The following is a 57,671-nucleotide window of genomic DNA, read 5'->3' as shown; positions in this document are numbered from 1 at the left end:
AGCTTATATTAATGTGGGTGGAAATATGGCATCAATTGGCTTAAAGCAACCTACGATTAAAGCTTCTGATGATAGCAAAAAAGATAATAAAAAAGATAATAAAGATAAAAAAGATTCCAAGTCTAGCAGCAAAAAGAATGAGAGAGTACTTAAGTTGCCAAGTTTCCCAACAGGTGTAACTAAGAGTTTACCTACAGAGTATAGTAGTGTGCGTTCAGTTGCTGTGAATTTTTTGAAAGAGGGTACTCCTGTTGTAAATGTTAGAGATATAAACTCTGGCATTATAAAAAAGTATGGGTTGACTTATAATCCTGCAAATATTACTCCCCCAGGTCAAGGAGCAGTTTTCTCTCAAAAGAGTTATAATACTACTTTAGCTATTATTTTATTGATAATAGATATTAGTTTGATAGTGTTTATGGCATTTATTTCGAGAAAATATCTAATTTCTTTTAAAACAAAGTAGTTATAAATTGCTTTGATTTCTAATTCAATTTATCATTTAAGCAATAAGTGTAAATTTTCTTAAGTTATTTATATGTTTTGCTATTATGAATTGAATCAATTGATTTCTAAATATCTTCCTTCTGAGGAAAGATTAAAAATTGCAAAGGCTTTTATCTTTGGTGCTGACGCTCATGAAACTCAGGTAAGAAGTTCAGGGGAGCCATATTTTACTCATCCTATTGCTGTTGCATGTATTTTGGCTGAACTACACATGGATGTTGATACCATTATTGCTGCATTATTGCATGATGTCGTTGAAGATACAGAATTTACCGCAGAGGATATATCACAACGATTTGGTGAAAAAGTTGCTCAATTAGTTGAAGGCGTAACGAAACTTACACAAATTAGACATAAGAATAGGGCAGAGCAGCAAGCTGAAAATTTCCGTAAAATGCTTTTATCTGTTACAAAAGATGTTCGAGTCATATTTATTAAGCTGGCAGATAGGCTACATAATATGCGAACTTTAGCACCACTAAAGCCTGAAAAAAAACGCAGAATCTCAAAAGAAACATTAGATGTATTCGCTCCTATTGCTCATAGACTTGGTATTAATACATTGAAAGAGCAGCTAGAGACCTTAGCTTTTGAAGGAATGCATCCTTATAGATATCATATTTTAGAAGAGAAAGTTAAAAAGGTTGAAAAAAATAAAGAAAAAGTTTTTTATGAAGTCAAAGATTCTTTAAAACAGAAATTAGATGGCTTAGTCTCTATTGACGATATTAAAGCACGTAAAAAAACTCTTTATAGTATTTATAATAAAATGCGTACAAAAGGTAAATCTTTTGATGAAATTATGGATATGTATGCATATAAAGTGATTGTTCCTAATAGAACAGATTGCTATGTTGCACTTGGAAAGGTTCATGAACTTTATAAACCAATGCCTCAAAAGTTTAAAGACTATATAGCAACACCAAAAGCTAATGGGTATAGATCTATACACACCGTGGTTTTAGGACCATATAATATTCCTTTAGAAATTCAGATAAAAACTGAACAAATGGATCGCCAGGCTGAATATGGTATTGCAGCGCATTGGAGCTATAAAATTGGAGAAAAAACTGATAAAGCATTACAAAGATGGTTGAAGAAAATATCAGATATTAATGTTTATACTGCTAGTTCTGTAGAGTTTTTAGAGAATGTGAAAACAGATGTTTTCAATAATGATGTTTTTGTTTTTACACCTCAGGGTGAGATTATTGAGCTGCCAATAAACTCTACTTGTGTTGATTTTGCTTATTTTATACATACAGATATTGGTAATAAATGTATGTCAGCTAAAGTCAATAGGAAAGTAGTTCCACTTAACTACAGACTAAAACAAGGTGATAACGTCGAAATTATAACATCAGCAGTTGCTGATCCAAATCCTGCATGGTTAAATTTTGTTGAAACAGGTAGAGCAAAGTCAGCAATAAAAGAATTTTTAAAACAACAATATAGAAATGTTGATTACATTCGTGGTAAAGATATTGTTGAAGGAGAGCTTAGGTTGCTTGGTGTTGAACTACGTGATGTTCCTAGTGAGATTATTGATGGAGCTTTATTTAATTATGAGGGAATAGACACTATCAATCGTTTTTATTTAGATACAGGCTTAGGTCTTATTGATCCAAATAACTTTATAGACTTTATTTCTGAGCATTTTGATGATTTTAGAAACTATTATAAAAAATCTTCTATATCAAAATTGCAAATCAGATATGGAGATGATCCTAGAATAGCAGACTGTTGTTTACCTTTGCCTAACGATGAGATTGTTGGTGTAATTAATGATGATGGTAATTTACAAGTTCATAGAAAGAGCTGTAATACTTTATATTCATTGTTAAAAAGAGAAGATGCTAAAGAGATTGAAGCAGACTGGTTTACAAATAATGATGATGATCCTAGCTTTAAAGCTAGAATTGCTATTACATTGAAAAATATACCAGGAGCTATAGCAAAAATTACGGCTACTTTAGCTCGTGAAGGCTTTGATATTCGTAGTTTTGATATGATGGATGCAGATAATAAGCAAGCTAAATTAGCTTCTGTAGTTGTTGTAAGGAATAGAAGAGAGCTTTATTTATTACTGCGTTTAATAAGAAAGTTAGATGTATGTCAAAATGTAGAAAGAATTCTTAATAAATAATTACATATTTGTTCTAGCATTAAAAGCGTGTAAAAGTGTTTGCTGATCTAAATACTCTAATTCTCCACCAAAAGGCACTCCAAAACCAATTCTTGATAACTTGATTTCTTTATTAATCATCTGAGATATAAAGTGTGCAGTAGTTTCTCCCTCTACAGTAGGACTAATTGCTAGTATAATTTCATCAATTTCTCTATCAGCAATTATTTGCTCTAAAATATCGAGCTTAAGCTCATTGGGACCAACACCATCTAAAGGAGAGATTCTTCCATTTAGGACAAAATATTTACCTTTAAAAATACCTGCTTCTTCAATAGCTATCATATCAAGCATATTTTCTATAATGCATAACTTAGAATTATCTCGACTACTTTGACATATGCTGCAAACATCATCTTCTGTCAAAGTCTGGCAGTATTTACATTTTTTAATACTTTGAGTGGCATCAAGTAAAGAATTCGCTATAGCTATAGCCGTTTCAGGAGATTTATCTAAAAGGTGGAGTGCTAGTCTCTGCGAGGATTTTTTGCCAATAGTTGGCAATTTGCGCAAAGATTCAATTACAGCAGTGATTTTTGGAGAAAATATTTTATTATTCATTATTTAAAAGGGAAGTTCATGCCGCCAGGTAAATCAATACCAGCATCTTTTGCCATTTGTTGCATATCAGTGGAAGATGAATTTTCTTCAACTTTTTTTACTGCACTATTAACAGCGGCTGCTATTAAATCTTCAAGCATTTCCTTATCCTCTGACATTAATGAATCATCAATATTTACTGATTTAACATCATATTTACCTGTCATTGTTATTTTAACAAGTCCAGCACCTGCTTCGCCTGTAACTTCCATATTGTCACGCTCTTCTTGAGCTTTTTTCATTTGCTCTTGCATTTTTTGTGCTTGTTGCATTAGTTTTGACATATCAAAATTCATTTTTTAATCCTTATTTTTTGAGATAAAATTTCTTTTACACATTCTAATATCTGTTCGCTAGAGTCTTTTATCAATGTTTTTTTTGCTTTTTCTGACATTTCTTCTAACTTTTGTTTGTTTTGTGATAGTGGTTTTAGTATTTCTATTAAATTTTCTGTATTCATTTGCTCTTGTCTTAGACAAAATCCTGCATCATTATTAACAATATTTTGGGCGTTAAAAAATTGATGGTCATCTACAGCAAATGGAAATGGAATGAATATAGCAGGTAAACCTGCTGTAGCACACTCAGATACTGTAAGAGCTCCAGATCTGCAAATAACTATATCAGCCCAGTTATATGCCTCTGCCATATCTGATATAAAAGGAGATATGTCTTTTATATGGTTTGGATTAATATCCTTATAGAGCTCTTTTGTGCTTTTAAAAGTCGCTTTACCTGTTTGATGCAAAACTTGTATGTTTATATTTTGCTTATTAGCTTCTATTATTAGTTCTGGAATAATATCATTGATCGCTTTTGCACCTTGACTACCACCAAGTATAAGTATCTTAAGAGTTGAAGAATTAGAGTAGTCTTTTGTTATATCATTCAAATTAATAATATCTTTTCTAACTGGGTTACCAACAATCTTGGTTCTTTTAAGTTGTTTAGAGTTAAAATAGGTGTTTAGATCATCAATATCAAAAGCTAGACAGATTTTTGTTGCGAGCTTTGCTAATATCCGATTAGTAAAACCTATTTTAGCATTCTGCTCATGAATTATTATTGGGATATTTTTTTGTACAGCTGCAAGACATATTGGCCCAGAGACGTAACCACCAAAACCTATTACAAGATCTGTTTTAAATTTTTTTAGTAGAGCCCTAGCTTTTAGTGTACTAATTGCTAATCTAAATGGAAAAGCTAGCTTTTTTGAAATCCCTTTTCCTCGTATTCCAAAAGAGTTGATGTATTGCATATTAAAACTATCTGGGACGATTTGCGACTCCATACTATTAGGTGTACCTACCCAAGTTACATTGGCACCATTTTCAGCTAATAGATTAGCAACAGCAAGTGCAGGATATATATGCCCTCCCGTTCCTCCTGCTGTAATAATAATATTTTTACCTTTCAAATTCATATCGAACTCATGTTGTATTTTTCAAATTAATTTTAAAGGATTTTTATGCTATTATCATCAATTAGCTAAAATAATTAAAAACTCTATTGAAAAGGAATCTTATGTCAGAAATAAATCAAAGCTATGTATATACAGAAACTAATGAGTGGGTTGATGTAAAAAATAATGTTGCAAGAGTTGGGATTGATGACTATTCTCAGAATGAATTTGGTGAAATAGTATATGTAGACTTACCTAAAGTAGGTCAAGAATATAAAAAAGATGATGAAGCTTGTGTAATAGAGTCAGTTAAGACAGCATCTGATATTTATTCTCCATTATCTGGAAAGATTACCAAAGTTAATGAAGCTCTTTTGGATAATCCAAAACTTATAAATCAAGCATGTTATACAGATGGTTGGTTGTTTGAAATTGAAATATCTGATGCTAAAGAAGTTAACGATTTATTGAGTCCAGAAGATTATAGAAGTCATGTGGAGTAAGAAAGGCTTATTTTCTATAATTCTTTTTTTGTTGAGCATAAATATATATGCTAGTGAGTCGTATGTTAACTTTTGTAAAGTTTATAATCCTAAAAAAGGTATAGAGTATGAAACTCATACTAAAATTTCTTTAGAATTCTGTAAATACTATTTAAAGAAATGTAATGAAAAATATGATAATAAATGTAATGTTGTAATGAATGCTTATCAGGGTTTATATAATACAAATCCAACTATAGCAAAAATGCATGTAATGTATAATGATGATTTTGATAGAGAAAATAATTAGAATATAAAAGAAAATCAGCAGATGAGTTATTTAATTTTACAACTTAAGTCGTTTAAACCACCTGTTACAACATAAGTAACTTCTGATTGATTATTTGTGGGTCTTGGGCATGTTACATAAGTTGAATTGTCATTTCCTATAGCAACACTTGTTAGAGCCCAAGGGTTAATCTTAATAACCTGACCATCACTAAAGTTAACTTCACCAATGTCTTTATAGTGAGCTACAGCTACTACAGGCTCATCCTGTGATTTAACATAGTAAAATGGAGTATTAGCCTCAAATGATACCTTGGCTTTTGTAACATCGTCACTGCCACCACCTGATGCTGCAATTTTAATATCCATAGCTTTCTGCCAAGCTTGTGCTCCTGACATTTCGCTTGAGATAATAAGTTTATAATTACCAGAAGCTAAGTTTCCGAACTTCCAAGAAAGGTCATAAGTATCCATAGGTGCAATCATAATATCTTGCTTACGATCTACTTGATTACCTTGTGAATCTTGAAGAACTACTGAAACATTAGTTGTCTTAGAACCATGAGACATAATTTGACCGTTGATAAATATTTCACCTTTACTATTTTGGTAATATGTATCTTTAAAATTCATAAGGTGAAGTTCATTTTTGACACTTGTAGCATCAGGTTTGAATGATAAGCTGGCTTGAGTATATGGACCATTTTTGACCTGATAAATGTTTACCTTATCAGAACTAGGTGATACGACACCACTTGCATTTTCAACACCAGCAATTATGTTGTTGTTTAAATGTTCGCTACTAATGTTATTTACATTCTTAGCTACATTTTGATAGATGTCAGCTGTAGACATACCATCTTTTATATCTAGGATTTCGAACTCTTTATTAATCTGAGAATCAGGATCATTGGAGAATACATATAAATAGATTTTACCTCCTGCCAATAAATCAGCAGCACTTGCATTTATTGTACCCATTAGTTTGTAATTACTAGGGTTTGTTTCTTCATAATCTCTTATGTATTCCCATGGGCCATATTGCTCTGTCCCTGGCGCAGAACCATTTGGATTTACATACCATTTATTTTTATAAACTTTACCATCATAAATCACTAATGTTCCCGAATTTGCATAAGTGCTTTCAGGGTTAAATTCTTTAGGCTCGCTGCTTGAGCCTGTAGATTTACCATCTATAATAGAGCCAGGAGTTTTGTCATTACTAAACTCCAAGTCTATTAAGTTATAAAAACTATTTGTAGTGTCAGCGACATCCCAAACAGCCATTATTACTTGATAACCCTCTCTGTTAGGTAGGTTACATGTTTTTGAGAGTCCTTGAGGAGGGCGGTCAAATCTATCGAAGTTAGAGTTAGTAAAATAACAATCTAAAGGTTTATCTTCAAAAGAAGATCTTGTTAGTAATTGATCAGGATTCCAATCTTTTTTGGTAATATAATATTTAAAATAGTTAGAGCTATGGTTAGCAGTGAAATGCCATTTAAACTCTAATTGTTGTCCTGGTTTTACAACAGTTTTCGCCCATCTAGATTGTTCCTGTTCATCAAGCTGAGAAAAACCACTTACACCTGTACTACCCATCATTTTATCAAGTAATTGTACGGGAGTACCATTTTCACTAGGTAAAGGATTTCTTTGACTATAACTGTTAAATAGATAGTCAGGTGCTTCAATAGATTGTGGTTCATTTACAATTGATCCACAGTTTAGATTTTCACCTAATTTACACATATAACCCCTAGCTGCTGGGCTTTCAACATAACCATGTGAGTAAGCTTCTGAGCTGGCTAAGATTGCTAGAGTTGTCAGCATTGTTATTTTATTAATTTTCATGATAAGACTCCTTATCTATATTTTTTAACAAAACATGAAGAGAACTTCTCTTCACAACTTCAATATATCAGTTTTGAAAGTAAAATAAAAAATGTAGATTTGAAGCTCTTATTTAGATGTATGGTTATAAAAATGAACTATTTTAATAAAAATATCAGATCTATTTGTTTTAATTTTTTGGATATTTTTAATTTTAAATAAATGATTATGAATTTGTTAGGTAAGGACTTGACATTTTATAGAAAAATAAACTATTACTATAATTTTTTGTTTTGTAAAATAATTTGTTGATAATTTTTTTGTATAGATTTTTTTCATTTAACAGTTTTGAGATATGGAGGTATCAGAGATTATATAATTTACATAATTCTCTGCATGCAATATAATAGTAGGCTGTTACAGTTTGATTAAATTACGAAGATATAAGCTATGATAAATATTACATTTCCTGATGGCTCTGTAAAAGAGTTTGAAAAAGGTGTTAATTCCTTACAAGTTGCAAAATCAATATCTCCTGGTTTAGCTAAGGCTACTGTTGGAGTGTATATAAATGGGCAACTTAAAGATGCAAAAGATACTATTGATAGTGATTGCGAACTTAAATTAATCACAACGAAAGATACTGAAGGTCTTGAGATTTTAAGACATTCATGTGCACATTTACTTGCCCATGCAGTTAAAGAGCTATATCCAAGTACAGAGGTTACAATAGGTCCAGTTGTTGACAATGGTTTTTATTATGATTTTTCTTTCAAAGAAGCTATAGGTGAAGCTGATCTTCCTAAGATAGAGAAGAAAATGAAAGAGCTAGCTAAGAAGGGCACACCTGTTAGCTATAGAATTGTTTCTAAAGATGAAGCAATTGAGTTTTTTAAAGCTCAAGGTGAAAATTATAAGGTTGATATAATTGATAGTATTCCAGCAGATCAGCAAATTAAGATTTACACTCAAGGTGAATTTAGTGATCTTTGTCGTGGTCCGCATATTCCAAGCACATCAGTTATCAAAGCTTTCAAACTTACAAAATTAGCAGGTGCATATTGGAGAGGGGATTCTAATAATGAAATGCTAACTAGAATATATGGAACTTGTTGGGCTACCAAAGAAGACCTTGAGCAATATTTACATATGCTTGAAGAAGCTGAAAAGCGTGATCATCGTAAGATTGGCAAGGCTTTGGGTTTATTTCATTTTCAAGAAGATTCTCCAGGTATTCCATTTTGGCATGATAATGGTGTGAGAATTTGGCGTGAAGTTGAAGACTATATGCGTGCCTCAAATAACAAATATGGCTGTAGTGAGATTAGAACTCCACTCATAGCAGATTTTAGCTTATGGGAGAAGTCGGGACATGCATCAAAGTATGCTGAAAATATGTTTGCAACAAAATCTGAAAATAGAGATTTTGCAATTAGACCAATGAACTGTCCAACTTGTGTACAAGTTTATAATACTAAACTTCATAGCTATAGAGATTTACCTGTAAGAATGGCAGAGTTTGGTATAGTTCATAGAAATGAGCCTTCTGGATCACTTCATGGTTTGCTTAGAGTTAGAAGTTTTACCCAAGATGATGGTCATGCTTTTTGTACTCCTGAGCAGGTTGAAGAAGAAGTTATCTTAATGGTTAAGCAATGCTTTGAGGTTTACAAAGATTTTGGCTTTAATGATTTTGATGTCAAGATTGCTCTTAGGCCAGAAAATAGAATTGGTGATGATGAGACCTGGGACAGATCAGAGCAGATGTTAAAGAATGCTTTAGAGGCGCATAGTGTAAATTATGAATTGCTTCCTGGAGAAGGTGCTTTTTATGGTCCTAAAATAGAATTTCATTTAAAAGATGCTATTGGTAGAAGTTGGCAGTGTGGAACTATTCAGCTTGATTTCTCAATGCCTCAAAGACTTGGAGCTACTTATATTGATAAAAATGGTGATAAGCAAGTTCCTGTAATGTTACATAGAGCTATAGTAGGATCTTTGGAGAGATTTATTGGTATGCTTATAGAACATTATGCTGGTAATTTACCACTTTGGCTAACTCCTACTCAGGTTGCTGTGATGGGTATTAGTAATCATCAAGATGAATATTGTCAAGAAGTTGCCGAAGAGCTTGAAAAAAGTGGTATAAGAGTTAAATTAGACTTGAGAAATGAAAAGATTGGGTTTAAAATACGTGAGCATACTCTTTTGCGACTTCCATACCTTGTAATTCTGGGTAAAAATGAGCAAGAACAAAAGATTATTACTATCAGAAAACATAATGGTGAAGATCTAGGACAGATGTCGACACAAGATTTTTGCTCTTATCTGAAAGAACAAGTTAAAAATAAAAAATAATAATTTCTGTGGAGGAAAATAGTTATTAAAGCGGATAAAAAAGCACCAATTAATGAGCAAATTAAAGCTAAAGAGGTGCGTCTAGTTGGAGTTGATGGAGAACAAATAGGAATAGTTTCTATCAATGATGCTTTGGCATTGGCTGAAGGAGCTAATGTTGATTTGGTTGAAATGGTAGCAAATGCTAAGCCACCAGTTTGTCGTTTGATGGACTATGGTAAATACTTATTCGAACAGGGTAAGAAAAAAGCACAAGCTAAAAAGAACCAAAAACAGACACAAGTAAAAGAAGTAAAGCTTAGACCTGTGACTGATGTAGGGGATTATCAGGTAAAACTACGCAACCTGCTAAAATTCCTTGAAAAAGGCGATAAAGTAAAAGTTACACTGAGATTCAGAGGTAGAGAAATGTCACACAAAGAATTAGGTATGGAAATGCTTAAGCGTATGGCAAACGATGCTGCTGATTATGGTGTAGTGGAACACCAACCTAAAATGGAAGGTCGTCAAATGATTATGGTTTTAGGACCAAAGAAAAAGTAGTAAATTAAAATAATAACAATTAATACAATGCGGAGTATTTAAAAATGCCTAAGTTAAAAACTAAGAGTGGTGCTGCTAAGCGCTTTAAAAAGACTGGTAAGGGTGGTTTCAAACACCGTTGTGCAAACCGTGCTCATATCAACACTAAGATGACTACTAAAAGAAAGCGTCATTTAAGAGGTATGAATCAAGTAGCTAAAGTTGATCAAGCTAGCCTAGTTCAACAAATGCCTTACGCATAAGTTTGTTTATCAATTTTTAAAGTGGAGACTAAATAATGTCAAGAGTAAAAAGAGGCGTAACAGCACGCGCACGTCATAAGAAGATTTTAAATCAAGCTAAAGGTTACTATGGTGCTCGTTCAAGAGTATATAGAGTAGCTAAACAAGCAGTAATTAAAGCAGGTCAATATGCTTATAGAGACCGTAAAGTTAAGAAAAGAACATTCAGATCACTTTGGATCGTTCGTATCAATGCTGCAGCTAGACAACATGATATTAGCTATAGCCAATTAATTAATGGCTTAAACAAAGCTGGTGTTGAGCTAGATAGAAAAGCATTAGCTGAGTTGGCTGTATACAACAAAGATGCTTTTGCTGCTGTTGTAGAAAAAGCAAAAGCTGCATTAGCTTAATTATATCTAAGCTAGCTTTCTCAAAATTTAAGTGAGAAAATCAAATCCCTTACTCCTTAAAAGACTATTTTTAATATTCTTTATGAGTTTTGGGATTTTTTTATTTTTAATCCTCAATGGTTATAAATATTTTAACCTTCAAAAACTACAATTAGCATATAATCAGATTGATTATTATGTTGATAATCATATTGTTATAGCTAGTTTTTGTTATGGGATTGCTTATATTTTAACTGTATTTTTTTCTGTCCCTGTAAAGCCTTTTTTAAAGATATTAGCAGGGCTTTTATTTGGGCTGTGGTTAGGGTTTATAGTTTGCTTATTTTCAGCGACTATAGGGGCTATGTTTACCTTTATACTTATAAAGTATAATTGGGGTGAGGTATCTAATAATCCAAAATACAAAATTGTTTCAAAATTTAAATCATTAGTTGAGAATTATCCTATTGCTATATTATTTGTTTCGAGGCTTTTGCCAATACCATTTTTTGTACCAAATATCTTAGCTGGTATTTTAAAAGTTAAAAATAGCATTTTCTTTTTTACAACATTAATAGGAATTATCCCTGTGACCTTTATCTATGTTTGGTTTGGGGTACATGCTAAGCAATCTATACTAGTGGGCAATATGAATAATTTTATAGATAGTAAGTTTATCTTGGCTTTAAGTGTTTTGGGAGTCTTAGCATTAATGCCTTTATTATTTAAGTTTATAAGGCGTAAATAGTTATTATATTTGCTTGTTAAAGACAGTAGGTCCAATATGGTTTGTGATATTCTTAAAAGGTTTTCTACCTTCATAATTGAAATCTTGATAATTAATTTGAGCTAACTGTTTATAATTTAATTTTCGGGCTATTTTATAAGTACCAAGACTTGTAGCATCTATAAAAATTTTCGAAAAATTATTATCTAATGCTATTTGCTCGCTTAGTTTGATAAGTGTTGTAGCAATTCCTAGATTCTGAAAATCTTCAGCAACAGCTAGAGCATAAATAGAAAAGTTTACGCCAGCTTTTTCTATAAGCTTAACATCTTTATAAAGTTCGGTAAGTATTCGATTAATAAGCTTAAAAGCAGGGTCTTTGTCAGCATACGAGCTTCTATCAACTTGTGAGCTTGAATAGGGGTCTAAATTTATACAAAATCCAGCTACTTTTTGAGTATCTTGACATATTGCGACAGCAGACATTTTATTTTCGATAGCATGTTGAGTACGAACTCTAGTAGCAAGAATATAGTTCTCATATAGTACGCCACTATTTTTAATAAGTAGTTCTTAATTTATAAAGCTATCGGCAAAAAGGTTAGAAACTTCTTTAAAATGTGATTCATCAAGAAGTTGGTATTTAATGTTGTTTTTTGGAAAGGGGGTCTGCATTTAGATAGTCTCAATCTCACTATCATTTTTAGCCATAATTACTACATCAGCAGGTTTTAAGGCAAAAATACCATTAGTTACAACACCTGTGATTTGATTTAGTTGTGTTTCTAGTTTGAGAGGGTTATCAATTTTTAAATTATGTACATCTAAGATTACATTACCATTATCAGTGATTGTTTGTTCTCTATATACTGGCTGTCCCCCGAGCTTGACTATTTCACGAGCTACATAACTTCTAGCCATTGGAATAACCTCTACAGGTAGAGGAAAGTTACCAAGAATATTAACTTTTTTAGATTCATCAATTATACAAATAAATTTCTTAGCTGCAGCTACACATATTTTCTCACGAGTAAGAGCTGCACCGCCACCTTTAATAAGTTCTTTATGATTATTACACTCATCAGCACCATCGATATAAAGGTCAATTTCTCCAGCATAGTTAAGATCTACTACATCAAAGCCTAGAGATTTTAATTTTTTAGTAGAGTCCTCTGAGCTGGAGACTACTTGTTTGATCTTATCTTTATAATTCACTAACTCTTCAATTAAAAAAGCTACCGTACTACCTGTACCAACACCTAGTGTGATTTCCGAAGTAATATGCTTTGCAGCCTCAATTGCAGCTGCTTTTTTTAATTCATCTTGATTATTTTTTTTGTTGAAGAACATTTTAAAACCTTCTTTTGTTAAGAGTGTTGCTAAAAATACTACCTTTAATAATATAAGCTATAACACAAGCTATAGCTGCTATGGCTTGCCACATTAAAGACATCGGTAGAAAAACGTATCCTATAGTTACAAATATGCAAATAAATGGAATGGCAATTCTTAATGTAATATTGAATACTGGAGAAAGCTTTGTTCCATTACTTTTTAGCATTTCATAACTAGCTTTTTGTGCATCATATATCCAGCCGACGACAAAGACATCAAATAAAAATAAGAAGATTATTACTAAGTGTAGTCCAAGCATTTTTGAGAAGTCTATATATGCAATATTTGCTTTAATAAACACTATAGCTATTATAAATGGAATAAGTAATAACAGTAGTCTTGTATATAGTTTGGAGCCAATTTCAAAGATATATTTAAGAGCTGCTACGAAGACTACTAAATTTAATGTGATAAATATTATCTCAAGCAATAGGTAGTAGGTTGGGAAATTATATTTAATAATTTTAAAGACAGTTGTTATCTGTATAGAATCTGTTGGCTGTAGGAAGCTTCTATAGTTTCCTAAAGTAGCATATATCGTTATGCATATAAAAAGTGAAAAAATTATATTGTAAAAGATACTTTTAAACGCACCAAGTTTTAGATTATTGTAATCTTCATCGTCAATGTTGATAATGTTTTTATAAAAAGCAATTGAGATAAAGTTGCTTAGGATAGCATATATCATTGCTAAACCTAACATGTTACGTATTTGTTCTATTTTTTGATAATTTAAACCTAGAATAAAATCTTTAATACCAACTATACCTTGAGGTGAATAGATAACCATTAGCATTAATACTGCCACTAAATATAGTGATATATGAGCAGCTACCTTGAGTGTTTCATTTAAGTTTAGCTTTTTGTTACTAGCTAGAGTAAACATTAGCAAAATAACTATAAATACCGCAAGTAATGAAATATAAATAGGAAGATTATCACTAAATCTTAGGCTTGAATCACTTAATCTATCTATAGCGGGAATATTGTCAAAAAAATCTAACACGTAGGTTGATACATTAAACATCACTAGAGCTACTAAGACGACCATAGTTAGTGTAAGTAATATACTCATTGGCCTAAATTTTGCGCTACCTGTAAGTTGTCTAATTAACTTATTGTGAGTGTTTAAGGTAGGAAAGGTTTTTTGGAAATATATCGCTACTAAGTTCATTGGGTAGCAAAGTAAAATTAAAAATGCGATATAAGCGTAAAAGAACTCAAGCCCATTATACTTAAAGACATTTGTGAAAAATCCAAAGCTAAAGCATATAGCTGCTGATACAAGGCCTGTAACTAAAGGAGTTGATGTTTGTTTTATAGTCATTATTTTTCCAGTTTAGTTTCTAGTTGCGCAGTAGTTACCACGGAATGTGATATTTTTAATAATTTTTGTATTTTTGTTTATAGATACCCAAGTAGTGCATTTTAAAGCTCCGAATTGAACAAAGCGAGGATTTCTATTTGCCATGATCAAACTGTTCATCGGATTGCCAGCAAGTGCAGGAGTATTAGGGTTAACAGCAGTGCGGACGTATACATAAGTTTCAATTTCAGGATCTGGAGATACTTGGATAACATTTTCAGGCATACCAAACTCTTCAATATAACCTTGAATATTTTTACCAATCCATGCTTTTTGCTGATCAATATATTTCTGTCTCGTTGCACAAGAAAAAAGAGTAAGTGCTAAACAAGTTAGTATGATTATTTTGATAAAATTTCGTTGCATATCTTACTCCTTTATTTTAGAAAACCCGTTTTCTTCATGTAAATGGTCAACAGCGATATCGCAGCAGGAGTTACACCTGGTATACGCGATGCTTCACCTAAAGTTGTAGGTTTTTGTTCAGTTAACTTTTGTAGAACTTCGTTGGACAAACCTTTAACTTGGCTATAGTTAAAATCTGTTGGTATTTGTTTTTGCTCTAAAGTAGCTGACTTTGCAATATCTTTATTCTGTCGTTCAATATAACCAGAGTATTTTGCGGATATTTCAATTTGTTCAATAACAGCTTCATCAGTAAGGTCTAAGTTTAGACCTGGTATTTCCTGTAGTTTTTTATAGTCTAGCTCAGGTCGCTTAAGTAAATCAAAAAGAGTACTTTCACGAGTCATTTTTTTGTCTAGGAATTTTTCTAAGTCACGGGCTTTTTGAGTTTGAGGACCTATCCAAGTGCTTTTCATAGTCTCAATATTTTCATTAATGGAGCTCTTTTTATTAGTGAAATATTGCTCATCTTCTTTATTTAATAAACCTAATTCACAAGCTGCGTCTGATAAGCGTAAATCAGCATTATCTTCACGAAGAATTAGTCTATATTCAGCTCGAGATGTAAACATTCTATATGGCTCTTTTGTACCCTTGGTAATAAGATCATCAATAAGCACACCCATGTAACTATTTGCACGAGTAGGGTACCAAGACTTATCATTATCTAAGCTGATAGCAGCATTGATACCAGCAACGAGACCTTGAGCTCCTGCTTCTTCATACCCTGTAGTACCGTTGATTTGTCCTGCAAAATATAGGTTCTTGATATATTTTGTCTCTAAAGTAGGCCTAAGATCTCTTGGATCAAAAAAATCATACTCAATCGCATATCCAGGGCGCATAATAAAGGCATTCTCAAATCCTTTGATTGAGCGAATATAATCCCACTGTACTTCAAATGGTAGGCTGGTTGATAAGCCGTTTGGGTATAGTTCAATACTATTTAGACCCTCAGGCTCAACAAATATCTGATGTCTATCTTTATCCGCAAATCTTACAATTTTATCCTCAATAGAAGGGCAATATCTTGGTCCAATTCCCTCGATAAGACCACTATACATCGCAGATTTGTCAAGATTGTTTGTGATAATTTCATGAGTCTTGGGGTTTGTATACGTGATATAACAAGGTATCTGTCTCGGGTGTTCAATCTTACCTTTCGAAAAAAATGAAAAGTAAGGTGCTGGTGTATCACCATGCTGAACATCCATAGCATTAAAATCAACACTACGACAGTCTATGCGCGGAGGTGTGCCTGTTTTTAGTCTATCAACTCTAAATGGTAATGCTCTTAGGCGAGCTGCTAGTGCATTTGATGGTTGGTCTCCAGCTCTGCCGCCTGACTGTGAGACTTTACCTATATGAATTTTACCACCTAAAAATGTACCAACTGTAAGAATAACTTTTTTAGCTTTAAATGTGATGCCAGTTTTTGTGACAGCACCACAAACAGTATCATTTTCAACAACTAGATCATCAACAGAGTCTTGAAAGATTTCTAAATTTTCTTGGTTATTTAGTAAGGTGTTTATGGCTTTTTTATAGAGTACCCTATCAGCTTGTGCTCTTGTAGCTCGCACAGCAGGGCCCTTACGAGAGTTAAGAATTCTAAATTGAATGCCAGCCATATCAATAGCCTTTGCCATGATACCACCCATAGCATCAATTTCTTTGACAAGATGTCCTTTACCAATTCCACCAATAGCAGGGTTGCAAGACATTTGTCCAATTGTGTCGATGTTGTGTGTTAATAGTAGTGTTTTTGCACCAATTCGTGCAGATGCAGCAGCTGCTTCAACGCCAGCATGACCACCACCAATAACTATTACATCATAAGTTTCATTATAAATCATAACAAGAAAATAGTTTTATATTATTTTTAGCTATTAAATTTTACTATATTTTATTGTGAAAATAACTACTGAAATGATATTAATTAAGTAATTTTTACCATATAATTTGCTATATGTTTTTAATGTTCCGCGTTGTGGCCTTTTGTGTTGAAATTAAGAGAGATCTACCATAAATATATAGACCAAGATCCTATAAAAGTATTTCAAGATGGGGCTATAAAATCAGCAGTTATTCTGTTTGTGTTTCTTGGTGTTACATCATACTTTCAGATTGATAAAAATCTGATTATTATAAGTATTTTATTTATAGCAAATCTTGCTGGAAGTATTCTAATGGGGAGTATTCCTGCTAAGCGTGTAGCCTTTGTACTGTATATGATTACAGCAATAGTTGTCGTTAATATTTCTCCGTATGTTCACTCTATGTTTCAGACAGATTTTATGCTGATAGTTTTTGTGGTTTTTGTGGCTTTTTGGACAAGACGGTTTGGTGAAGCCTTTGCAGTATTTCCCGTAATGGTAGTTGTAATTACATGTATAGCATTCATTCGTTATCCACTTGCTAAGTCTAATCATTTAGATTTTACATTTACGGCTATACTTATAGGATTAGCTTTTTATTTGATATTAATTCGTAGTTATAAAATTATGAATGAACAAGATATTAAAAAAGTTACAAATGAATTTATCAAACTTTTTGTTAGAACCTATATAGATACATTTGAAAAAGCTCGATATAGAAGATTTAGTCAAACAGATGTTCTAGAGGTTAGTAATATGAAGCATCAAAATATAAATTCTTTTAAGAGTCATGGGCTGATGTTTTTGAAAACGAACAATCATGAAGATTGGAGATATTTGAGTCATAATTTTGTAGTATTTAATCGATTGTCAGCAAGATTTCTTTTGATATACAAAAAACTAAATTTGAACTATCTTAGTTTGGGGTTTAAAGATGCTAATGAAGTACAAGAGTTATCGCAAGATTTAGAAAAGATCTATAAAGAGACATTATTTTTGATGTTATATATTCAAAAAGATTCGGAAAGGTTTGAGAAAAAAGAACAAGAGCTTAGTCATTTAAAATATAAATTGGAAATAAACCATATTCAAAAATATCAACATGATAGTCAAAAGAGAGGATTGTTATTTGATAGCATATTGCTTCTTGATGATATGATGATTAGTTTAGAAAATATTCGTGAGGCTTATTATGATCTTATTTAAAGAGAGATTTATTGATAAGCTGCCTGATACAACTCTACTTGCTTTTAGAGTCTTAATAGCATCTACATTAGGATTGATACTTTGTTATGTGCTTTTTAGTTTTAGTGGTGATGAGAGCTTTAGAGATAGAATATATTGGGTTGTAATAGCAGTAGTTAGTGTTGCAGCTAGTACTAGTACAAGTGTTGTGATTACAAGAGCTAAGGCTATTATAATATTTTCTCTTTTAGGAACATCATTGGGCTCTGTAGTTTTAATGTTTATACAAGATTATATTCCACATAATTTTACACTAGTAGCGACACTTTGTGGTATTGCATTAGCATTATGGATCTATACTCTTTTCTTAAATTATGCGACAAGTGTGTTTTTTATACATATCTATTTAGTAATGTTCTTTGGATTATTTATAGGCTGGGATACGGAGCTATTTTTCGTAAGGGTAACATGTGTTGCTATCGGGACAGTTTGCATTGTAGTTATTACATTTCTATCGAGAGGGCAAAAGAATAGGAGTCTTTTTAATAAAGAAATGTATAGTATTTATGGGGAGTTTAAAAAAATAGTTAATGATGTTGATAGAAGTGTTAGGAACCGTAAAATTATCTCTCTTGTAGAGAGAAATATAAAACTTAATGAAATATTGACAAATGCAAAATATGAATTTTCGACTACCAAGAAATATTATGAGTACAAAAAAATTGTGATCTTAATGGATGAGCTTTTAATTAATTTAAAAACTTATAGAACTTTATTTATTCAACAAAAAAAACATAACAGTGACCTTTATAAGGAATTAGTTAAGCATACTCAGATGCAAATTAAGAAAAATTTTGATAGATTGACAATTCGTTATGATAGGGCGTTACTTAATCGTTGAGTTCGTAATATCAAAATATTGTTGCTCAAAATTTTCTTTCAGATACTTTATAAGAGAGATGATTCTTTTAAGCTGATATTTAACTGGTAGCGATACTATTGAGAGCTGTGTTTTTTCAGCATATTCCGGTAATATTTCTATTAGGTTGCCATTTTTAATATCTGCTTCTACATATATATCGACTAGTCTAGTAACTCCCAATCCAAGTAAAGCAGCTTGTTTCATAACTCTACCATTAGTTGCATGAGTGCCATTATTGTGAATATGAAGAGTATATTTGTCTTTTTTAGAAATAAGAGACCATTGTTTGACACTGCCATATATCAAAGGAAGTTTCTCAAGCTGTCTAGGGTTTGTTATTTGACCATATTTTTTAATAAAATCGTTACTCGCTGTATATTTAGTAGAAACAGTTTTTAATGGTGAAATTATAAGGTTTGAATCAGGAAGGTTGCCCATACGAATTACTAGGTCATAATCGCTTTCTAACAGATTGACTCTAGTGCTTGAGAAATCTAGATGAATGTTTACTTTAGGGTTTAGTTGTTGAAACTTGAGTAATATTGGTGCGATAACATCTTCACCAAGTATTCCACCAACACAGTTGATTTTGATGGTACCGTTTATTTCATTATTTTCTTGAGTAGCAAGCTGAGTCGCTATATCTAAATCATGAAGAGCCTTTTTACATTTTTGGTAATATTCTTGTCCAATTTCAGTAAGGCGGACATGTCTAGTACTTCTATAAAAAAGTTGAACTTTAAGATGAGTTTCTAGATCTTTAATACTTTGGCTAAGATTTGACTTTGCCATACCTAAGATATCAGCTGCTTGAGTAAAGCTTTGTTGCTCAGCTACGTGAATAAAAGTATAAATTCCTCGCCAATGAATATTGTTCATTATTTTATAACAATGTTTTATGATTATTGGTATTTATCAGTCTAATAAGTTTCTGTAGAATTTACAATCAATAAAACACAGTGAAATAAATTAACTAAAACAGGAGAAATAAGATGGCTAAATCATTAGTTGTAATTACAGGTGCAAGTTCAGGAATTGGTGCAGCAATTGCAAAAAGATTTTCAGAAGCTGGGCATTCAATTTTACTAATAGGTAGAAGAGTAGAGAAAATTGAAGAATTAAATTTACCGAATACAATGATCCGTAAAGTTGATGTGACAGATGCACAAGCTTTAAGAGGCGCTATAAAAGATGCGGAAGCAGAATATGGACCAGTTGAGTTATTAGTAAATAATGCAGGTTTAATGCTTCTTGGTCAGATTGATACTCAAGATCCTATCGAATGGCAAAAAATGTATGATGTAAATGTGCTAGCGCTACTTAACGGTATGCAAGCAGTACTTGCTGATATGAAAGCTAGAAAGCATGGCACGATCATTAACATAAGCTCAATTGCGGGTAAAAAATCATTCCCTAATCATGCTGCTTATGTAGGTACAAAATTTGCGGTTTCTTCAATGAGTGAAAATGTGCGTGAAGAAGTAGCTGATGATAATGTAAGAATTATGACAATTTGTCCAGGTGCTGTTGAAACAGAACTTCTAAGCCATACAACTTCTGATCAAATTAAATCAGATTATGAAAGCTGGAAAGAGTCTATGGGTGGTGTATTAGTAGCTGATGATATTGCTCGTACCGCTATGTTTATGTATAGCCAACCTCAGAATATCAATATTCGTGAAGTTGTAATTGCTGCAACTAGACAGCCTGCTTAGTTTCCTTATATTCTAAATTATTATTCATTCTCAAGGTGTGTTAAAATTCTAAGCTAATAATTTAATTAAATATGAGCTTATTTCTTAAATGTTTCAAAACCAGACTTTTTTATTTTATGACTTAGAAACTAGTGGTATAAATAATTCTTTTGATCAAGTTTTACAGTTTGCTGCAATTCGTACAGATTTGGATTTTAATGAGATTGAAAGGTTTAATTTTTTTGTGAAATTAAATCCTGATACCACACCATCGCCAATGGCAACTATTACGCATCATATTTCTATTGCTCAGGCAAATACAGGTGTATCAGAATATCAAGCTATCCGAAAAATTCATAAGATAATTAATACACCAGGAACTATAAGTATTGGATATAATACTCTTGGCTTTGATGATGAGTTTTTGAGATTTGCTTTTTATAAAAATATGCTACCTCCATATAGCCATCAGTTTAAAAATGGTTGTTCAAGAGCTGATTTATTTCCAATAGTTACCTGTTATCATCTATTTTGTAATGAGGCTCTCAAATGGCCAAAAGTAGCAAATGAAGAAGGACAAGAAAAAACATCTCTAAAATTAGAAAATCTAAATACTGAAAATAACTTATATAGTGGTGGTAGAGCTCATGATGCAATTACAGATGTAATTGTAACAGTTGAGTTAGCAAAAAGATTGAAATCTACTAACCCTAAAATGTGGCAGTTTTTATTAGATAAGTTTAATAAGCAGAATGATGAAAATACTCTAGCTCAGCTAGATGTTGGCTTAGAAATTGCAGATGTAAAATATAAACAAGCTATAGCTGTAAGTGGTATTTTTGGATTTAAAAATAATTTTATGTCAGCAATTTTAGATCTTGGTCAACATAGGCATTATAAGAACCAAGAGATATTCTTACGCTTAGATAGTTATCTTTTTAGTGAGTTTATAGAAGAGTTTGGTGGTTTAGAAGCAGAGCATTGGCGCTTGACTGTAAATAAGAAGTGGGGTGATATTCCGCTTATTTTACCTGCTAAAACTCGTTTTGTTGGTAGGTTACCTCAAGATAGGTTAGAGCTGATAAAGGCAAATAAAGAGTTTATAAAAAATAATCCAGAAATTTTTGCTAACTTTGTTGATTTTGTTTTGGAATATAAATATCCAGAAATTAAAAATATAGATACAGATGCTGCTATTTATCAAAGTGGTTTTATGACTAGTGCAGATGAACGAGGTTGTGATAAGTTCCATAGTTTACAAACACATCAAAAATCTCAGATGCTAAATCAATTACCAAGAGATTATTATGATAGAGCAGTTAGAATACTAGGTAGATTAGATTTTTCAAAACTACCTGAAAAAGCACAAATCGAATTTCAAGAATATTTGAATAGAGTGGTTAGCTTAGATGTAGATGAACTACTAGTCGATCATAGAGGTAAAACTCGTAAGACTCTTGAAGATATTTATCAAGAAATGCAAGATGTACGCATGAATAGAGATTTAACGGAAGAGCAACAAGCTTTGTTGTATGAGTTAGAGGAGTATCTGTTTTAGATGGATAAATTTAACCTTATAACAAAATATAGTCCAAGCGGAGATCAGCCTGAGGCTATTAAATCACTTGTCGAAGGTGTGAATAATGGCTTACAACACCAGGTTTTATTAGGAGTTACAGGCTCTGGTAAAACTTATACTATGGCAAATGTGATTCAACAAACACAAAAACCATGTTTGATTGTCGCACATAACAAAACTTTAGCAGCACAACTATATTCAGAGTTTAAACAATATTTTCCAGATAATGCAGTTGAGTATTTTGTGTCATATTATGATTATTATCAGCCAGAAGCTTATGTTGCTGCATCAGATACTTATATTGAGAAAGATTCATCAGTAAATGAACATATTGAACAAATGCGACTATCAGCTACAAAAGCCATATTAGAAAGAAATGATGTAATAATAGTTGCGACAGTTTCTGCTATCTATGGTCTAGGTGATCCTGAACAATATATGCAAATGCTTTTACATTTAAAAGTAGGTGAGGAATTAGGGTTTAAAAAAGCGCAAACTAAATTGGTTGAAATGCAGTACTCCCGAAATGATATGGATTTTAGTCGTGGTAATTTTCGTGTTCGAGGTGAAATACTAGATATATTTCCAGCTGATTCTGAAGCTGATGCTATTCGAGTTGAGTTTTTTGATGATGAAATAGAAGCTATTAGTATTATAGATTCACTTACTTCTAAAAAAATAAAATCTATCCATAGAGCGACAATTTTTCCAAGTACTCACTATGTAGCTTCTAAAGAACGAAAAGAGCAGATAATCGAAGATATCAAAATAGAGCTCAAGGAAAGGATCAAATATTTTGAAGAAGAGGGTAAGCTTCTTGAGGCTCAGAGGATTGAGCAACGCACAAAATATGATATTGAGATGATTCAAGAGCTTGGTTACTGTACGGGTATTGAGAATTATTCAAGACTACTATCAGGTCGTAACCCTGGCGATCCACCACCAACACTTATTGATTATCTGCCAGAAGATGCTTTGGTAATAGTAGATGAGTCTCATGTGACGCTACCGCAGTTTGGGGGGATGTATAAGGGAGATTTGTCAAGAAAATCTAATCTTGTAAATTATGGTTTTAGATTACCGTCAGCATTGGACAATCGACCTCTAAAATTTGATGAGTTTGAAAAACTTCTGCCACAAACCATTTATGTGTCGGCAACACCAGCAAATTATGAATTAGATAAATCTCAAAATACAGTTGAGCAGATTATCCGTCCAACAGGTTTATTAGATCCAGAAGTAGAAGTACGTCCAGTAGCTATCCAAGTTGAAGATGCTCTTTCAGAGATAAACAAAGCGATTGCAAAAGAAGAAAGAATCTTAATTACAACTTTAACAAAAAAAATGGCGGAAAATCTCACAGAGTATTTATCAGAGCATGGTGTCAATGTTAGATATCTTCATTCAGATATTGATACTGTTGAGAGGGTACAAATTATTCATGATTTGCGTCATGGAGTATTTGATGTGCTTGTAGGTATTAACCTTTTAAGAGAAGGTCTAGATATGCCAGAAGTTGGGGTGCTACTTATCTTTGATGCAGATAAAGAAGGGTTTCTTCGCTCTGAAAAATCTCTTATCCAAACAATTGGTAGGGTAGCAAGAAACCAAAATGGCCGAGCAATTTTGTATGCAGATGTAGTAACAAAGTCTATGAAAAAAGCTATGGATGAAACTCTTCGTCGTCGTAAATTACAAGATGAACATAATAAAAAAAATGGTATTACTCCGAAGACAATTATTAAAAATATTGATGATATGCTTGATAGTTCTCCAGAGATGCAAAAGAGAGCATATAAAAATAATTCACGACTAAAGGTTGATGATGTTGATGTTTCAGCTATACTAGGTATGACTGAAGCTAGTAAAGTAATTAAAGCTCTAGAGAAGCGTATGCGAGCTTATGCAAAAGAGTTAGAGTTTGAAAAAGCTACGCAAATCAGAGATAAGATAACCGAAGTCAAGCAGAAGTTTATTAATTTATAATATTTTAGATTTTTAAAAGAAGTATAGTAAAAGATGGCAATAGAAAGTAAGTTAAAAAAGGATAGACTTTTTTTACGTTTTACTTGGGCTAGGTTACGAAACTACCTAATTAGAGCAAAGAAGAGTTTATATTCATCAATTATATTATGTGGGTTGATAGTCGGTGTTGACTTATACCTTGGGAATGTCGAATTTGTTACACAATCGTTAGAGATAGCTCTTACTTTGGCGTTTATATTATTTGTGTTTTTCTTTTTAATCACAAAAGATGACAATCCTGTAGATATTATTATTTCTGGTGCAGAGGGTGAAACAACTGTTCTTGATGAGCTAAAAAAACTAGACAATAATTTTGTGCTTTTTAATAGAGTTATATTACCTGATGAAAAGTCAACAGTAGGTAATAGAGAAATAGATTTTATTGCTATGTCACGAAAGGGTATATATATTGTTGAGGTTAAAAATAATCGAGGCTATATTCAGGTTGAAAATATGGCTGAAAGATGGAATGTTTCAAAGACTTCTCAAAATAATAAAGTATATGCAAAGACTATAAAGAATCCAATTAGACAGACATTTGCTCAGAAAAAAGTCCTACAGACATATTTATATAATCAAAAAATATATATAAAAGGGATTCCTGTTGTTACTGTTGTTATCTTTGCAAATGAAGATGCACAGTTAAGTGAAAACTTCATAGCGGATGATGCAAATCAAGCAGTACTTTCGCTAGATAATCTAATTCCATTTATAAAGGCTAAAGAAGAATACTTAGAAAAAATTCCTACTCGTTCACGTAAAAAAATTATTAGAAAATTAGAAAAAAGATAATGCTAACTGATAGACCTATAGGTGTTTTTGATTCTGGTATTGGTGGCTTAACAGTTGTTAAAAATCTGATGGAGTTATTACCTAATGAAGATATTATCTACTTTGGCGATATTGCAAGGATTCCTTATGGTACAAAGTCTAAGCAAACTATTCAAAAATTTGCAGCTCAAACAGCTAAATTTCTAATAGATCAAGATGTTAAAGCTATAATTATAGCTTGTAATACAATTTCAGCTATTGCAAAGGATATTGTTCAAGAAATAGCTCAAAATATACCTGTTATTGATGTGATAAGTGCAGGTGTGAGTTTGGTTAGTGAACTAAACACTGTTGGGGTAGTTGCAACTCCAGCTACTATAAATAGTAATGCTTATGCTATACAAATAACTGAAAAGAATCCTAGAGCTACTGTATATAGTAACTCTTGTGGTTTATTTGTATCAATGATTGAAGAAGGTTTTATAAAAGGGCAAATTGTTGAGCTAGTTGCAAAAGAGTATCTTGATTATTTTATAGATAAAAATATTGATGCTCTAATATTAGGTTGTACTCATTACCCAATTATTAAAGATAGTGTTGCAAAAGTTTTGGATGTTAAGCTTATAGATCCATCGTTACAAGCTAGTCAAATATTAAAAAAATTACTTATTAAAAAAGAATTATTAAATAAAAAAAATTTACCATCTGAGTATAAGTTTTATGTGACAGATATCCCATTGAAGTTTAGAGCTGTTGGGGAGATGTTTTTAGAAACTCAAATGCAACATCTTGAGATAGTTAGTTTGTTAGAATAACTGCTACTATTTTCTTTTTATTTCATAATAAAAGAAGTATTATGAGAAGTATGTTTTTTTTATTTGTGGATATTTAAGTAAATGTCTTCTCACAATCTTTCAAAAATAAGTTTATTTGGCGCGATATTACTGAGTGTAACAACGATGATAGGCTCAGGTTATTTGTTTAGTGCACAGCTTACTGCCAACTATGCGGGTAATTGGTCATTTTTGGCTTGGATTTTTACAGCTATAATCGTTATAGCAACAGGGTTCTGTTATAGTAAAGTAGTGGTTAAATATCCTGTTAGAGGGGCGACAACTAGAATTAGTAGTATTTCTCATAATAATATTTTTGCTATTCCTTTTGCATTTGCTAACTGGTTTGGTATTGTTGTATTTGTTACGAGTGAAGCTTTAGCTACAGTGCAATATTTAGCAGGTATAAAATCAATGTCTTGGATTATGCATGAGCATAAACTAACGCATTGGGGTATAGCACTATCAGCTATAGTTTTAGTTATATATCTTTTGATAAACTCTTATGGAGTAAAATGGCTAACTAGAATCAATAATGGAGTTACATTATTTAAGATAATAGTCCCAAGCATAATTATATTTATTTTTTTATATGTGAGCTTCTTTGATTCAAGTACTTCTAATTTTGTAACAAAAAATATTCCAGGAAATGTTTTTCACTTTAAAGATACTTTTATAGCAATTGTTGCAGGTGGACTTGTATATACATTTAATGGTTTTCAAACAATAGCATCATACGCGAGTGAAATAGAAAATCCTAAAAGAAACATTCCTTTAGCTATAGTTATCTCTGTGTTAGTGGTTCTGCTAGTTTATATGGGATTACAGTATGCCTTTATGCAAGCGCTTCCTCATCAGTATCTTGTGGAAGCAGGTGGTTGGAGAAGTCTTAATTTTGAATCTCCATTATTACAGTTAGCAGCAATATTGGGATTAAACTATATAGTTATTCTATTAATTATAAATAGTGTTGTAAGCCCATCTGGTGCAGGGTTTGCATATTTAGGATCTTCTTCAAGGATGTTGTATGGCCTAGCAGAAGAAGGTCAAGCTCCAAAGTATTTTACTAAAATAAATGAGGAATTTAATTTTTCTCGTCGCTCATTAATTGCTAATTTTTTATTAACACTATCGTTTTTAATATTTGCAGATAATTGGTCAACGCTTATGCTTATAGTGACGGGTTTTAATATTATTGGGTATATGGCTGCTCCAATTAGTATGGGAGCTATATTTCAAAAGACAAGAATATATGGCTGTATAGTATTTGTAGTCCTAGCTATGATATTAGCGACTTTAAGATTCAACATATATATGCTTATTATGCTGATTCTTCTAATTTTAATTTTGATCTTTTTCATAAGAGCTTGTCAAAAAGAGGGTTTTGTTAAAGCTTTAATTTACTCTTTACCATTTCCTGTATTTATGGGTTTACTAATTTTTGTACAGGATTATTATATAAAGGCTATCTTGAGCGTAGTGTTTTACATGCTAGTTACAACTCCTAAATATGTAGCTATTTGCAGTAAAAATAAATTACATTAAAATAAGAGGATTGTAATAATTATGTACGATAAAAGTAGTCGAAATGTAATATTTCTCGCTGGAATTGGAGCTGTATTAGAGTTTTATGATTTTGTATTATATATAATTTTTTCAAAAGAAATATCGGCAACATTTTTTGCGCAAATTTCAAATCCAACAATTAAAGCATTCTTAACGGTTTTGATCTTCTCTATAGCATATTTGGTTAGACCTTTTGCAGGGACTGTTCTTGGGATAGTGGGAGATTTAATAGGACGAAGAAGATTATTATTATTTACAATTTTACTCATGGGAACTTGTTCTATATGTATGGGTTTAATGCCTGGATACGCTCAATGGGGATTATTTGCAAGTTTTGCATTTGTGGTATTGAGAGTAATGCAAGGTATTGCTCTTGGCGGTGAACTTCCAGGCGCTTATGTAATTGTATATGAATCTGTTAAAGGTAAAATTGGTTTTGCTACGGCAATATTATTTACTTTTGTAACTTGTGGCTTCTTATTTTCTGACTTTGTTGGTTTTGCATTAGAATATTTCTTTGGTGAATATGCTTGGAGAGCAGGTTTTCTTATTGGAGGGTTACTTGGGCTATTAGGCTATGCAGTTAGAAGAAATCTTCATGAAACACCAGAATTTGAAAATATTGATCAACAAAAAAGACATTCTTTTGGTTCTTTAATATCAACTTATGGACCAAATTTATTTGCAGGGATTTGCATGGTAGTTATTGTGGCATTTGGTGGGGTTATGCTCACACTATATATCCATAAGTTTGTTGAGAATATATTGCCAAATTATAATTCAGGACAAATTTCTTTACTTTTGACACCAAGTGTTTTGACACTTACTTGTTTTACTTTTATCTATGGTTTTTTATCAGACAAAATTGGTATTGCTAAAATGTTTATTACTGGCGCAGCTCTTATAGTGGTTTGTGTATTGCCTATATTCTACTTTATGAGTAGTGTAGCTACACCGTTTGCTATTATGACAGGATCTATTGCAATTATGCTTTGTTATGCTTTAGTTGCAGCCACATTTGTGTTTTTGCTATGTGATCTCTTCCCAACTGATGTAAGGCTTTCTGGTGTTGGTATCAGCTATAACCTTGCATTTGCAATGGTCGGTGGCGTAGCTCCTTTAGTTAGTACAACAATTATTACGATGACAGAATATAACTTTTTGGGTCCTGCATTAGTAGGTATTGTATGTGGATGCTTTGGATTAATCGGCGTGTTTACATATTTTAAGAAAGGTGGTTATTATAAAAATAATAAAGATATGATAGTTAAGCTATAGTTGGGAGTGAAGTATTCTAATGATAAATAAAGATATTATTGAGGCGACTAGATATTTTGCAAAAATAGTTGAGCTGGGATCATATTCGGGTGTTAAAAATTTCTACAATGTTCAAATTAACACAATTAAGTCAAAACTTGAAATATTAGAAAAAAAAGTAAATATAAAACTGTTAAAGAATGAAAATAATCGTATTTTGCCAACTGAGCTAGGCCTAAAGTTTTACCATTCTTGTAATAGTCATTTAAAAGGATTAGAAAGTGCTATAAATAGGGTTAAAGATAATGGCTTTGAATATCGTGAATCTATAAAAGTCTTAGGACCTCCATTATTTTTAAGTTTATTGATAAGTAGAGGTTTATCAAAGATACAGAGTTTGTCTAATGATAAGTTTAATGTTTATCTTGATACATATAAATCAGATAGTATTAGAGAGAAAAAGTATAATTTAGAGACATATAGTGTAGTCCATATCTTTGAGCGATATCTTAAATATATTGATTTAGATAATTGGTTGATTTGTTATAATGTTGATGAGAAAATTATTCCAGCATATTTTTACTGTAATAAAGATTTAGCAGATAAGCTTGATAATTCTTTAGACAATCTTTTAGATACAGAGCTTGTTCTCCATCATTATGATTTTACTATTAAAGAATTTAGGGCTGTGTCTGATAATAGTCATTACAAGTTAAATAGAAATAAAGTTGTTTATATTACAAATACTGAAGCGCAAAAAGTAGAAGTTTTACAGAATGATAATGTTGTTGGACTTATGCCTGAGTATCATTATGAAGCTTTAGCTAATAATCAGAAAATTAGAAAAATAGAGGGGTTTGAAATAGATTATCTAGTAGAGCCTCATTATATTTTAGTAAACATAAATTCTCCATATAAAAAACAATTGCTAGAGATTATTCGTGATGGAATGAAAAATATAAGAGTTAAATACGGTGCATGACTCGTTGTATATATTTTTTATCTACGTAAAACTAGTTTTCTTTGGCTAGAGCCAACTGCGATATGTATTATGTGTATACTACTTTCCTTATTTGCACTACTTTTTTATAAAAAGGTTGGCGGCTATTATCTTCAAAGATAAGCAAAGTTCGATAGTAATCTATTATATAAGTAAATAATTATTAAACTTATATATGTTTTATGAAATTAATAAAAAATTCTTATTTTCTATGTGATATAGTCTAAATATAAAAGTTCATAATAATAGTGATGTTTTATGAGAAAAATATTCTTTGGCATATTTCTTAGCTTATTTTTTTATTTAAACGTTCAAGCATTATTTATCAAGGCAGAAAAAGATAACCATAAAGCGCAAACTGGATATATAACGACAGTTAAAGAATCTAATGTACAAAATATTGCATTTGCTGAAAAAAATAGTTCGATATTATATTCAATATTTAGGCAAGGGACACAGTATTGTATGAGTGCTGTAAAGTTAAGCTTATCAGTAGCTAGTAGTAGCATATTTACTAATTGTTTTGATAGTGAGCTTAGTGTTGGTATTAAAATAATAAAAGTTTTAATGTCGCCAAATGGTAGTAATTTATATCTATTTTCTAAGCATAAAGCTTCTGCGTATAGTGTGTCAACTATCTCCAATAAGGTTAAAGCAAAAATAGGAACAGAAACTATTTCTCAAAATATAATTGATGTGAAAGAGTCTAATAGTAGACTTTATGTGCTCACTTATAAGGAAGAGAGTAATAATGGCTCTTTAATTATTTTTTCTATACAGAGAGATGGTTCCTTACAAAAAGTTGAGCAACAATCATTAGGATATAAACCGATAGCATTTAAATTATATAGTGAAGATGCTGGGGATTATATCTATATCAGAAGTAAAGAAGAGTTGTATAAATATGATATAGCTTCAAATAGTGAGATATTTAATTCAGTAAAACTTCTAGAATTTCCAGCAAATACTATTAAAGATTTTGGTGTTAAAAAAGATAGTGATAAAAAAACTTTAAGATTAATAGTTGCTTTGAAAAAAGGTGATTCTGGTATAAATAATGGTAGTTTAAAGTTATATATGCTTAATACAAGTAGTGTAAGGCTTACATCAACAGTAAATTTAGAGTTAGAGCCATATAAAATATTAGCTTATAATGAAAAAGATATGTTTCTCGTAGCATATCAACATAGTTTTGATATAAGAGCTATTGATATCAACAAAAACCTAATAGAAGATGAGCTTCTTTTACAAAGAGGAGTTGATGGAGCTGTAGAAAATGTGATTTATAAAGATAATCTTACAGCTATAGTTAGTGATGCAGAAGCTCAAATTTTGGATCAAATTGTTTTCACAGAGATTCTATCTTTAAAAGACAAAGCCAAACAACTTTTATTTAGTTCAAATAATGATTTTATTGCAGTAGCAAATAAGAATAGTATAGATATTTTTGAAATTATTAAGAGCTAGTATCTTTTTTACTTTTGTAAGCCTTGTATATTTTCTTTAGAAGTGTAAAAATTTAAAAACTTTAATTTTACGTATATAAGTAAAGTGATGCAGGAATCCCTAAGGTTAAGTGAATTCTTAGAACTCATTAAAAGCACAATTGAGATGAGTTTTGGATATGATGGCTTTTGGGTAGTTGCAGAGCTTTCTGAATGGCGAAAATCAGGTCGACATTATTATGGTGAGCTTATTGAGCATGATGGTGTTAGTAAATACCCTGTAGCAAAGATTAGATGTAATTGCTGGGCTAATAAAGCTGACTATATCCATAATAAATTTAGCATGGCAACTGGCGAAAATTTAAAGTCAGATATGAAAGTTTTGCTAAAAGTAGCTGTTAATTACCATGTCAGTTTTGGCCTTAGTTTGAATGTTATAGATATTGATCCAGCATTTACTCTTGGGGATCGACAAGCTCGTAAAATTGAGATACTTGATGCTCTAACAAAGAAAGGCATTCTTAAAAAGAATAAATCTCTTGAGATGCCGGAAGATTTTACAAATATCGCGGTTATCACAAGTATTACAGCTGCAGGTAAAGGTGATTTTTTTGAAGAGGCAGATAAACTACAAAAACTAGGTTTATGTAATTTTGATATTTATGAAGCAAAGATGCAGGGTGCTGAATGTGCTGTAAGTGTTTCACAAGCATTTGATAAAATTCAAACAAAAGATGATAAGTATGATGCTATAGTACTTATTCGTGGAGGAGGTTCTCAAGCGGATCTTGATTGGTTTAATAATATTTTACCAGCAGAGAGTATTTGTAATAGTAATATCCCTGTTATGGTTGGTATTGGGCATGAAAGAGATAGTACTGTTCTTGATGAAATTTGCACCAAAAGATTTGATACTCCATCAAAAGTAATAAATTTTATAGCAAATACAATAACTGATAATGCTCAAGATGCTAAATATAACTATCAATCTATCGTAAAGATAACGAGAAATTTGGCAAAGCAAAATCAGTCTCAACTAGACAGTCTATATAGAAGCTTTAGAGTTAATGTAGAACATTATCTATATCAAACTAATCAAAATATAGAACACACATATAAAAGTAGTTTATCAATATCAAAAGGGGTTATTAAGCTATATAAAAATCTTATTGATACACAATATAGTAGCGTAATGTTAAACTCACAAAATTTAGTAAAACAGTATAAAAATAATATTGAAAACTCATACAATAGTTCAATAAATATTGCTAAAAATATAACTAAACAATATACACAATCAAGCGAATATCTATATAGGCAAATATTATCAGTATCTATAGAGCCAACTTTAAAAAGAGGTTTTTGTGTTACAAAGTCTCAAGATGGCAAATATCTAACTAGTCAAAAACAAGCACAAAAATATACAGATTTAGAAATAGTCTATACAGATGGACAAATACAAGTAGAGGTAAATACTAATGGCAACACAAAGTAAAAAGTTTGCAAAGAACTATCAGATTTTAGAAGAGATAAATGAAAAACTTCAAGATGCGCAAGACAATCCAGCATTGCTAGATGAGCTAGCACCAATGCTTGAGCAGGCTTCGAAAAGCTATAAATTATGCAAAGAGAGAATTGCTGCTGCGCAAAAATTTATAGATGAGTTTGATGGAGAAAATTAAAAAACCATTCCAGGCATTTGCCAAATTCCTGCAATTCTAACCGTGTCTTTAATTATTAGAATTTTTTCTTGTTTATCCGCAGGTTTACTAATATTGTAATCAGTCTTAGCTGCAATATCTGTCAATTTAAATGGTAATTGTGTATTTTGTAATTCCTGTTGAAATATTGAGTTTGCTCTACGGATATGTGAGTCGGAACTTATTAGAAGTATATCTTTAATAGGTCTATTTAATTTTTTGATTATATCTATGCTATTCATAGCATTTGTAACTGTACTAATTGATTGATCTTCTTGGATAATTTTATCTGCTGGTACTTTATGCTTAATAAGCCATTGTTTCATTCGATATGACTCTGTAACGCCTTGATGGGCAACACCACCAGAAACTATAATTACGGCATTTGGATATTTTTTATGAGCTGCTAAGGTTAGTTTCAATCTATCAGTTAGTATCTCACTCATTGAACCATCATCATTTAAAGAATAACCAAGTGTAATTATGGCTAATGAATTTTGTTCAAAATTTCTTAATTGTTCAAAGTTGGTATTAATTTTTAGACCAAAATTAGATTTTGCAGTTTTTATAGCTTGTATATAGAGAGGCATTTGTTGCCAATTTGATTTTTCTAATATAGCCATATTTTTATCAAAGTTATTAGAATCCCAAACTAAAGAATATGCAGTTAGTAGAACTTGTAATATTGGATTATTAGAGTTGATATCACCAATTGATTCAAGGGTTGCTTTTGCATTGTCTAATTGATTATTAGAAACCTCTAATAATGCTAGAGATATAGCGAGCTGAGTTTGTAAATAACTACCTTTAGGAGCTTCTTTAAGAGCTTTTTTAATATCTTCTATTGCCCCAGATTGGTCTCCGCGTGTCGTAGTTGCTCCAGTACCTTTATCACTTTTAGAAACTGATAAATTATACTGTATATCAGCGATAGCATTTTGCTGGAGGTTTAAAATATCTAAATTAAAGTTAGAAGGTGTATTTGCTGCAAATATGCAAATAGGTGCTATGATAAAAGCACTAGCTATAATTTTATTAAATCTCATAATGATTAATTTCTAAATGAAGATAAGATAGTATAAAAGTTTTTTTGTGAAAATAGTATTAGAATCCACAGTCAAAACTCTTAGGGTTTAGATTTACAGGTAAGCAAGCAGAGTAAGTTAAGAAATTAAAAGCTTGAAGTATATCTACTACAACTATTACTCAATTTGGAAGACCTTTGGTTGTTACAAATGATGGCGGTAAAGCATCACTACAAAATAGTGATGCAATTATTGCTGTATTGTTACCTAGTATAAGTGAGGAGTAGGCTATAGCAAATGTTATATATAGGTGGTTATAAACTTAAATTATTTAAGACTACTATAAATGGTAAACAAATATTACAGCAGCATTACTATTAATGAGAAATCTGAATCTATTGAGTCAAGGAGGTTGTTAAGCCCATGAGGTTAGGGGGAGTTTTTAATCCCTTGAAAAATTTAACACTTAAGAGTCTAGCAATCTGGTCAAAAAGTTTTGCGTAATCTTTATATAATTGGCAATTTCCATTTATATACTATAGACATAATTCTAATTGTTAAACCAATACTTATAATAATTGCAGCACTAATATATAGGTTTATATTTAAGTATATAAAAACAATATTCATGCCTCCAACTATCCCAGCTACAGATGCATAAAGCTCTGATTTAAAAGCTACTGGGATATCATTACAAATCATATCTCGCATAATACCTCCAGCAACTCCGTTAAGTACTGCAATAACAATTCCAACAACAAGGACACTAAAAAAGTTCATTTCAAAAATATTTGTGCAAATTGTATAAGCTATATTGCTACCAATATACGCAAATGCTATTAGACCAACTGAATCAAGAATTAAAAAAACTTTGTAAAATTTATTGATATATTTTTGAGTAAAAATAGCAATAATAGAAAAGAATAAACATATAACGATATAATGAGGATATAAGATGATTGTTACAGGAAGATTACCCAATAAAAGATCTCTAACAATACCACCTCCTAAAGCTGTAGTTAACGCAATTGCTATTACACCAAAAGCATCCATGTTTCTTCGTGATGAAGATATTACACCTGTCATACTTTCAGCAATTATCCCAGCCATAAACATTATAGTAAAAATATACGGGGTTGTAATACCTATATGATGCATATTTAAATCCTATATATCACTTTAGCTAACATTGTAGAGATTTTTTTAGAAAAGAAAATTAAATTTTTTTAAGCAATTTAGCTAAGATATTTGATGTACTTTTTTCCTTTACGATTTCAAAGCCTTCTAAGTTATACTCAGCTTGTTTTTCGGTCTCTATATATATCAATGTACCAGCTGGGATACTTTGATTTTGTAAGATTGAACTTAGTGCTTTAGGAGCAATATTTTTGTTAAATGGTGGGTCAAGAAAGATGATTATAGATCCTTCTTTTTTATCTAAAGCAGCAAGAGCTTTTATACTATCTGTTTTGTGTATTTCAAAGTTTTGTATATCCAATGTAGTTAAATTTTCTTTGATTTGTTGTAATGCCTTGAAATTCAGCTCGTAAAAAATAGCTTTTGAAGCACCACGAGAAAGACTTTCTATGCCAAGACTGCCACTGCCAGCAAAAGCATCTATGCAAACACTATCATGAATATATGGTGTAAGCCAGTTAAAGATAGTTTCTTTGAGTTGATCAGAAGTCGGACGTAAACCATTAATATTCGGGAATTTTAAGCGACGATTCTTATATTTGCCAGATATTACGCGAATAGTATTAGTTTTCACTGGCTATACATCCCCAACCATTACAGTTATGAACTTATTAGATTGGATTTGAGAGAAGGCGTTATAGATATCTTCGGATGAGACTTTATTGATATTTTCAACATAAGTATCAAAAAAGTCTAAAGATAGATCTTTATTTGCAATAGAAGATAACATACTTAATTTAGAACTGTTTTTAACTGAGCTAAGTAAGTGAGTTCCTTCAATATGTTTCTTTGAATTTTCTATAGTTTCCAGATCTAACGCTTTACTAATAAAATCGCTATAAACACTATTGATAGTTTCTAGTGCTAAGCTGGGGTTACTTGTTTGAGCAGAAATTACAAAACTACCATAATTAGGGTTAAGATTTATATTACTACCAATATTATAAACAAGCCCAAGTTCTTCACGGACTTTATTGAAAAGTAGTGAGTTAAGACCTCCACCACCAAAGATTTCATTGCCAAGTTTCAATGGGAAGTATAATTTAGACTCGATATCTAAAAATAGCTGATGCCCCATCAAAATAGATGTTTGCTTGCTATCAAATTCTTTTTTGATTATTTTAGAGTCGTTTTTTTGTTGAGTAAATAACTTAGTGTTTTTACTACCTTTAGGTAGATAGCTTACAAGCTTATTTGATATTTCTTCAGCTTGTTGTAAATCTATGGCACCAACCATACAGATGTTAGCATTTTCTGCACAGATATGATTTTCAAAAAAGTTTGCAATATCTGTTGTTTTCACATTTGCAACAGTTTCTTTGTAACCAATCGTAGGACAACTATAAGGATTATTTGCAAATAGGTTTTTAGAAAATTCCAATGATGCCAGATAATTAGGTTGTTGATGAAGATAGTTAATATGAGTTATAGTCTGAACTCTTTCTCTTTCTAAAATGTTTTCATCAAAAGCTGGAAGTGTAAAAATCTCTTTTAAGATCTCTAAAGTATTTTTGATAATATCGGCATCATTTAGTAAGCGAATTTTGATACTAAAAAACTCTTTGCTAGTTTCAGCATGAATAGAAATACCATTATCAGTAATCTCGTTGATAAGCTCTTGCTCACTAGATTGTTGAGTTTTTGTTGCAAACATACTTACTGCTAAATCAGCTAAGCCGTTGAGCTTACCATCAAAAGCAGCTCCAGCTCTAAAGTTTAGTTGAATATCAAACATTGGTAAGTTTTGAGATTTTTGAAAGTATATAGGAGTATTATCAATATTAAATTTCTGGATCATGAGTTAATCCCTTAATAAGTGTAAAGATGCAAGGTTTTGTTTATCGAAATATCTATCAAGCACACGATTAACATCATCAACTGTTACAGCATAAAGTTTTTCAAGATATTTATAATAATCAACATCAAGATTAATACTTGCTAGAGAACCAATTAGATTGGCTTGAGTTTCTAATGAGTCCATAGCAAATACTTTATCTGCTTTGATAGTAACTTTAGCACGATTAAGCTGCTCTTCTGAAATACCCGTTGAGCGAAGATTTGTGATAGCAGTTTCTATCTTATCTTGAATGCTTTCTAAGCTTTCATCATGGTTTGCTACTGCTGTAATGATAAATATATCCTCTCCCTTAATAAAAGGTGAGTATTCACTATCTATATGACAACATAAGTTTTCTTCTCTAACTAATTTTTGTTGTAATATTGAGGCATCAGCACTACCTAATATGTTGTTTAAAATCATTAAAGCAAAGGGGTCGTTGTCTTGATATTCTGTAGTTAAAGATGGTGCTATATACCCCAGAATTGCTGCAGCCGTATCGTTTGGGGATTTTTTGATCTCTAAATGTCTATAACCAGTATTCACTAGACTAGGTTCTATTTTTTGATTATCTAGTTGAGACTTTGGAATATGACCAAAATAATCACTAACCATACTAATAGCAGAATTTGTATCAATATCACCAACTAGTATTATGTTCGCATTATTTGGTGCATAGTTTTGTTGATACCAATTTTTAAGGTTTGCTAAAGTATAGTTTTCAATATCTTCACGCCAACCAATAATAGGAGTATGTCTGGAGTTTTCTTTATATGCTAACTTCATAAATTGTTCGAAAGCATAACTAAAAGCTTTATCATCAACACGTAGATTTCTTTCTTCTAAGACAACTTTTCTTTCGGGAGTAAACTCAGCTTCATCAAATAATAAATTTGCCATTCTTGAAGACTCTATAGATAAGCTTAGTTCAATATTTTTCTTATGCCAAAACTGGTAGTAAGCAGTATAATCAAAGCTTGTGAACGCATTTTGAATACCACCATTGTTCTCAACAATACTATTTAAATCATCCTTTGAGTATTTATCAGTACCTTTAAACATCATGTGTTCAAGCATATGTGATATACCTGTAAGTTTAGTAGGTTCATAAGTTGAGCCAACCTTATACCAGATCTGCGATAAAGCTACAGGTGCTCGGGAGTCTTTTTTGATATATATATTTAGATTATTATTTAAGGAATGTTTGTGAATATTCATATAAATTATGTTTCTTTAGATTTAATAAATAAGTAAATTAGTAATATTAGCGCACATATTGTCGGCCCCGCAGCTCCGAAAATTGGAGGGATATGCATTATTAAGGCTATTGGACCAAAGATTTGGTTTACAATAAAGAATGAAAAGCCAAAAAAAGCTCCAAGTAAAAGCTTAATTATAAGTGTTGAAGATCTTGTAGACCCGATACTTAATGGTACAGACAGTAGTATTAATATCATTAATGATATTGGTTGAAAGACTTCCTGCCAAAATTTAAGAGATAAAGAAGCATCTTTTGCTTGGCTCTTTGAAAACATGTACTTACTTAGCTGGTTAAAGTTTAAATAGTCATTATCATTAATGGTTATAACTTGAGCTATTGAAATTGGTATTGGATTTGACCATGATGCCTTAGGAATATGCTTTTCTACATTTATATGTTTTTGACCATCTTTTGTAGGGAATTTTACTGTACTGATATCAAAAACATCAGCTTTTGCATCATGAGTATATTTTGCTCTTTCAGCATAACGAATTTCATCAACTTTATTATCTTCTAATATGAATTTTCTAATATTATTAGCAGTTTTATTTTTTGGATTAATAGTTGCAATGTTCATTATCCCATCAGATGTTTTTAACCACATATTATGAGTATTGTATGAAACTATATTTGTGTCAGCTAATTTTTGTAAGGTTGGGGCAATATAGCCACCAAAGACCATAGTAACTGCACAACCTATAAAGCCAACTATGATAACTCCTTTTGAAATTTGTAAAGTAGATCGTCCTGACGATCTAAGTATAATAATCTCAGAATTGTTTGCTAGTAGACTTAATCCCATTAATGCTCCTACCATCGCACAAGCAGGAAGAAGTGTATATAAGATTCCCGGTAATTGAAAGAAGGTGTTTAGGATTAAATCCCAGTTACTAGCTCCTGAATTGTTATTTGTTACTTGAGCAAGGTATGTGAAAATAAAAAATAATATACAGAAAATAGTTGTAACTATTAAAAAGCTACCAAAGACAATTTTAAATATGTAACGGTCTATACGGTTTAATAACATTATTTACCACCTTTGCTTGAAGATCCGTTTTGTTTTCTAATAGTTCTAATACCAAATATTACAAAGGCAATATGAGGTAACCAAATTCCTATCCATATAGGTATGAATCCACTAGCCATATAAGTATTTGTAAGAACATTCGCAAATAAATATATACCTAATATTACTACTGATGGAAGAAGTTTTGCATATCTGTTTTGGCGAGGTCTCAATTGACATAAAGCAAGTCCAAGTATTGCTGCTACTAATACAGATAATGAATTATTTATACGAGAAAAAAGTTCCGCAGAATATGTTGTGGTTTTCTCTTTTTCAAAAGAATCTTTTATTAATGTATGCATATATAATCTATCCATTCTACTATGGTTAAAATCTCGGATAGAGTTGTCATACATTGTATAGATAGCTTTATCAGCTTTTCCATAGCTTGATTCAAAATCTTTAGTATTTCTTGTATAGATGTTTACATTTTTGAAGTCTATATATGCAGCCTGCCTATTTGATTTAACTCTTGCCTCAGGAGCTGTTATAACTTTATATTCTGCTTCTTTGGGAGTTTTTTGATATAAAAAGACATCATTTAAGGCATCGCCTGATTTATTTTTTATATAGAGTACTCGCCCGTTAGGAAGATTTATTATCTTATCATCAGTTACAGCAGAGAGTAAGGCTCGAGCTGATAGGGATGATTGATATATATCTAATGTTTGTTTTGATAAAGGAACTAGGTACATCGTTGTAAGAAGTGTTAAAGCACTTAAAGCATAGGCAGGTTTCAAGGTATTTTTAACTATCTCCATCCATGTTACGCCACCAGCAAGTGTTACAAACATTTCATTATTTGAAAAATATTTACCAAAACAAAGTATTATTGCTAGAAATAATGCAATTGGTACAACAAGAGTTACATTCTCAGGAAGTGTCAAGATAACGAATTTAATTATTGAGTCAATACCTAGCCCTTGAGAGTAAGCTTTATGGAATAGCCTAATGAGAATATTAGCTGATACTATAGAGATTATAAATAAAGTTATAGAAGTGAATGTGTTTACTATCTCTTTATTGTAATATTTTTCTAAAATCAAAATGTACCAACTTTTAGATACAACAATTCCTCGTAAGTTATAATTCTATATCCTTTATGAGCAAAAGTCAGCAAACTTAAGAATAAAAGTGTTAGATTTAATTATCTAGATGTTCATAGAATTTTTTATCAAAAATAAAGCTTGAATACCAAAAAATAAAAATATAAATCATCCAGTATTCTAAACCTGCATTCCCAATTTGTAGTTTTTTATTAATTATAGCGTCTAAGATTACTATTATGAAAATACTTATAAATAGAGAAAAACTTAAGAGTCTAATACTAAAACATATCTTATATCCTAAAGGTAGAGATATTCTTTTTCTTAATCTAAACTCAACGATAGTGAAGTATATAGCACTAATTAAGATGCTTGAACAAAAAGTATAAGCTAAGATAGCATGCCAATCACCTATGTTTATAGGACCAAGGTAAATATCATATACATGCTTACCACTCCACATCGATGTTGATATCAAGAAGCAAATGCTACCAAAGAAACCAAGAAACATAACTACTGTTGAGTGAAGTTTTATTCGCTTAAAGTAATTGTTATTGAGTTTGTTTAGATTAATAATCCAGTGTTTAAAAAAATAGAATGTAAATCCAATAAGTATTGAATCAACGGTGAATACAGTATGAAGTATAAAAGATTCAGGAAAGTATCTCATTGTTGCAGATACACTTGAACATCCAGCAATAAATGCACTATAGGTATAAGAATATTTTGCTATTTGCTCATCAGTACAAAAAATAGGACCATTTGTAAAAGGCCTGATTAGATGACCTTCATATTCAGCCCAATAGTATGATAGCATCATTGCTATGGGCGTAACAATAATCATAAAATAAATAATAACTTTAACATTAACATATATATTAGGTTTGTTCTTCATGTACAGACTAGCTAAGGTATTTTTGGATCATGATTATACGCTTTTATAAGAGTTAATGCTAATTATTAGTCAAAGATTTTATTTATATATGATAAAAAACTATGATAAAAAGTATTTAAATTCTAGTACAAGAAAGTACTTTTTAAATAAGATTACGTACGAAAGATATAATTAAATTTAGAATGTTGTAGACAAAAGAATATAGTATAAAAGTTTTTTTGTTAAAATAGTATTAGAAAACCATTCCAGGCATTAGCCAGATTCCTGCAGCGCGGAGAGTATCTTTAATTATCATAACTTTTTCATAATCTTCAAGAGGATAAACAATATTATATCCTTTAACCGAGGTTGCTAGATTATGAATTTTCATATCTAACATATTATTATCAAAACTTTCTTGCTTAAATACAGCATTTGCTCTTCTTATATTTGATGCTGAATCAATAATTATAATGTCAGAGATCGCAGGCTTTAATTTTTTTAGAATATTAAATGTATTCATAGTTTGCCATACTAGATTAGAAGATAAGTCTTCTAATATTACTTGGTCAGCAGGTATCTTATTATCAATTAGCCATTGCTTCATCTTATAAGACTCTGTTGTTCCTGATTTTACTCTGCCTCCACTAACTATTATTTTTGAATTAGGATAGTGTTTATATGCTTTTAGACCAGTTTGTAACTTCTTAATTAAAGCCTCTGGCATAGTACCATCATCATCTAGAGGTGAGCCTAAGATTATAATTGCAGGGTTAGTGCTTCTCTCTAGTTCTAATTCATCGACATCCATATTTATATGGAGATGAAAGCTTCTATCAATGATATTAAAAGCATTGATATATATAGGCATTTCAGCCCAAGCAGATTCTTTTAACTCGCGTAAAGATTTTCTATAGTTGCTAAAATCAAATATATATGAGTATGCAGTGTCATAGATTTGTACAATTGGGTTGTCTGGAAAGCTTTCAGTTAACATATCCAAGGTTTGTCCTGCTTGCTTATAATCCTTGATATCTACTTGCAGTGAAAATAGTGAAAGCCCTAGCTGTAAAAGCTCTCTACTTTCGGGATCTAACTGTTTGATGGCTAGTTTTAGCGCAGTTACAGCTTTATTAAGATACTTATCTGCAGAGCTTTCATTCATAATACTGTATTGTACATTTTCAATAGCTTTTTGTTTAAGGTTAATAGTTGAATAATCAGGAGTATTTTTATTAGTTGAAAAAGCAGAGCTTATTACAAAACAAGTAAATAAGATAGTTATAAAAAAATTTCTTATCGAAAGTATCATTATAGATTTTAAGAATGTATTTATCTTATGATTAAATATATAAGAGTTTTTTTGCAAATTAAATCGTTATTTTATAATATAAGGCAAACAAAACTTACTTTAGAATAAAATGAATAAAAATATATCTCCTAAAAATGTCATTTTTGCAGGTTTAGCAACAAGTGTAGAGTATTTTGATTTTGCTTTATTTGCTTATGTAACAGTCTTTATTTCGGCTGCTTTTTTTCCTGATAGTAATTCAACAGTAGCGACTATCAAAACGTTTGGGATGTTTGCCGCTGGCTATCTTATGAGACCTATCGGGGGTGTTTTCTTTGGAAACCTTGGTGATAAGATTGGGCGTAAAAAAATTCTAATCATTACAGTGTCGCTAATGGCAGTATCTACTGCAATTATTGCATTTACACCAAGTTATCAAAATATAGGAATTATATCTGTTATATTGATAATCTTTGCACGTATGATACAAGGTTTCTCAATTGGTGGTGAGTATAATGGCGTACTTGCAATCCTTAGTGAGTCTGCTCCTGATAATAAGCGTGGTCTGATTACAGCTTTTGGCACATTCTTTTCAGGATTTGGAGTGTTTTTAGGAACTGTTGTAGTATTTATATTTTCTAGCTTTTTAACAGGTGAGCAAATGCATGCTTACGGTTGGAGATTATGCTTTATAATTGGTACTATAATGGCTATTATTGTTTTAATTATGCAATTTAAACAAGATGAGTCTCCAGAATATTTAAAAGCAAAAGAAGATGGTGTATTAGAAGATGCTCCTGTTATTTCTGCTATTAGAGAATATCCGTATCAAATATTTGTGGTGTTTGCATTAGCTGGTTATTTAGGCATTGTTTATTATATGTTAGCAGCATTTATTCCCTCCCTTTTGGAAGGTGAAAAATTACATTACACAACAAATATGGCAATGTTAGTAACGATGATCGCATCAATATGTTATTTTGCAACAGCTCCTATTTGGGGGATGGTTTCTGATAAAGTAGGGCGTAAGAAAGTATTACTAACATCTTGTGCAGGTATTGGTATACTTATATATCCTAGCTTATATATCATTGATACAATGGGCTCACCATTATTATCTTGTGTGGTTATGTCTATTTTGATGCTACTTATCTCAGCGGCGACAGCTACGTTTGTAGTAACTATAAATGAATTATTTCCAACACACCTTAGATTTAGTGGTGTTGCAACTGGTTATAATATCAGCAACGCTTTATTAGGTGGTACAGTGCCTTTAGTCTCTAGTCTATTGATTGTATATTTTGGACAAATGGCACCAGCTCTATATGCAGTATTAGCATCGATTGTGATTGTAGCTATTGTTGCAAGAATGCCAGAAACTAGAGGGATTGAACTAGAGGAATAAACAATGAGTGAAAATATTAAAAGTAGTCTAAAAAATATCTTTGATACTTGGGCAGAATCTGGCAGATATCAACAAACTATAGATGGTCATCTAACTACAGTCAATCATATGGTGAACTATATTGATTTACCTGAGAAAAGTTTTGATTTTTTGGATATTGGTTGTGGAAATGGCTGGGTTTGTGAGAGGGTTAGCCAATTTGATAATTGTAATAGTTGCACAGGTATAGATATATCATCTGGTATGATTGCCAAAGCTAATCGTGAAAATAAAAACGCTAAAACTAATTTCTACAATAGTGACATTTTAGAATGGCAAACTGATAAAAAATTTGATTTAGTTTTTATTGTTGAAGCTGCTTATTATTTTCCTGACTTGAAAGAATATTTAGCTAAAATAAAAAGTCTTATCAAAGAGGATGGTCAGATAGTTTTAGCAATACATTATTTTAAAGAGAATATAGAATCACATGATTGGCCTGAGAAACATTTAAACAACACGCAAATCAATCTACTATCCAGTACTGAATGGCAAAAAACTCTAAAAGAAGTTGGATTTAAAAGTGTCCAAGCTAAACTTTTCAAAGATTTATTTTCTCAAGAAAAATGGGAAAGAGAACTTGGTGGGTTGGTTATTAAAGCTACGGCTTAATCTTTATTATTTAACTCTATTAAACTCTTATCCATCAAATGACTAGCTAATACATTTGAAAGCGAATTTAAAATATTACTTGGCACTTTTGGATTTTCATGAGCTAAATCTTGGATAAGTTTTTTAACTTTCTTTCTTTTAAGATTCTCTTGTGATCCACATAGGTTACATGGGATTATTGGAAACTCTTGTTCTCTAGCAAATTCTATTAAGTCACGTTCTTGGACTAATACCATTGGGCGAATTACAGTATTTTCACCATCTTGCGTGATAAACTTAGGAGGCATAGACTTAATTTGCCCCTGATATAGAATAGACATTAATAAAGATTCAATTAAATCATCACGATGATGTCCTAATATAATTTTATCCATTTTATGCTCTTTTGCATATCTATAGATATTACCACGGCGTAATCTTGAACAAAGAGAACAGTAAGTTTTACCTTCTGGAACTTTATCTATCACCACACCATAAGTATTTTTTGTCTCAATCTCATAAGATACGCCTAAATTATCTAGATATTTTCTAAGCTTGCTATCATCCCAACCAGGTTGAGATTGGTCTAGTGTGTAGACATGAAGGTCTATATCATAAGTCCCATCTTTGATAAGACCATGTAGAACTTTTAGAAGTCCAAAAGAATCCTTTCCACCAGACAGGCAAAGCATAATTTTTTCGCCTTTATTAATAAGCTTATAATCCGCAATAGCTTTAGTAATATAGTGGCGGAGTTTTTTCTCAGTCTTGCTTATTTTAATCTCAGACATTTATCGTTGAGCCTTTTTGAATAATCTATCCTTTTCACGTGACCAGTCTTTGTCTTTTTGAGCTTGACGTTTATCGTGAACTTTTTTACCTTGCGCTAGTGCGATCTCAACCTTGACTCGAGAGCCTTTCCAGTACATAGCAAGTGGTACGCAAGTTAGACCTTTTTGCTCAACTCTCCCCATGATTTTATCAATCTCACGACGATTAAGTAGTAGCTTACGATTTGCTGAAGCATCAGCTACAACATGCGTTGATGCAGATAGTAGGGGCGTGATTAGACAGTTAAATAGCCAAGCTTCACCTTTTCGGATGTGAATATGGCTATCTATCATTTGTACTTTACCAGCTCTCACGCTTTTTACTTCCCACCCTTGTAGTACTATTCCAGCTTCAAATTTCTCTAAAATAGTATAATCATGGAAGGCTCTTTTATTTCTAGCAATGGTTGCTGGAGAAACCTTATGTTTACTCATAACTTTATTATTTTTTGTAAAAGATATACAATGTAACGCTATATATTATCAGCAAAACACAAAAGATTAAATAAATGAATAAAGTTAATAAATCTGCAGTTGTGAATTATAGTGCTGCACAAATGTACGACCTAGTAAATGCTATTGAGGATTATCCTGAATTTCTGCCGATGTGTTATGATATTGAGGTTTTTGAGCATACAGAAACAGAGGCAAAAGCATCACTTAAAATCAAATCTGGTTTTGTGAAATTAGACTTTGCTACACATAATACTATGGTCAGAAATGAGCATATTCATCTTAACCTTATGAATGGACCATTTAAAAGCCTAGTCGGTGATTGGAAGTTTGAGCCTCAAGATGAAAATTCAAGTAAAGTATCATTGGATATGGAATTTACTTTTGAAAATAAGTTTGTTGAAATGGCTCTGGGCCCTGTGTTTAAAGGTCTTGCTGAAAAGATGCTTGGAGCTTTTTGTAAACGTGCAGAAGAGGTTTATAAATAGTGAGAGTAGAAGTTATTTACGCGCTACCAAATGAGCAAAAATCCTTTTTTGTAGAATCTGAAAAAGCTATAACAGTTAGACAAGCTATTGAACAATCCAAGATTTTGCATACATATTCTGAGCTGAATAATGCTTTAGATACTTTGAAAGTTGGCATATATGGCCAAATAGTTGATATGGATCATCAAGTGAGTGACAAAGATAGAGTAGAGATATATCGTGACTTAACTATAGATCCAAAACAGGCCCGTATGCTAAGAGCTGAGCAAAAGCGTAAAAGAGAAGGTATCAAGGGATTCGGTGCTTAAAGAGCATATTCAAAGAAAATCTAATCGTCTAGAAAGTTTTGATTATTCACAAAACTGTTATTATTTTGTAACCATTTGCACAAAAGATAAAATTAGTTATTTTGGTGAGATATCCAAAGATGGCAAGATGGTTTTGAATGATTGTGGAGAAATTGTCTATGAACAATGGGTATGGCTAAGCAAGCAATATAAGTATGTATTTCTAGATGAGTTTGTTGTAGTGCCAAATCATTTTCATGGGATATTAATAATTAATGATTCAACAGACGTAGAGGCAGGTCGTGACCTGCCTGAATTTAAAGGGACAAGTTACGACATGTCCCTACAAAAAAATATCAAAATTAAATCATTATCAGAATTGATAGGTGCTTTTAAAACAGCATCATCAAAACAAATCAGAAACAATCTCGGTTTAGCTGAATTTCAATGGCAACGATCTTTTTATGATCATATAATAAGGACTGAACAATCTTTAATAAAAATCAGAGAATATATCCAGAATAATCCAGCTAAATGGCACTTGGATAAATATAACTACGAGAATTTATATGAATAAAAAAATCGCAATAATTGGAGCTGGATTAGCCGGGTGCTCATTAGCTTATGAGTTGAGCAAGTCAAATAATTTTGATATAACTGTATTTGATAAAAATGATGATATAGCTACTCAAGCATCAGGAAATTTTGCTGGTATATTAGCTCCATACCTGACTTCTGATAATAATTTCTCAGATCAGTTCCATACATTAGGTTATTCACTATTACTAGATTTTATAAATGAATATAAAAATGAAATTGAAATTTGTAATCAAGGTGTATTACGAATACTAACTGACGAGAAAGATCTAAAAAGATATCAAAAAATATTTGCAAAAAGATATATTAACCCAGATCTGGCACAATTACTTTCTTCAGAAAATTTATCTCAAATGCTTAAGCAGAAAAATGATAACAATGCTGTATATTATCCAAATGCAATATCAGTTGTACCCAAGAGTGTTTGTCAGCTTTTATTAAAATTATCAAATGCTAAGCTAAGATTAAATAGTGAGTTTACTGATATAAGTAAAGATTATGATAGCCTTTGGAATCTTGAGTTTGATAATCATAATGAAAAATTTGATATAATTATATTTGCTGGTGGGTATGGGCTATTTAATAAAGTCTCATATCTAAATAAGATTCCAGTTTATCCATCACTTGGTCAATTAACAGTTATTGATAAAGCTTTTGATATCGATAAAACTATCATAGATAAAGGTTATATTATCCCTAATTATAAAGAAAACTTACAAGTCATAGGGGCAACATTTAGAGATAACTCTGATACTGCTGGAGATATACGAGAGTCTGATAATGAGTTTAATATTTCTCAAATTAAAGAGATTCTTTTTGATGATCAAAGTAAGCAAATAAATGTCGTTGATTCAAGAGTTGCAACAAGATGTGTAACTTCAGATCATCTACCACTTATTGGTAAATTAGTTAATTATAATAAGTTTGAGAATGATTTTTTTAAACCAATATCAAAAGGTTATCCAAAATCTAAAATGCCACAAGTTGAATATGAACAGGGACTATATTTAGCATCTGGTTTTGGTTCAAAAGGGATGTGCTCATGTATGGTAGCTGCAAAGATTATAACTTCGGAAATTACAAAACAAAAACATATTGTTTCAGATAAATTATTAGATGCTTTATCTCCTCAAAGATTTTGGCTTAGAAGTTTTAAAAAAGGACTCAAATACTAAGAAATAGTTATTTTTTCTGATATATTAAACAAATACGTAATTTTTAAAATAATCTTTTTCATGAAAAAAACTTTTACGACTATATTATGTTCGGTAATGCTTTTACCAAGTTTATCTATGGCTGCACCTATACCAAGTGGTTATGACTTTATTCCTATTCAGGAGGAAATGCAGATAGCACAACCTGTGACAGAAAAACATGGCATGGTTTCATCTCAAGAAGCTTTAGCAAGTCAAGTGGGAGTGCAAATCTTAAAAGAGGGTGGTAATGCTATAGATGCAGCAGTAGCAGTCGGTTTTGCCTTAGCTGTAACTCTACCAAGAGCTGGTAATCTTGGAGGTGGTGGTTTTATGATCATTCATTTAAACAAAGAAGATAAAAATATAGCTATCAATTATCGTGAAAAAGCTCCAGCAAAAGCATCAAAAGATATGTTCTTAAATGACAAAGGAGATGTCGATTATAATAAAGTATCAGGCTCATATAGTGCCTCAGGTGTTCCAGGTACTGTTGCTGGTTTAATTGATGCTCAACAAAAATATGGTAAGCTGAAACTTGCTCAAGTTATACAGCCAGCTATTAAGTTAGCAGAAGATGGTATACCTGTTAGTTATGATTTACACCAATCATTAGAGACTGCAAAACCATGGTTAGAAAAATCTCCAGAAGCGATGAAGACCTTCTATAAAAAAGATGGATCTGTGTATCAGGTTGGTGAAATTTTAAAACAGCCAGAACTTGCTAATAGTCTGAAACTAATTGCTAAAGATGGTAAGAAAGCTTTTTATGAAGGTGAAATAGCTCATAAGATTGCTGATGCTATGGCAAAAAATAATGGTTTAATCACATTAGAAGATCTAAAAAATTATGATGTCCAAGAGATGAAACCATTAAAAGGTGAGTATCGTGGTTATACTATTTATTCAATGCCACCACCAAGTTCTGGCGGGCTAATCCTTATTGAGTTGTTAAATATTTTAGAGAATTTCCCGCTATCTGATTATGGTAATAATAGTGCTAAAACTATTAACCTTATGAGTAATGCTATGAGCTATGCTTATAATGACCGCAATTCTGATCTTGGTGATCCTGATTTTGTGAAGATGGATATTAATAAGTTCTTATCTAAAAAATATGCAAAACAAATAGCACAAAAAATAACTACTGATAAGCATATTCCAAGTAAAGACATTAGTACAGTTAATCCAGAAGATCGTGAGAAGTTACAAACTACACAATTTAGCGTTGTCGATAAAGATGGCAATATGGTATCTAATACTTATACGCTAAACTACTCTTATGGTAATGGTATTATTGCACCTGGTACAGGTATTTTCTTAAATAATGAAATGGATGATTTTGCAGCTAAAGTTGGTGTGGCAAATGTCTTTGGGTTAGTTCAAGGTGAGGCAAATACTGTAGCTCCAAATAAGAGACCTCTAAGTTCAATGACACCAACTATAGTATTAGATAAAGATGGCAATCCTTTCTTGGCTACAGGTTCACCTGGTGGTAGTCGTATTATCACAACAACATTAGAAGTAATCTTAAATTTGATAGATTATAATATGAACCTACAAGCAGCTGTTAATAATCCTCGTGTACACAGCCAGCTATGGCCAGAGGAGCTAGGAGTAGAGCAGGGTATATCTATAGATACTATTAATTTACTTAATAAAATGGGTAATAATGTCGTACCTTATGCAGCTATGGGCGCAGCTGAATCTGTGATGTCAGATGGTAAATATGTCTATGGAGCAGCAGATCCGCGTAGAGCAAATGCTCTGGCAGTAGGGTATTAACCTTTAATATAACACTTAAATATAACTGGCCAAGTGACAGTATATATCGTAGAAGTTTCTCCCCAAGCATCTTTAAACTTATCATAAAATTCAAGTTCAATTATAGGACATTTATTATGCTTTTTAATATATTCAGCATAAGCAGAGAATGATTTTAAGTATTCAATAAAACTATTAAAATCCATCTCTTTAGTTTGCTTAAATTGAGGAGACTCTAGCTTAGGTAAGTTAATGTTTATATCTTTATAATAATTATCAATATGCTTACGACCCTCTGGAAAATATGGTCGTATAGTTTTATAAAAATTCTGATAAATAATTTCTACCTTACCATTAACTTGAATATCTTGATGATATGTCCATATAGCAACTATACCCTTGGGTTTAAGTACTCTTAAGCATTCTCTTTCAAATTTAGACATATCAAACCAATGAGCTGCCTGAGAAACTGTAATTAAATCTACACAATTATCATCAAACATACTATTAGATTCATCAGCTTCAAAGTATTTGATGTTATTATGTTTAAAGGCTTTAGATAATTGAGTGGCACTAATATCTGTAGCATGGATATTATCTATAAATTCAGCTAGTTTTATAGCAGTCTGACCATTACCTGTACCGCAATCCCAAGCATTTTGACTAGCTGAGATATGACCTTTAAGATAGTTGAGAATTTCTACTGGAATAGATGGTCTAGCTTTTTGATAAGATTCTGAATTGAAAGTAGGTTTGTTGTTCATGTTTGTTTCCATTAGTCGTCTTGTTTAGGAGCAGCTGAGCTTCCTGCAAGAATTCCGCCATCAACATTTAGCTCAATACCTGTAACATATTTTGACTCATCAGAAGCTAAATATAAAGCTGCATAAGCTACATCTTTTACTTCACCCATAACTTTCATAGGAATATCTTGAGAAATAGCTTTAATAGCTTCTTGTTTTTGAGCTTCATCTTTGGGTAACATTTCATCCCACATAGGAGTCAAAATAGCTCCAGGATGTATAGAGTTACATCTAATTCCATACTGCATATCAGTACAATATAGAGCAACTGATTTTGTGTGATTTCTAACAGATGCTTTGCTCGAAGCATAAGCTACAGCTTGAGGTATCCCTACAATTCCAGAGCGTGAGGATATATTAACGATACTTCCACCATTTTCTTTCATAAGTTTGATAGCGTATTTACATCCTAAGGCCACACCATCAGAGTTTATAGAATGAACCTTATGCCAAGAATTTATATCTAAATCTTCAGGATTATGAGGTCCAGCACTTTCGATAAAACCTGTAATACCAGCATTATTAACTAGAATGTCTAATTTACCAAACTTGGATTCAATATATTTACTAATTTCTATCCAATTGTTTTCACTACTAACATCAAGATGTTTATACTCAATATTAGTTGATTTAATATTTTCAGCCGCTTGATTACCTAAAGTATCGTCTATATCAGAGACAATAACAGTTGCTCCTTCATTAGCAAATAGTTCTGCTGTGGCTTTCCCTATCCCTTTAGCAGCACCTGTTATTAATACTATTTTATTATCTAATCGTTTCATAAGAAAGTCCTATAAATTATTTAAATTTTATGAAAGTGATTTAGTAGTTAATTTTAGAATAGATTATATGATTTATATAGAAATATAGAAATATAGAAATATAGAAATATAGAAATATAGAATTTTTTTATAAAATTAAAGAGCCCCACGAGCTGCTTTTTTACGATCAGATTCAGTTAGATGTTTTTTTCTTAGTCTGATTGACTCAGGCGTGATTTCAACTAACTCATCATCTTCGATAAACTCTAAAGCATATTCAAGAGTAAGCTTGATTGGAGTAACTAGTGTAAGAGCATCATCTTTACCAGAAGCACGAACGTTAGTTAACTGCTTACCTTTACAAGGGTTTACCGCTAAATCATTATCTCTACTATGAATCCCTATAATCATTCCCTCATAAACATCTGTACCATGAGTAATAAACATTTTACCTCTTTCTTGTAGATTCCAAAGAGCAAAAGCTACTGCCTTACCTGCTAGCATAGAAACTAGAGTACCGTTCTGACGAGTCTCAAGAGTTTGTTTCTTCATTGGACCATAATGATCAAATACTTTGTTTAAAATACCTGAGCCAGATGTGATAGTTAAAAATTCAGTATAAAAACCAATCAAACCACGAGATGGTATTATAAATTCAAGTTTTACACGACCCTTACCATCTGGTTCCATATTTTTAAGCTCACCTTGACGCAAGCCCATTCTTTCCATTACAGTACCTTGATGTTCTTCTTCGATATCTATAATTGCTTGCTCATAAGGTTCGTGTTTTTCACCATCAACATCCTTGAAAATTACATGTGGACGCGATACTGCAATTTCATAACCTTCACGACGCATATTTTCAAGTAATATTGAAAGATGAAGCTCACCACGACCAGAGACTTTAAATTTATCAGGATCATCAAGTTGCTCAACTCTTAAAGCTACGTTTGTAAGTAGTTCCTTATCTAAACGATCTTTGATCTGGCGAGAAGTTACAAATTTACCTTCTTTACCAGCAAATGGAGAGTTGTTAACTTGGAAAGTCATGCTGATAGTTGGCTCATCTACTGAAAGCTCAGGTAATGCTTCTACTTTATCAGGACTACATAAAGTGTCTGATATATTCAAACCTTCCATACCTGTTACACAAACAATATCACCAGCTTGTGCTTCAGGTACTTCAACTCTATCTAGACCCATATAACCTAATATTTGTAAGATTCTACCATTACGAGTTTTACCATCTTTACCAATAATAGTTACAGGAGTATTTGTTTTAACTTTACCTCTTTGGATACGACCAATACCAATAGTTCCTGTGAAGTTTGAATAATCTAATGAAGAGACTTGCATTTGGAATGGACCATTTTCATCAACAGCCGGATGCTCAACATTTTCAACAATAGCTTTAAAAAGATCAGTCATATCTTCTTTCTGTTCGCCAAGCTCATTTGTAGCCCAACCATTGATAGCAGAAGCATAGATAATAGGGAAATCTAATTGCTCATCTGTTGCACCCAATCTATCAAACAAGTCAAATACTTGATCAACAACCCAATCAGGTCTTGCACCATCTCTATCGATCTTGTTAATAACAACAATTGGCTTTAAACCTTGCGCAAAAGCTTTTTCTGTTACAAATCTTGTCTGAGGCATAGGGCCATCAACAGCATCAACTAGTAGTAATACAGAATCAACCATTGATAATACACGCTCAACTTCACCACCAAAGTCAGCATGTCCTGGAGTATCTACTATATTAATTCTATAGTCATTCCACTTAAGAGCGGTATTTTTTGATAAAATCGTAATACCTCTTTCTTTCTCAATATCATTTGAGTCCATGACTCTTTCAACTTCTGGACCACGAGTGTTTAGAGTACCAGACTGTTGTAATAACTTATCAACCAATGTGGTTTTACCATGGTCAACGTGTGCGATAATCGCAATATTTCTTAAATTTTCAATCATTAAATTTTACCTATTTTTATAAAATCACAACAATTATAGACTAATAGCACGTAAAAGTACCGAAAAACTTAGTAGGCTTAGTTTGAAAGTTGTTTTTTATTGTTAGTATAACCAACTAGGAAAATAATAAATGATATTAAAGAAAAAAGAATACTGATCAAAATGTTGTAGGAATATATCCCATATTTAGAAATGGTAAATAAGCTGAATATTATATACTGTAATGAATATATAGCATTGATTAATAATCCAATGATATACCCAAAAGCTAGTAAGGCACTACCAACATATACAACTATCCCAAAAATAACAGATATAAACATTACTATATCTGTAAAAGGAGAAATCGGTAAAGTCAAATAATTGAACCCTACCATTAGTAAGGATACTATTAAGATTAAGCCACTTACAAATCCTAAATTATCTCGAGATATCTTTTTTGGAGTTATTGTTGTTCTATTATGAATAAGTATAGCAACTAGAGGTAAAACTAAATCGTGGCTATACATTGCTAGATTGTTAATATAGTTAGCTAGATCAAACTGTGAAAGATCAATAAACTGAAAGCTTCCTGTAATAGTAGCTAAAAGGTAAAAATACCATGCATCTTTCTTAAAGGAACATATTCTAATCGCAAAAATCAATCCAAAAACAAGCAGTAAAGTTTCTAAAATATAAAAGCTAGCGCCTAATTGCATAAAACTTAATCCTATAAAGTTAGTGTGCTATTTCAATGATACATAGATAATTTTTTTATGAAAGTAAAAGTTTCTGATCTTGGGGTTCGTATATTAGTTTGTTAGAATGAGAGTGAATAGATAAACAAAATAAGAGAATGTTAAACAAGTTAAAAGAGTTAAAAACTAAATTTAAAAAAAGAAATTCTTATGATAATTCTTATGCAAGTGAACTAGTATCATCTATACATCGTACAGATATTAAGGCTACTATACTTTCGATAATATGGGCAGCTGGACCAGTTACAATTATTGCTATTACTCTTGGGTATTATCTGAGTCATGGTACACGAGTCCCTCTCGTAACAGTGGCATATTTTTCGTTGTATGTTTTTTTTGTAGGTTTGGTCGGTTTTATAAGTAAAATAGTATTTGACTCTCTTAAGCATAAGAAACAAGAGAAAATGCAAGAAAGGTTCCTCTCTGTTGTCGAAGAGTCGTATCAGAACCTTTATCTTTCAAAAAAAATGAACCTTGCAAAGCTTACTGATCAGGTACGTGATAATAAAGTTGCTAATGAAATATTGTCAAAATCACATCCAACAAGCAAAGAAATTTTTTATATCTTTAATCTCCATTTTAGTAAGGAGATGGCAGAGTTTGCAGAAATTATATATTTACATCGTGAAAATGGTTTTCCAATAGATACAGATGAAAATAAACGTAAGTTGAGGCGTTTTTATAAGCAAATAAACAATAATAAAAAAATTACAGATGAACTAAGAAAGAAATTTTTAAAAGCTTTAATTGGTAAATATACGAGTTTAAAAGAGGGTGTTGAAAGGAAAAGTGGTTTTCTTTCAAAAATTTATAATAGTGCTGGTCAATATAGTCTTTTTGATTTAGATGATGCTAGTCATGCTATTAGCCTTTTTATTGAACTTCTTTCTGGGCGTAAAATTTATTATTTCAAAACTACTTCAAAATTTGATGATGTGAAAAAAGACTACTTATTTACATCAATTGAGAAATTGCGCAATAAAATAACGCAGAAATATAATCATATTTTAGGTATTTATAAACAGAGTTTTTTAACAGTATCAGAGGTTGCGCCAAATCTAGATCTAAAAGAGGTTATTAATGTTACAGATGATGTAACAGAAAATATACACCAGTTAGAGGCCGCAATTGTACAAATTCATACAAAAAAATTATCTAAAGAAATTAGAAAACAAACTCAACAAAGCAAGAATAGATTTAATCAGAATGTTCGAATGATAAAAACGCAACTAAAAAGGTTAGATATGTTATTAGAGCAATGGCATTCTTTAAGTTTTAGTAATGATGAAAAATTATATAAGAATGTTGAGCATGAGCTTGTATATGTTTTTTTGGAAGAAAAAATTAGAATGTCTATAGCATATAAAATGTATGAATATACACATCATGAGCATGACTTTATATCAAAGGAAGAGTGTATTAAAGCTTATGCTAGACAAGCAATTAAACTTTTACAGGAGCCCTTGAGTTTAGATGAAGCATCTGTATTAACAGCAATTGAAATGTCTAATGGTGCAAATCTTAGTAGCATAAAACTTAGTAATTCTATAAATCAGAAGTTAGATACCACTTATAATTTATGTAAATCTGTTAAAACAGATATTGTTGAAATTAGAAGACGTATCAAGAAAATTCTTATGGCTCAGTATGTTTGAGTTATGCTGATATTTGTCTTTTATATCTAGCTAACATTGTTTGATTACCACTAATTCCACCACAATGAATATATATAATTGGCTTAGGAAGTAGTTCATAGTTTGTTATTAAAGTACGCCAAGTTATTGGGTCATAAAGTAGATCAAATTCAATATTGGTTTGCTCTAATAATTGCTTATAAATTTTGAAGTTTTTGATATCTAATTGTCCAAAGGCAGTTTTAAAATTTTTTTCTAAAATTTTAGGATGATTTAGATTCTCATCAATATCTCTAAATTGTTTTTTCAGATATTCAGAGTCACCTACACAAGGAACCGTATAAACTCTATTGGGTAAATATTTCTCAAGATATAGAGCAGTCGTACCAGTACCAGACGCTACAACTACACTATAGCTTTCTATACGATTGTTTTGACAATATTTTTTAATTTCTTGAGCACATTCTGCAATTCCTTCTTCTGCAAGATAATTTCTGCCTCCTTGATCAAAGAAGTAAAGATTTTCATTAAGTTGATAATTTTTTTGGATATTTTCTAAGCCTAAAATATCATTGGTTTCAAATAGTAGCATACTATTTTCTAATGCAAGCTTTAAATTACCATTCTTATTTTGCTTAAGAAAGCTTGGTAATGGCTTGATCCAATAGTGAAAGTTCCAGTTATTTAGTTTAGCTAACTGTGATAGTGCTAACATAAAGTTGGACTGATTACCACCGAATGAGACTATAGTTTTTATATGAGAATATTTATTAGGATTATTTAAAAGATATGCTAATTTTCTAGCCTTATTACCAGAGAAAATAGGATGGTTAAGATCATCCCTCATTACTATGAAGTCTTTATTTTCAAAAGTGATTTTTTGAAAAGGAAGGTGCATCTAAGGATTATTCTTCTAAAAGCTCAAACTCATCTTTACCAACACCACAATCTGGACATTCCCAATCTTCAGGTACATCTTCCCATCTTGTACCAGGAGCAATATCATCTTCTGGCCAGCCTTCAGCTTCATCATAAATTAAACCGCAAACGATACAAATATATTTTCTATATTCCATGACAAAATTAATTAGTTAAATAATAAAAGATGCCCTATTTTAGCATTATAAGAGGAGTATATCTAGCTTAGAAATATTGAGTTTGTTAATTGCTATATTTTCGATACATCAACGCCAATTTTACGAGACTTATTTGAGAAAAAAATAATATTTTGATCTATAAAAGTATCTGTAATTTGTCTTGGTATATCTTTATCTAAACTTCTTTTTATCAGACGGTAAAAGGCATCTTTATCACTTTCATCAAAATGCTTCTTGAAAGCTCTATTTGTGACACTTTCATGACATGCTAAGAACTTTTTAATACGAACTTTTGGATCTGTATTGCTAGTACCTGTATCACATTGTGTTGGAGCAGTAGTAGCAATATTAAAACCTTTACGAGTATAGTACGAAGCAATACCCTTAAATATCCTATCGTTACTGAAAATTGTAATACTAAGATAAGTACGAAAATCACGGTAACGTTCAACATATTCACCAACCTTAGCACAAATATAGCCATCCATATTGTCTTTATTTCCTTCTCCATAAATTATGGGGACTAATTCAAAGTTATGGTAGATTTGTGTTTTTGCAAAGTTTGCTTCTAATTCTTGTGGATTTGTAAAAACAATAACTCTATCAAAGTTGCCTTCGGAGATATGAGCAAAATTATTATAATTTTCGGAATCTACTATCGCTAATCTAAGATATTCCATATATGCCATTCTTTTTTGCCTTTGCTATACATTTTAACCTAAAAGCTTTGTTATTATCTATATTTTGTTAAAATGATACTAAAACAGTAAAGTTATATTTTATGGTTGATTTTAAATACACATATTCTAAATTATCAGACAAATTCTATTCTAAGCAATTAGTCTACAAATACCCTAATGCAA

At 31.4% G+C, this 57,671-nt stretch carries 59 protein-coding genes (2 of these 59 only partly in view); 31 read left to right on the top strand and 28 right to left on the bottom strand.

Features of this window, described 5'->3' with window-relative positions:
- Both pgsW and QI37_RS02440 read left to right on the top strand, forming a co-directional pair.
- Window positions 1–466: the end of a poly-gamma-glutamate system protein gene (gene pgsW / locus QI37_RS02445; RefSeq protein ID WP_040008228.1), read on the top strand. The gene continues 755 nt to the left of window position 1, outside the view; only the last 466 of its 1,221 coding nucleotides appear in the window; the start codon falls outside the window, past its left edge; its stop codon occupies window positions 464–466.
- 72 nt (window positions 467–538) lie between these two features.
- On the top strand, window positions 539–2,653 hold the full coding sequence (locus QI37_RS02440) for a RelA/SpoT family protein (protein WP_040008225.1): 2,115 nt from the start codon (window positions 539–541) through the stop codon (window positions 2,651–2,653).
- Here the strand turns inward: QI37_RS02440 and recR are convergent, their stop codons facing one another.
- The 3 genes from recR to murG are packed head-to-tail and all read right to left on the bottom strand — an operon-like array spanning window position 2,654 to window position 4,715.
- Window positions 2,654–3,253 carry a recombination mediator RecR gene (recR, locus tag QI37_RS02435; protein WP_040008223.1) on the bottom strand — a complete coding sequence of 200 codons (600 nt, stop codon included), beginning with the start codon at window positions 3,251–3,253 and terminating at the stop codon, window positions 2,654–2,656.
- A complete protein-coding gene (locus tag QI37_RS02430; RefSeq protein WP_040008222.1) occupies window positions 3,253–3,588 on the bottom strand; it encodes a YbaB/EbfC family nucleoid-associated protein in 336 nt (111 codons plus the stop codon). Before QI37_RS02430 ends, recR begins: the two co-directional genes overlap by 1 nt.
- Complete coding sequence (gene murG / locus QI37_RS02425) at window positions 3,585–4,715, bottom strand: undecaprenyldiphospho-muramoylpentapeptide beta-N-acetylglucosaminyltransferase (protein WP_040008221.1); 1,131 nt, start codon at window positions 4,713–4,715, stop codon at window positions 3,585–3,587. Before murG ends, QI37_RS02430 begins: the two co-directional genes overlap by 4 nt.
- A gap of 101 nt (window positions 4,716–4,816) precedes the next feature.
- Here murG and gcvH point away from each other — a divergent pair, with 101 nt between their 5' ends.
- On the top strand, window positions 4,817–5,197 hold the full coding sequence (gene gcvH, locus QI37_RS02420; RefSeq protein ID WP_040008218.1) for a glycine cleavage system protein GcvH: 381 nt from the start codon (window positions 4,817–4,819) through the stop codon (window positions 5,195–5,197).
- A complete protein-coding gene (locus tag QI37_RS02415; protein WP_040008216.1) occupies window positions 5,187–5,486 on the top strand; it encodes a hypothetical protein in 300 nt (99 codons plus the stop codon). The genes gcvH and QI37_RS02415 overlap by 11 nt, the downstream gene beginning before the upstream one ends.
- Before the next feature lie 26 nt (window positions 5,487–5,512).
- Here the strand turns inward: QI37_RS02415 and QI37_RS10075 are convergent, their stop codons facing one another.
- Window positions 5,513–7,318 carry a lytic polysaccharide monooxygenase gene (locus QI37_RS10075; protein WP_040008214.1) on the bottom strand — a complete coding sequence of 602 codons (1,806 nt, stop codon included), beginning with the start codon at window positions 7,316–7,318 and terminating at the stop codon, window positions 5,513–5,515.
- Between the two features lie 429 nt (window positions 7,319–7,747).
- Here QI37_RS10075 and thrS point away from each other — a divergent pair, with 429 nt between their 5' ends.
- Genes thrS through QI37_RS02385 form a run of 5 tightly spaced genes read left to right on the top strand, consistent with a single transcriptional unit; the run spans window position 7,748 to window position 11,559 of the window.
- Window positions 7,748–9,655 (top strand): threonine--tRNA ligase, encoded by a 1,908-nt coding sequence (gene thrS / locus QI37_RS02405; protein ID WP_040008213.1) that lies wholly within the window; start codon window positions 7,748–7,750, stop codon window positions 9,653–9,655.
- A gap of 6 nt (window positions 9,656–9,661) precedes the next feature.
- A complete protein-coding gene (infC, locus tag QI37_RS02400; RefSeq protein WP_144242693.1) occupies window positions 9,662–10,198 on the top strand; it encodes a translation initiation factor IF-3 in 537 nt (178 codons plus the stop codon).
- Between the two features lie 44 nt (window positions 10,199–10,242).
- Window positions 10,243–10,440 (top strand): 50S ribosomal protein L35, encoded by a 198-nt coding sequence (rpmI, locus tag QI37_RS02395; RefSeq protein WP_013922898.1) that lies wholly within the window; start codon window positions 10,243–10,245, stop codon window positions 10,438–10,440.
- 35 nt (window positions 10,441–10,475) lie between these two features.
- Window positions 10,476–10,832: a 50S ribosomal protein L20 gene (rplT, locus tag QI37_RS02390; RefSeq protein WP_013922899.1), complete on the top strand. Its 357-nt coding sequence runs from the start codon at window positions 10,476–10,478 to the stop codon at window positions 10,830–10,832.
- Window positions 10,833–10,863: 31 nt separating this feature from the next.
- Window positions 10,864–11,559 (top strand): TVP38/TMEM64 family protein, encoded by a 696-nt coding sequence (locus tag QI37_RS02385; protein ID WP_144242692.1) that lies wholly within the window; start codon window positions 10,864–10,866, stop codon window positions 11,557–11,559.
- Window positions 11,560–11,562: 3 nt separating this feature from the next.
- Here QI37_RS02385 and QI37_RS02380 read toward each other — a convergent pair whose 3' ends face one another.
- The 5 genes from QI37_RS02380 to mnmG form a co-directional block, all read right to left on the bottom strand.
- On the bottom strand, window positions 11,563–12,024 hold the full coding sequence (locus QI37_RS02380; RefSeq protein WP_040008209.1) for a GNAT family N-acetyltransferase: 462 nt from the start codon (window positions 12,022–12,024) through the stop codon (window positions 11,563–11,565).
- A 189-nt stretch (window positions 12,025–12,213) separates the two neighbouring features.
- Complete coding sequence (gene rpiA, locus QI37_RS02375; RefSeq protein WP_040008207.1) at window positions 12,214–12,888, bottom strand: ribose-5-phosphate isomerase RpiA; 675 nt, start codon at window positions 12,886–12,888, stop codon at window positions 12,214–12,216.
- A gap of 1 nt (window position 12,889) precedes the next feature.
- Window positions 12,890–14,260 (bottom strand): hypothetical protein, encoded by a 1,371-nt coding sequence (locus tag QI37_RS02370; RefSeq protein ID WP_040008204.1) that lies wholly within the window; start codon window positions 14,258–14,260, stop codon window positions 12,890–12,892.
- Window positions 14,261–14,272: 12 nt separating this feature from the next.
- Entirely contained in the window at window positions 14,273–14,665 is a 393-nt protein-coding gene (locus QI37_RS02365) for a hypothetical protein (protein WP_040008201.1), read from the bottom strand.
- A gap of 11 nt (window positions 14,666–14,676) precedes the next feature.
- Window positions 14,677–16,560, bottom strand: a complete 1,884-nt coding sequence (mnmG, locus tag QI37_RS02360; protein ID WP_040008199.1) for a tRNA uridine-5-carboxymethylaminomethyl(34) synthesis enzyme MnmG — start codon at window positions 16,558–16,560, stop codon at window positions 14,677–14,679.
- Between the two features lie 144 nt (window positions 16,561–16,704).
- On the opposite strand from mnmG, the gene QI37_RS02355 reads away from it, so the two are divergent.
- Together QI37_RS02355 and QI37_RS02350 are read left to right on the top strand one after the other, a co-directional pair.
- Window positions 16,705–17,787: a hypothetical protein gene (locus QI37_RS02355; RefSeq protein WP_040008197.1), complete on the top strand. Its 1,083-nt coding sequence runs from the start codon at window positions 16,705–16,707 to the stop codon at window positions 17,785–17,787.
- The gene (locus QI37_RS02350) at window positions 17,774–18,667 is read left to right on the top strand and encodes an FUSC family protein (RefSeq protein ID WP_040008195.1); all 894 of its coding nucleotides are present in this window, start codon (window positions 17,774–17,776) and stop codon (window positions 18,665–18,667) included. Before QI37_RS02355 ends, QI37_RS02350 begins: the two co-directional genes overlap by 14 nt.
- On the opposite strand, the gene QI37_RS02345 is transcribed toward QI37_RS02350, so the two are convergent.
- On the bottom strand, window positions 18,653–19,567 hold the full coding sequence (locus QI37_RS02345) for a LysR family transcriptional regulator (protein WP_040008192.1): 915 nt from the start codon (window positions 19,565–19,567) through the stop codon (window positions 18,653–18,655). The genes QI37_RS02350 and QI37_RS02345 overlap by 15 nt on opposite strands.
- 113 nt (window positions 19,568–19,680) lie before the next feature.
- On the opposite strand from QI37_RS02345, the gene QI37_RS02340 reads away from it, so the two are divergent.
- The 11 genes from QI37_RS02340 (at window position 19,681) to xseB (ending at window position 32,540) form a co-directional block, all read left to right on the top strand.
- Window positions 19,681–20,403 carry an SDR family oxidoreductase gene (locus QI37_RS02340; RefSeq protein ID WP_040008190.1) on the top strand — a complete coding sequence of 241 codons (723 nt, stop codon included), beginning with the start codon at window positions 19,681–19,683 and terminating at the stop codon, window positions 20,401–20,403.
- Between the two features lie 88 nt (window positions 20,404–20,491).
- Window positions 20,492–21,940, top strand: coding sequence for an exodeoxyribonuclease I (locus QI37_RS02335; RefSeq protein WP_040008188.1), 1,449 nt, complete (start codon window positions 20,492–20,494; stop codon window positions 21,938–21,940).
- On the top strand, window positions 21,941–23,947 hold the full coding sequence (uvrB, locus tag QI37_RS02330; RefSeq protein WP_040008186.1) for an excinuclease ABC subunit UvrB: 2,007 nt from the start codon (window positions 21,941–21,943) through the stop codon (window positions 23,945–23,947).
- A gap of 33 nt (window positions 23,948–23,980) precedes the next feature.
- Complete coding sequence (locus QI37_RS02325) at window positions 23,981–24,778, top strand: nuclease-related domain-containing protein (RefSeq protein WP_040008184.1); 798 nt, start codon at window positions 23,981–23,983, stop codon at window positions 24,776–24,778.
- Complete coding sequence (murI, locus tag QI37_RS02320; protein WP_040008182.1) at window positions 24,778–25,572, top strand: glutamate racemase; 795 nt, start codon at window positions 24,778–24,780, stop codon at window positions 25,570–25,572. Before QI37_RS02325 ends, murI begins: the two co-directional genes overlap by 1 nt.
- An 81-nt stretch (window positions 25,573–25,653) precedes the next feature.
- Window positions 25,654–27,135, top strand: coding sequence for an APC family permease (locus QI37_RS02315; RefSeq protein WP_040008179.1), 1,482 nt, complete (start codon window positions 25,654–25,656; stop codon window positions 27,133–27,135).
- Window positions 27,136–27,156: 21 nt separating this feature from the next.
- Window positions 27,157–28,434, top strand: a complete 1,278-nt coding sequence (locus QI37_RS02310) for an MFS transporter (protein ID WP_040008176.1) — start codon at window positions 27,157–27,159, stop codon at window positions 28,432–28,434.
- A gap of 19 nt (window positions 28,435–28,453) precedes the next feature.
- A complete protein-coding gene (locus QI37_RS02305; RefSeq protein ID WP_040008174.1) occupies window positions 28,454–29,395 on the top strand; it encodes a LysR family transcriptional regulator in 942 nt (313 codons plus the stop codon).
- Between the two features lie 276 nt (window positions 29,396–29,671).
- Window positions 29,672–30,880, top strand: coding sequence for a hypothetical protein (locus QI37_RS02300; RefSeq protein WP_040008172.1), 1,209 nt, complete (start codon window positions 29,672–29,674; stop codon window positions 30,878–30,880).
- 87 nt (window positions 30,881–30,967) lie between these two features.
- Window positions 30,968–32,353 carry an exodeoxyribonuclease VII large subunit gene (gene xseA / locus QI37_RS02295; protein ID WP_040008171.1) on the top strand — a complete coding sequence of 462 codons (1,386 nt, stop codon included), beginning with the start codon at window positions 30,968–30,970 and terminating at the stop codon, window positions 32,351–32,353.
- On the top strand, window positions 32,337–32,540 hold the full coding sequence (xseB, locus tag QI37_RS02290) for an exodeoxyribonuclease VII small subunit (RefSeq protein ID WP_040008170.1): 204 nt from the start codon (window positions 32,337–32,339) through the stop codon (window positions 32,538–32,540). Before xseA ends, xseB begins: the two co-directional genes overlap by 17 nt.
- Here the strand turns inward: xseB and QI37_RS02285 are convergent.
- The 9 genes from QI37_RS02285 to QI37_RS02245 all read right to left on the bottom strand — a co-directional run bounded on the left by QI37_RS02285 (window position 32,537) and on the right by QI37_RS02245 (window position 42,233).
- Window positions 32,537–33,604 (bottom strand): YdcF family protein, encoded by a 1,068-nt coding sequence (locus QI37_RS02285; protein WP_040008168.1) that lies wholly within the window; start codon window positions 33,602–33,604, stop codon window positions 32,537–32,539. The two genes, xseB and QI37_RS02285, sit on opposite strands and share 4 nt — an antisense overlap.
- A gap of 486 nt (window positions 33,605–34,090) precedes the next feature.
- Window positions 34,091–34,741 (bottom strand): trimeric intracellular cation channel family protein, encoded by a 651-nt coding sequence (locus QI37_RS02280; RefSeq protein WP_040008166.1) that lies wholly within the window; start codon window positions 34,739–34,741, stop codon window positions 34,091–34,093.
- A 58-nt stretch (window positions 34,742–34,799) separates the two neighbouring features.
- Window positions 34,800–35,354, bottom strand: coding sequence for a 16S rRNA (guanine(966)-N(2))-methyltransferase RsmD (gene rsmD / locus QI37_RS02275; RefSeq protein ID WP_040008165.1), 555 nt, complete (start codon window positions 35,352–35,354; stop codon window positions 34,800–34,802).
- 3 nt (window positions 35,355–35,357) lie between these two features.
- Window positions 35,358–36,578, bottom strand: coding sequence for a M16 family metallopeptidase (locus QI37_RS02270; protein WP_040008164.1), 1,221 nt, complete (start codon window positions 36,576–36,578; stop codon window positions 35,358–35,360).
- A gap of 3 nt (window positions 36,579–36,581) precedes the next feature.
- Entirely contained in the window at window positions 36,582–37,835 is a 1,254-nt protein-coding gene (locus QI37_RS02265) for a M16 family metallopeptidase (protein WP_040008163.1), read from the bottom strand.
- A 5-nt stretch (window positions 37,836–37,840) separates the two neighbouring features.
- On the bottom strand, window positions 37,841–38,905 hold the full coding sequence (gene lptG / locus QI37_RS02260) for an LPS export ABC transporter permease LptG (protein WP_040008161.1): 1,065 nt from the start codon (window positions 38,903–38,905) through the stop codon (window positions 37,841–37,843).
- Complete coding sequence (gene lptF, locus QI37_RS02255; RefSeq protein WP_040008160.1) at window positions 38,905–39,990, bottom strand: LPS export ABC transporter permease LptF; 1,086 nt, start codon at window positions 39,988–39,990, stop codon at window positions 38,905–38,907. Before lptF ends, lptG begins: the two co-directional genes overlap by 1 nt.
- Window positions 39,991–40,087: 97 nt before the next feature.
- On the bottom strand, window positions 40,088–40,885 hold the full coding sequence (locus QI37_RS02250; RefSeq protein ID WP_040008159.1) for a hypothetical protein: 798 nt from the start codon (window positions 40,883–40,885) through the stop codon (window positions 40,088–40,090).
- 232 nt (window positions 40,886–41,117) lie between these two features.
- Complete coding sequence (locus QI37_RS02245; protein WP_235261392.1) at window positions 41,118–42,233, bottom strand: YdcF family protein; 1,116 nt, start codon at window positions 42,231–42,233, stop codon at window positions 41,118–41,120.
- 52 nt (window positions 42,234–42,285) lie between these two features.
- Here QI37_RS02245 and QI37_RS02240 point away from each other — a divergent pair, with 52 nt between their 5' ends.
- Entirely contained in the window at window positions 42,286–43,560 is a 1,275-nt protein-coding gene (locus QI37_RS02240; RefSeq protein WP_040008157.1) for an MFS transporter, read from the top strand.
- A 3-nt stretch (window positions 43,561–43,563) separates the two neighbouring features.
- A complete protein-coding gene (locus tag QI37_RS02235) occupies window positions 43,564–44,211 on the top strand; it encodes a class I SAM-dependent methyltransferase (protein WP_040008156.1) in 648 nt (215 codons plus the stop codon).
- Here the strand turns inward: QI37_RS02235 and ttcA are convergent.
- Window positions 44,208–44,981 carry a tRNA 2-thiocytidine(32) synthetase TtcA gene (ttcA, locus tag QI37_RS02230; RefSeq protein ID WP_040008155.1) on the bottom strand — a complete coding sequence of 258 codons (774 nt, stop codon included), beginning with the start codon at window positions 44,979–44,981 and terminating at the stop codon, window positions 44,208–44,210. The two genes, QI37_RS02235 and ttcA, sit on opposite strands and share 4 nt — an antisense overlap.
- Window positions 44,982–45,455: an SsrA-binding protein SmpB gene (smpB, locus tag QI37_RS02225; RefSeq protein WP_040008154.1), complete on the bottom strand. Its 474-nt coding sequence runs from the start codon at window positions 45,453–45,455 to the stop codon at window positions 44,982–44,984.
- A 74-nt stretch (window positions 45,456–45,529) separates the two neighbouring features.
- Between smpB and QI37_RS02220 the strand changes: the two genes are divergently transcribed.
- Genes QI37_RS02220 through ggt form a run of 5 tightly spaced genes read left to right on the top strand, consistent with a single transcriptional unit; the run spans window position 45,530 to window position 49,823 of the window.
- The gene (locus tag QI37_RS02220) at window positions 45,530–45,961 is read left to right on the top strand and encodes a type II toxin-antitoxin system RatA family toxin (RefSeq protein WP_040008153.1); all 432 of its coding nucleotides are present in this window, start codon (window positions 45,530–45,532) and stop codon (window positions 45,959–45,961) included.
- Window positions 45,961–46,269, top strand: coding sequence for an RnfH family protein (locus QI37_RS02215; protein ID WP_040008152.1), 309 nt, complete (start codon window positions 45,961–45,963; stop codon window positions 46,267–46,269). Before QI37_RS02220 ends, QI37_RS02215 begins: the two co-directional genes overlap by 1 nt.
- Window positions 46,262–46,825: a transposase gene (locus QI37_RS02210; protein ID WP_040008151.1), complete on the top strand. Its 564-nt coding sequence runs from the start codon at window positions 46,262–46,264 to the stop codon at window positions 46,823–46,825. Before QI37_RS02215 ends, QI37_RS02210 begins: the two co-directional genes overlap by 8 nt.
- Window positions 46,818–48,020 (top strand): FAD-dependent 5-carboxymethylaminomethyl-2-thiouridine(34) oxidoreductase MnmC1, encoded by a 1,203-nt coding sequence (gene mnmC1, locus QI37_RS02205; RefSeq protein WP_040008150.1) that lies wholly within the window; start codon window positions 46,818–46,820, stop codon window positions 48,018–48,020. Before QI37_RS02210 ends, mnmC1 begins: the two co-directional genes overlap by 8 nt.
- Window positions 48,021–48,080: 60 nt before the next feature.
- The gene (gene ggt, locus QI37_RS02200) at window positions 48,081–49,823 is read left to right on the top strand and encodes a gamma-glutamyltransferase (RefSeq protein ID WP_040008149.1); all 1,743 of its coding nucleotides are present in this window, start codon (window positions 48,081–48,083) and stop codon (window positions 49,821–49,823) included.
- Here the strand turns inward: ggt and QI37_RS02195 are convergent.
- The 4 genes from QI37_RS02195 to QI37_RS02180 all read right to left on the bottom strand — a co-directional run bounded on the left by QI37_RS02195 (window position 49,820) and on the right by QI37_RS02180 (window position 54,038).
- Window positions 49,820–50,566: a class I SAM-dependent methyltransferase gene (locus QI37_RS02195; protein ID WP_040010653.1), complete on the bottom strand. Its 747-nt coding sequence runs from the start codon at window positions 50,564–50,566 to the stop codon at window positions 49,820–49,822. The two genes, ggt and QI37_RS02195, sit on opposite strands and share 4 nt — an antisense overlap.
- Before the next feature lie 11 nt (window positions 50,567–50,577).
- Complete coding sequence (locus QI37_RS02190; protein WP_040008148.1) at window positions 50,578–51,387, bottom strand: SDR family oxidoreductase; 810 nt, start codon at window positions 51,385–51,387, stop codon at window positions 50,578–50,580.
- Between the two features lie 135 nt (window positions 51,388–51,522).
- Window positions 51,523–53,340, bottom strand: coding sequence for a translational GTPase TypA (gene typA, locus QI37_RS02185; RefSeq protein WP_040008147.1), 1,818 nt, complete (start codon window positions 53,338–53,340; stop codon window positions 51,523–51,525).
- 77 nt (window positions 53,341–53,417) lie between these two features.
- Window positions 53,418–54,038, bottom strand: coding sequence for a hypothetical protein (locus QI37_RS02180; RefSeq protein WP_040008145.1), 621 nt, complete (start codon window positions 54,036–54,038; stop codon window positions 53,418–53,420).
- A 137-nt stretch (window positions 54,039–54,175) separates the two neighbouring features.
- Between QI37_RS02180 and QI37_RS02175 the strand changes: the two genes are divergently transcribed.
- On the top strand, window positions 54,176–55,732 hold the full coding sequence (locus tag QI37_RS02175; protein WP_040008144.1) for a membrane protein: 1,557 nt from the start codon (window positions 54,176–54,178) through the stop codon (window positions 55,730–55,732).
- A gap of 1 nt (window position 55,733) precedes the next feature.
- On the opposite strand, the gene QI37_RS02170 is transcribed toward QI37_RS02175, so the two are convergent.
- The 3 genes from QI37_RS02170 to QI37_RS02160 all read right to left on the bottom strand — a co-directional run bounded on the left by QI37_RS02170 (window position 55,734) and on the right by QI37_RS02160 (window position 57,488).
- On the bottom strand, window positions 55,734–56,609 hold the full coding sequence (locus QI37_RS02170; RefSeq protein ID WP_040008142.1) for a 1-aminocyclopropane-1-carboxylate deaminase: 876 nt from the start codon (window positions 56,607–56,609) through the stop codon (window positions 55,734–55,736).
- 7 nt (window positions 56,610–56,616) lie between these two features.
- The gene (locus tag QI37_RS02165) at window positions 56,617–56,787 is read right to left on the bottom strand and encodes a rubredoxin (RefSeq protein ID WP_040008140.1); all 171 of its coding nucleotides are present in this window, start codon (window positions 56,785–56,787) and stop codon (window positions 56,617–56,619) included.
- Window positions 56,788–56,879: 92 nt separating this feature from the next.
- On the bottom strand, window positions 56,880–57,488 hold the full coding sequence (locus tag QI37_RS02160) for a PIN domain-containing protein (protein ID WP_040010652.1): 609 nt from the start codon (window positions 57,486–57,488) through the stop codon (window positions 56,880–56,882).
- 101 nt (window positions 57,489–57,589) lie between these two features.
- Here QI37_RS02160 and QI37_RS02155 point away from each other — a divergent pair, with 101 nt between their 5' ends.
- Window positions 57,590–57,671, top strand: the beginning of a protein-coding gene (locus QI37_RS02155; protein WP_040008138.1) for a protein adenylyltransferase SelO. Its footprint extends 1,313 nt past the window's final position; 82 of the gene's 1,395 nt are visible here — the first part of the coding sequence; its start codon is at window positions 57,590–57,592; the stop codon falls past the right edge of the window.

The sequence above is a fragment of the Candidatus Francisella endociliophora genome, assembly GCF_000764555.1.
GTDB lineage: Bacteria > Pseudomonadota > Gammaproteobacteria > Francisellales > Francisellaceae > Francisella > Francisella endociliophora.
Note: the sequence above shows the minus strand (reverse complement) of the source record. Positions and strands in the feature narration are given on the sequence as shown.

Excerpts from the sequence above, each read along its gene's own strand:
- QI37_RS02440 (WP_040008225.1), top strand. The coding sequence starts at position 539 with ATGTTTTGCTATTATGAATTGAATCAATTGATTTCTAAATATCTTCCT.
- recR (WP_040008223.1), bottom strand. The coding sequence starts at position 3,253 with ATGAATAATAAAATATTTTCTCCAAAAATCACTGCTGTAATTGAATCT.
- QI37_RS02430 (WP_040008222.1), bottom strand. The coding sequence starts at position 3,588 with ATGAATTTTGATATGTCAAAACTAATGCAACAAGCACAAAAAATGCAA.
- murG (WP_040008221.1), bottom strand. The coding sequence starts at position 4,715 with ATGAATTTGAAAGGTAAAAATATTATTATTACAGCAGGAGGAACGGGA.
- gcvH (WP_040008218.1), top strand. The coding sequence starts at position 4,817 with ATGTCAGAAATAAATCAAAGCTATGTATATACAGAAACTAATGAGTGG.
- QI37_RS02415 (WP_040008216.1), top strand. The coding sequence starts at position 5,187 with ATGTGGAGTAAGAAAGGCTTATTTTCTATAATTCTTTTTTTGTTGAGC.
- QI37_RS10075 (WP_040008214.1), bottom strand. The coding sequence starts at position 7,318 with ATGAAAATTAATAAAATAACAATGCTGACAACTCTAGCAATCTTAGCC.
- thrS (WP_040008213.1), top strand. The coding sequence starts at position 7,748 with ATGATAAATATTACATTTCCTGATGGCTCTGTAAAAGAGTTTGAAAAA.
- rpmI (WP_013922898.1), top strand. The coding sequence starts at position 10,243 with ATGCCTAAGTTAAAAACTAAGAGTGGTGCTGCTAAGCGCTTTAAAAAG.
- rplT (WP_013922899.1), top strand. The coding sequence starts at position 10,476 with ATGTCAAGAGTAAAAAGAGGCGTAACAGCACGCGCACGTCATAAGAAG.
- QI37_RS02380 (WP_040008209.1), bottom strand. The coding sequence starts at position 12,024 with ATGTCTGCTGTCGCAATATGTCAAGATACTCAAAAAGTAGCTGGATTT.
- rpiA (WP_040008207.1), bottom strand. The coding sequence starts at position 12,888 with ATGTTCTTCAACAAAAAAAATAATCAAGATGAATTAAAAAAAGCAGCT.
- QI37_RS02370 (WP_040008204.1), bottom strand. The coding sequence starts at position 14,260 with ATGACTATAAAACAAACATCAACTCCTTTAGTTACAGGCCTTGTATCA.
- QI37_RS02365 (WP_040008201.1), bottom strand. The coding sequence starts at position 14,665 with ATGCAACGAAATTTTATCAAAATAATCATACTAACTTGTTTAGCACTT.
- mnmG (WP_040008199.1), bottom strand. The coding sequence starts at position 16,560 with ATGATTTATAATGAAACTTATGATGTAATAGTTATTGGTGGTGGTCAT.
- QI37_RS02350 (WP_040008195.1), top strand. The coding sequence starts at position 17,774 with ATGATCTTATTTAAAGAGAGATTTATTGATAAGCTGCCTGATACAACT.
- QI37_RS02345 (WP_040008192.1), bottom strand. The coding sequence starts at position 19,567 with ATGAACAATATTCATTGGCGAGGAATTTATACTTTTATTCACGTAGCT.
- QI37_RS02340 (WP_040008190.1), top strand. The coding sequence starts at position 19,681 with ATGGCTAAATCATTAGTTGTAATTACAGGTGCAAGTTCAGGAATTGGT.
- QI37_RS02335 (WP_040008188.1), top strand. The coding sequence starts at position 20,492 with ATGTTTCAAAACCAGACTTTTTTATTTTATGACTTAGAAACTAGTGGT.
- uvrB (WP_040008186.1), top strand. The coding sequence starts at position 21,941 with ATGGATAAATTTAACCTTATAACAAAATATAGTCCAAGCGGAGATCAG.
- QI37_RS02325 (WP_040008184.1), top strand. The coding sequence starts at position 23,981 with ATGGCAATAGAAAGTAAGTTAAAAAAGGATAGACTTTTTTTACGTTTT.
- murI (WP_040008182.1), top strand. The coding sequence starts at position 24,778 with ATGCTAACTGATAGACCTATAGGTGTTTTTGATTCTGGTATTGGTGGC.
- QI37_RS02315 (WP_040008179.1), top strand. The coding sequence starts at position 25,654 with ATGTCTTCTCACAATCTTTCAAAAATAAGTTTATTTGGCGCGATATTA.
- QI37_RS02310 (WP_040008176.1), top strand. The coding sequence starts at position 27,157 with ATGTACGATAAAAGTAGTCGAAATGTAATATTTCTCGCTGGAATTGGA.
- QI37_RS02305 (WP_040008174.1), top strand. The coding sequence starts at position 28,454 with ATGATAAATAAAGATATTATTGAGGCGACTAGATATTTTGCAAAAATA.
- QI37_RS02300 (WP_040008172.1), top strand. The coding sequence starts at position 29,672 with ATGAGAAAAATATTCTTTGGCATATTTCTTAGCTTATTTTTTTATTTA.
- xseA (WP_040008171.1), top strand. The coding sequence starts at position 30,968 with ATGCAGGAATCCCTAAGGTTAAGTGAATTCTTAGAACTCATTAAAAGC.
- xseB (WP_040008170.1), top strand. The coding sequence starts at position 32,337 with ATGGCAACACAAAGTAAAAAGTTTGCAAAGAACTATCAGATTTTAGAA.
- QI37_RS02285 (WP_040008168.1), bottom strand. The coding sequence starts at position 33,604 with ATGAGATTTAATAAAATTATAGCTAGTGCTTTTATCATAGCACCTATT.
- QI37_RS02280 (WP_040008166.1), bottom strand. The coding sequence starts at position 34,741 with ATGCATCATATAGGTATTACAACCCCGTATATTTTTACTATAATGTTT.
- QI37_RS02270 (WP_040008164.1), bottom strand. The coding sequence starts at position 36,578 with ATGATCCAGAAATTTAATATTGATAATACTCCTATATACTTTCAAAAA.
- QI37_RS02265 (WP_040008163.1), bottom strand. The coding sequence starts at position 37,835 with ATGAATATTCACAAACATTCCTTAAATAATAATCTAAATATATATATC.
- lptG (WP_040008161.1), bottom strand. The coding sequence starts at position 38,905 with ATGTTATTAAACCGTATAGACCGTTACATATTTAAAATTGTCTTTGGT.
- QI37_RS02250 (WP_040008159.1), bottom strand. The coding sequence starts at position 40,885 with ATGAAGAACAAACCTAATATATATGTTAATGTTAAAGTTATTATTTAT.
- QI37_RS02240 (WP_040008157.1), top strand. The coding sequence starts at position 42,286 with ATGAATAAAAATATATCTCCTAAAAATGTCATTTTTGCAGGTTTAGCA.
- QI37_RS02235 (WP_040008156.1), top strand. The coding sequence starts at position 43,564 with ATGAGTGAAAATATTAAAAGTAGTCTAAAAAATATCTTTGATACTTGG.
- ttcA (WP_040008155.1), bottom strand. The coding sequence starts at position 44,981 with ATGTCTGAGATTAAAATAAGCAAGACTGAGAAAAAACTCCGCCACTAT.
- smpB (WP_040008154.1), bottom strand. The coding sequence starts at position 45,455 with ATGAGTAAACATAAGGTTTCTCCAGCAACCATTGCTAGAAATAAAAGA.
- QI37_RS02220 (WP_040008153.1), top strand. The coding sequence starts at position 45,530 with ATGAATAAAGTTAATAAATCTGCAGTTGTGAATTATAGTGCTGCACAA.
- mnmC1 (WP_040008150.1), top strand. The coding sequence starts at position 46,818 with ATGAATAAAAAAATCGCAATAATTGGAGCTGGATTAGCCGGGTGCTCA.
- ggt (WP_040008149.1), top strand. The coding sequence starts at position 48,081 with ATGAAAAAAACTTTTACGACTATATTATGTTCGGTAATGCTTTTACCA.
- QI37_RS02195 (WP_040010653.1), bottom strand. The coding sequence starts at position 50,566 with ATGAACAACAAACCTACTTTCAATTCAGAATCTTATCAAAAAGCTAGA.
- QI37_RS02190 (WP_040008148.1), bottom strand. The coding sequence starts at position 51,387 with ATGAAACGATTAGATAATAAAATAGTATTAATAACAGGTGCTGCTAAA.
- typA (WP_040008147.1), bottom strand. The coding sequence starts at position 53,340 with ATGATTGAAAATTTAAGAAATATTGCGATTATCGCACACGTTGACCAT.
- QI37_RS02180 (WP_040008145.1), bottom strand. The coding sequence starts at position 54,038 with ATGCAATTAGGCGCTAGCTTTTATATTTTAGAAACTTTACTGCTTGTT.
- QI37_RS02175 (WP_040008144.1), top strand. The coding sequence starts at position 54,176 with ATGTTAAACAAGTTAAAAGAGTTAAAAACTAAATTTAAAAAAAGAAAT.
- QI37_RS02170 (WP_040008142.1), bottom strand. The coding sequence starts at position 56,609 with ATGCACCTTCCTTTTCAAAAAATCACTTTTGAAAATAAAGACTTCATA.
- QI37_RS02165 (WP_040008140.1), bottom strand. The coding sequence starts at position 56,787 with ATGGAATATAGAAAATATATTTGTATCGTTTGCGGTTTAATTTATGAT.
- QI37_RS02160 (WP_040010652.1), bottom strand. The coding sequence starts at position 57,488 with ATGGAATATCTTAGATTAGCGATAGTAGATTCCGAAAATTATAATAAT.